Source organism: Asaia prunellae JCM 25354 (assembly GCF_000613885.1).
Taxonomy (GTDB): Bacteria; Pseudomonadota; Alphaproteobacteria; order Acetobacterales; family Acetobacteraceae; genus Asaia; species Asaia prunellae.
The window spans coordinates 115,344-173,014 of sequence record NZ_BAJV01000007.1 but is presented as its reverse complement, the minus strand read 5'-3'; the positions used below and the strand labels follow the sequence as shown (position 1 = coordinate 173,014).

At 55.4% G+C, this 57,671-nt stretch carries 42 protein-coding genes and 16 pseudogenes (2 of these 58 cut by a window edge); 31 read left to right on the top strand and 27 right to left on the bottom strand.

The annotated features are described in order from the left end of the window. The 3 genes and pseudogenes from JCM25354_RS17510 to JCM25354_RS07745 form a co-directional block, all read left to right on the top strand. Nucleotides 1–127: the 3' end of a metal-dependent hydrolase gene (locus JCM25354_RS17510; RefSeq protein WP_025885590.1), read on the top strand. 437 nt of this gene lie to the left of the window's left edge; only the last 127 of its 564 coding nucleotides appear in the window; the start codon falls outside the window, past its left edge; it ends in the stop codon at nt 125–127. A gap of 24 nt (nt 128–151) precedes the next feature. Beyond that, a pseudogene (gene purH / locus JCM25354_RS17505) lies at nt 152–1,731 on the top strand (bifunctional phosphoribosylaminoimidazolecarboxamide formyltransferase/IMP cyclohydrolase). Between the two features lie 40 nt (nt 1,732–1,771). Next, entirely contained in the window at nt 1,772–2,488 is a 717-nt protein-coding gene (locus JCM25354_RS07745) for a hypothetical protein (protein ID WP_025885589.1), read from the top strand. Between the two features lie 20 nt (nt 2,489–2,508). Here JCM25354_RS07745 and JCM25354_RS17500 read toward each other — a convergent pair. Both JCM25354_RS17500 and JCM25354_RS23400 read right to left on the bottom strand, forming a co-directional pair. After that, nucleotides 2,509–3,365, bottom strand: a pseudogene (locus JCM25354_RS17500) (AGE family epimerase/isomerase); the annotation flags it as partial. 143 nt (nt 3,366–3,508) lie between these two features. Further along, nucleotides 3,509–3,643: pseudogene (locus JCM25354_RS23400) on the bottom strand (AGE family epimerase/isomerase); the annotation flags it as partial. A gap of 274 nt (nt 3,644–3,917) precedes the next feature. On the opposite strand from JCM25354_RS23400, the gene JCM25354_RS07735 reads away from it, so the two are divergent. Both JCM25354_RS07735 and clpB read left to right on the top strand, forming a co-directional pair. Then, nucleotides 3,918–5,507 carry a glycosyltransferase family 2 protein gene (locus JCM25354_RS07735; RefSeq protein ID WP_025885588.1) on the top strand — a complete coding sequence of 530 codons (1,590 nt, stop codon included), beginning with the start codon at nt 3,918–3,920 and terminating at the stop codon, nt 5,505–5,507. Between the two features lie 196 nt (nt 5,508–5,703). Next, a pseudogene (clpB, locus tag JCM25354_RS17495) lies at nt 5,704–8,305 on the top strand (ATP-dependent chaperone ClpB). A gap of 82 nt (nt 8,306–8,387) precedes the next feature. Here clpB and JCM25354_RS07725 read toward each other — a convergent pair. Further along, entirely contained in the window at nt 8,388–9,323 is a 936-nt protein-coding gene (locus JCM25354_RS07725; protein ID WP_279379558.1) for an SDR family oxidoreductase, read from the bottom strand. Nucleotides 9,324–9,600: 277 nt separating this feature from the next. On the opposite strand from JCM25354_RS07725, the pseudogene gyrB reads away from it, so the two are divergent. Together gyrB and JCM25354_RS07715 are read left to right on the top strand one after the other, a co-directional pair. Beyond that, nucleotides 9,601–12,053, top strand: a pseudogene (gyrB, locus tag JCM25354_RS17490) (DNA topoisomerase (ATP-hydrolyzing) subunit B). Beyond that, the gene (locus tag JCM25354_RS07715) at nt 12,043–12,876 is read left to right on the top strand and encodes a DUF3108 domain-containing protein (protein ID WP_025885586.1); all 834 of its coding nucleotides are present in this window, start codon (nt 12,043–12,045) and stop codon (nt 12,874–12,876) included. The pseudogene gyrB and the gene JCM25354_RS07715 overlap by 11 nt, the downstream one beginning before the upstream one ends. Nucleotides 12,877–12,918: 42 nt before the next feature. On the opposite strand, the gene JCM25354_RS07710 is transcribed toward JCM25354_RS07715, so the two are convergent. Beyond that, nucleotides 12,919–13,593 (bottom strand): HAD-IA family hydrolase, encoded by a 675-nt coding sequence (locus tag JCM25354_RS07710; RefSeq protein WP_025885585.1) that lies wholly within the window; start codon nt 13,591–13,593, stop codon nt 12,919–12,921. 104 nt (nt 13,594–13,697) lie between these two features. On the opposite strand from JCM25354_RS07710, the pseudogene glmU reads away from it, so the two are divergent. From glmU to JCM25354_RS07675, 7 genes and pseudogenes are all read left to right on the top strand, one after another. After that, nucleotides 13,698–15,058, top strand: a pseudogene (gene glmU, locus JCM25354_RS17485) (bifunctional UDP-N-acetylglucosamine diphosphorylase/glucosamine-1-phosphate N-acetyltransferase GlmU); the annotation flags it as partial. A gap of 4 nt (nt 15,059–15,062) precedes the next feature. After that, nucleotides 15,063–16,886, top strand: a complete 1,824-nt coding sequence (gene glmS / locus JCM25354_RS07700) for a glutamine--fructose-6-phosphate transaminase (isomerizing) (protein WP_025885584.1) — start codon at nt 15,063–15,065, stop codon at nt 16,884–16,886. A gap of 33 nt (nt 16,887–16,919) precedes the next feature. After that, nucleotides 16,920–17,890, top strand: a pseudogene (thiO, locus tag JCM25354_RS17480) (glycine oxidase ThiO). Between the two features lie 104 nt (nt 17,891–17,994). Then, on the top strand, nt 17,995–18,192 hold the full coding sequence (thiS, locus tag JCM25354_RS07690; protein WP_025885583.1) for a sulfur carrier protein ThiS: 198 nt from the start codon (nt 17,995–17,997) through the stop codon (nt 18,190–18,192). Between the two features lie 3 nt (nt 18,193–18,195). Further along, nucleotides 18,196–18,968 (top strand): annotated as a pseudogene (locus tag JCM25354_RS17475) (thiazole synthase). Next, nucleotides 18,965–19,576, top strand: a complete 612-nt coding sequence (gene thiE / locus JCM25354_RS07680; protein WP_025885582.1) for a thiamine phosphate synthase — start codon at nt 18,965–18,967, stop codon at nt 19,574–19,576. Before JCM25354_RS17475 ends, thiE begins: the two are co-directional and overlap by 4 nt. A 105-nt stretch (nt 19,577–19,681) precedes the next feature. Next, complete coding sequence (locus tag JCM25354_RS07675; protein ID WP_025885581.1) at nt 19,682–22,261, top strand: cation:proton antiporter; 2,580 nt, start codon at nt 19,682–19,684, stop codon at nt 22,259–22,261. A 258-nt stretch (nt 22,262–22,519) separates the two neighbouring features. Here the strand turns inward: JCM25354_RS07675 and JCM25354_RS23820 are convergent, their stop codons facing one another. From JCM25354_RS23820 to JCM25354_RS22395, 16 genes and pseudogenes are all read right to left on the bottom strand, one after another. Then, the gene (locus tag JCM25354_RS23820) at nt 22,520–22,672 is read right to left on the bottom strand and encodes a hypothetical protein (protein WP_456303684.1); all 153 of its coding nucleotides are present in this window, start codon (nt 22,670–22,672) and stop codon (nt 22,520–22,522) included. Between the two features lie 126 nt (nt 22,673–22,798). Next, nucleotides 22,799–23,163: pseudogene (locus JCM25354_RS23815) on the bottom strand (SpoVR family protein); the annotation flags it as partial. After that, nucleotides 23,147–23,251 (bottom strand): SpoVR family protein, encoded by a 105-nt coding sequence (locus JCM25354_RS23000; RefSeq protein ID WP_279379557.1) that lies wholly within the window; start codon nt 23,249–23,251, stop codon nt 23,147–23,149. The gene JCM25354_RS23000 and the pseudogene JCM25354_RS23815, both read right to left, overlap by 17 nt. Beyond that, nucleotides 23,236–24,018 (bottom strand): SpoVR family protein, encoded by a 783-nt coding sequence (locus JCM25354_RS22995; RefSeq protein WP_279379555.1) that lies wholly within the window; start codon nt 24,016–24,018, stop codon nt 23,236–23,238. Before JCM25354_RS22995 ends, JCM25354_RS23000 begins: the two co-directional genes overlap by 16 nt. Before the next feature lie 2 nt (nt 24,019–24,020). After that, nucleotides 24,021–25,331 carry a YeaH/YhbH family protein gene (locus tag JCM25354_RS07665; protein ID WP_025885580.1) on the bottom strand — a complete coding sequence of 437 codons (1,311 nt, stop codon included), beginning with the start codon at nt 25,329–25,331 and terminating at the stop codon, nt 24,021–24,023. Between the two features lie 22 nt (nt 25,332–25,353). After that, nucleotides 25,354–27,300 carry a PrkA family serine protein kinase gene (locus tag JCM25354_RS07660; protein ID WP_025885579.1) on the bottom strand — a complete coding sequence of 649 codons (1,947 nt, stop codon included), beginning with the start codon at nt 27,298–27,300 and terminating at the stop codon, nt 25,354–25,356. 272 nt (nt 27,301–27,572) lie between these two features. Next, a pseudogene (locus tag JCM25354_RS17465) lies at nt 27,573–28,357 on the bottom strand (MBL fold metallo-hydrolase). After that, entirely contained in the window at nt 28,354–29,136 is a 783-nt protein-coding gene (locus JCM25354_RS07650; RefSeq protein WP_025885578.1) for a TatD family hydrolase, read from the bottom strand. Before JCM25354_RS07650 ends, JCM25354_RS17465 begins: the two are co-directional and overlap by 4 nt. Then, nucleotides 29,133–30,673 (bottom strand): annotated as a pseudogene (gene metG, locus JCM25354_RS17460) (methionine--tRNA ligase). The gene JCM25354_RS07650 and the pseudogene metG overlap by 4 nt, the downstream one beginning before the upstream one ends. Then, entirely contained in the window at nt 30,670–31,611 is a 942-nt protein-coding gene (locus JCM25354_RS07640) for a hypothetical protein (protein WP_025885577.1), read from the bottom strand. Before JCM25354_RS07640 ends, metG begins: the two are co-directional and overlap by 4 nt. Further along, nucleotides 31,608–32,237: a dTMP kinase gene (gene tmk, locus JCM25354_RS07635; RefSeq protein ID WP_025885576.1), complete on the bottom strand. Its 630-nt coding sequence runs from the start codon at nt 32,235–32,237 to the stop codon at nt 31,608–31,610. The genes JCM25354_RS07640 and tmk overlap by 4 nt, the downstream gene beginning before the upstream one ends. Before the next feature lie 3 nt (nt 32,238–32,240). Continuing rightward, nucleotides 32,241–33,476: a D-alanyl-D-alanine carboxypeptidase family protein gene (locus JCM25354_RS07630; RefSeq protein ID WP_025885575.1), complete on the bottom strand. Its 1,236-nt coding sequence runs from the start codon at nt 33,474–33,476 to the stop codon at nt 32,241–32,243. A gap of 9 nt (nt 33,477–33,485) precedes the next feature. Then, on the bottom strand, nt 33,486–33,716 hold the full coding sequence (locus JCM25354_RS23395; RefSeq protein WP_369345745.1) for an SPOR domain-containing protein: 231 nt from the start codon (nt 33,714–33,716) through the stop codon (nt 33,486–33,488). A gap of 245 nt (nt 33,717–33,961) precedes the next feature. After that, nucleotides 33,962–34,192 (bottom strand): annotated as a pseudogene (locus JCM25354_RS23390) (septal ring lytic transglycosylase RlpA family protein); the annotation flags it as partial. 145 nt (nt 34,193–34,337) lie between these two features. Beyond that, a pseudogene (locus tag JCM25354_RS17450) lies at nt 34,338–35,335 on the bottom strand (lytic murein transglycosylase). Between the two features lie 49 nt (nt 35,336–35,384). Next, nucleotides 35,385–35,864, bottom strand: a complete 480-nt coding sequence (locus JCM25354_RS22395; RefSeq protein ID WP_025885574.1) for a hypothetical protein — start codon at nt 35,862–35,864, stop codon at nt 35,385–35,387. 498 nt (nt 35,865–36,362) lie between these two features. On the opposite strand from JCM25354_RS22395, the gene JCM25354_RS07610 reads away from it, so the two are divergent. The 15 genes from JCM25354_RS07610 (at nt 36,363) to JCM25354_RS07535 (ending at nt 51,015) form a co-directional block, all read left to right on the top strand. After that, the gene (locus JCM25354_RS07610; RefSeq protein ID WP_243443957.1) at nt 36,363–37,346 is read left to right on the top strand and encodes a LacI family DNA-binding transcriptional regulator; all 984 of its coding nucleotides are present in this window, start codon (nt 36,363–36,365) and stop codon (nt 37,344–37,346) included. Between the two features lie 349 nt (nt 37,347–37,695). Next, on the top strand, nt 37,696–38,007 hold the full coding sequence (locus JCM25354_RS22390; protein ID WP_025885572.1) for a hypothetical protein: 312 nt from the start codon (nt 37,696–37,698) through the stop codon (nt 38,005–38,007). Next, nucleotides 37,941–39,140 (top strand): MFS transporter, encoded by a 1,200-nt coding sequence (locus JCM25354_RS07595; protein WP_369345746.1) that lies wholly within the window; start codon nt 37,941–37,943, stop codon nt 39,138–39,140. Before JCM25354_RS22390 ends, JCM25354_RS07595 begins: the two co-directional genes overlap by 67 nt. Before the next feature lie 72 nt (nt 39,141–39,212). After that, the gene (locus JCM25354_RS07590) at nt 39,213–40,016 is read left to right on the top strand and encodes a 2-keto-4-pentenoate hydratase (RefSeq protein WP_025885570.1); all 804 of its coding nucleotides are present in this window, start codon (nt 39,213–39,215) and stop codon (nt 40,014–40,016) included. Between the two features lie 21 nt (nt 40,017–40,037). Continuing rightward, entirely contained in the window at nt 40,038–40,967 is a 930-nt protein-coding gene (locus JCM25354_RS07585) for a 2-hydroxyacid dehydrogenase (RefSeq protein ID WP_025885569.1), read from the top strand. 105 nt (nt 40,968–41,072) lie between these two features. Continuing rightward, nucleotides 41,073–42,461 carry a carbohydrate porin gene (locus JCM25354_RS07580; protein WP_243443956.1) on the top strand — a complete coding sequence of 463 codons (1,389 nt, stop codon included), beginning with the start codon at nt 41,073–41,075 and terminating at the stop codon, nt 42,459–42,461. Nucleotides 42,462–42,471: 10 nt separating this feature from the next. Next, nucleotides 42,472–42,720, top strand: a complete 249-nt coding sequence (locus JCM25354_RS07575) for a helix-turn-helix domain-containing protein (RefSeq protein WP_148301434.1) — start codon at nt 42,472–42,474, stop codon at nt 42,718–42,720. A gap of 41 nt (nt 42,721–42,761) precedes the next feature. Continuing rightward, nucleotides 42,762–43,448 carry a LysR substrate-binding domain-containing protein gene (locus JCM25354_RS07570; RefSeq protein WP_025885566.1) on the top strand — a complete coding sequence of 229 codons (687 nt, stop codon included), beginning with the start codon at nt 42,762–42,764 and terminating at the stop codon, nt 43,446–43,448. Nucleotides 43,449–43,523: 75 nt separating this feature from the next. Next, nucleotides 43,524–44,246: an NAD-dependent epimerase/dehydratase family protein gene (locus JCM25354_RS17440; RefSeq protein WP_243443955.1), complete on the top strand. Its 723-nt coding sequence runs from the start codon at nt 43,524–43,526 to the stop codon at nt 44,244–44,246. Further along, the gene (locus JCM25354_RS17435) at nt 44,180–45,529 is read left to right on the top strand and encodes a TIM barrel protein (protein WP_243443954.1); all 1,350 of its coding nucleotides are present in this window, start codon (nt 44,180–44,182) and stop codon (nt 45,527–45,529) included. Before JCM25354_RS17440 ends, JCM25354_RS17435 begins: the two co-directional genes overlap by 67 nt. Next, a complete protein-coding gene (locus JCM25354_RS17430; protein WP_051537286.1) occupies nt 45,526–46,518 on the top strand; it encodes a beta/alpha barrel domain-containing protein in 993 nt (330 codons plus the stop codon). Before JCM25354_RS17435 ends, JCM25354_RS17430 begins: the two co-directional genes overlap by 4 nt. A gap of 32 nt (nt 46,519–46,550) precedes the next feature. Beyond that, nucleotides 46,551–48,266 (top strand): dihydroxyacetone kinase family protein, encoded by a 1,716-nt coding sequence (locus JCM25354_RS07550; protein ID WP_025885565.1) that lies wholly within the window; start codon nt 46,551–46,553, stop codon nt 48,264–48,266. Between the two features lie 135 nt (nt 48,267–48,401). Next, complete coding sequence (locus JCM25354_RS07545; RefSeq protein ID WP_025885564.1) at nt 48,402–49,163, top strand: SDR family NAD(P)-dependent oxidoreductase; 762 nt, start codon at nt 48,402–48,404, stop codon at nt 49,161–49,163. A 126-nt stretch (nt 49,164–49,289) separates the two neighbouring features. Next, the gene (locus JCM25354_RS07540) at nt 49,290–49,886 is read left to right on the top strand and encodes a DedA family protein (RefSeq protein WP_025885563.1); all 597 of its coding nucleotides are present in this window, start codon (nt 49,290–49,292) and stop codon (nt 49,884–49,886) included. 7 nt (nt 49,887–49,893) lie between these two features. Next, entirely contained in the window at nt 49,894–51,015 is a 1,122-nt protein-coding gene (locus JCM25354_RS07535; protein ID WP_025885562.1) for a D-alanine--D-alanine ligase, read from the top strand. Between the two features lie 55 nt (nt 51,016–51,070). Here JCM25354_RS07535 and JCM25354_RS07530 read toward each other — a convergent pair whose 3' ends face one another. Beyond that, on the bottom strand, nt 51,071–51,523 hold the full coding sequence (locus tag JCM25354_RS07530) for an MlaD family protein (protein WP_025885561.1): 453 nt from the start codon (nt 51,521–51,523) through the stop codon (nt 51,071–51,073). 127 nt (nt 51,524–51,650) lie between these two features. Between JCM25354_RS07530 and JCM25354_RS17425 the strand changes: the two are divergent. Further along, a pseudogene (locus tag JCM25354_RS17425) lies at nt 51,651–52,495 on the top strand (undecaprenyl-diphosphate phosphatase). A gap of 68 nt (nt 52,496–52,563) precedes the next feature. Next, nucleotides 52,564–54,128: pseudogene (locus tag JCM25354_RS17420) on the top strand (amino acid permease). Between the two features lie 393 nt (nt 54,129–54,521). Here the strand turns inward: JCM25354_RS17420 and derI are convergent. The 6 genes and pseudogenes from derI to JCM25354_RS22375 form a co-directional block, all read right to left on the bottom strand. Then, a complete protein-coding gene (gene derI / locus JCM25354_RS07515; RefSeq protein WP_025885560.1) occupies nt 54,522–54,989 on the bottom strand; it encodes a D-erythrulose-4-phosphate isomerase in 468 nt (155 codons plus the stop codon). 9 nt (nt 54,990–54,998) lie between these two features. Further along, nucleotides 54,999–55,838 (bottom strand): DeoR/GlpR family DNA-binding transcription regulator, encoded by an 840-nt coding sequence (locus JCM25354_RS07510; RefSeq protein WP_025885559.1) that lies wholly within the window; start codon nt 55,836–55,838, stop codon nt 54,999–55,001. Beyond that, entirely contained in the window at nt 55,835–56,599 is a 765-nt protein-coding gene (locus JCM25354_RS07505) for a triose-phosphate isomerase (protein ID WP_025885558.1), read from the bottom strand. The genes JCM25354_RS07510 and JCM25354_RS07505 overlap by 4 nt, the downstream gene beginning before the upstream one ends. Before the next feature lie 257 nt (nt 56,600–56,856). Further along, nucleotides 56,857–57,201 (bottom strand): glycerol-3-phosphate dehydrogenase C-terminal domain-containing protein, encoded by a 345-nt coding sequence (locus JCM25354_RS22385; RefSeq protein WP_243443964.1) that lies wholly within the window; start codon nt 57,199–57,201, stop codon nt 56,857–56,859. Then, nucleotides 57,126–57,578, bottom strand: a complete 453-nt coding sequence (locus tag JCM25354_RS22380; RefSeq protein WP_243443968.1) for a hypothetical protein — start codon at nt 57,576–57,578, stop codon at nt 57,126–57,128. Before JCM25354_RS22380 ends, JCM25354_RS22385 begins: the two co-directional genes overlap by 76 nt. Nucleotides 57,579–57,588: 10 nt before the next feature. Then, nucleotides 57,589–57,671: pseudogene (locus tag JCM25354_RS22375) on the bottom strand (FAD-dependent oxidoreductase) (it continues 873 nt past the right edge of the window).

Genomic DNA, 57,671 nt, shown 5'->3' with positions numbered 1-57,671 from the left:
CTCTCTCGGATTATTGAGCTGCGTAACCTATCATTATCTCTCGCGCCAGCTTCCACAGTCCGGACAGAAGCTGCATCATTCTGCCTTCATTGCGTTAACGCGTCCGGGTGACTATGAGCAGCTCTGAAATTCAGCTATTCTGGAGCCCCTGATGTCCTCTCCCGATCGTCTGCCCATCCGCCGGGCGCTTCTTTCCGTCTCAGACAAGGCGGGTCTGATCGACCTCGGCAGGGCACTCGTTGCAAAGGGTGCTCAGCTTCTCTCGACCGGGGGCTCAGCCAAGGCGCTACGCGAAGCCGGGCTGGATGTCACCGATGTTTCCGACCATACCGGTTTTCCTGAAATTCTGGATGGCCGCGTCAAGACACTCGTGCCGCAAATCCATGGCGGTATTCTCGGTCGTCGTGATCTCGCGTCGCATCTTGCCCAGATGGAGCAGCATGAGATTGCGCCCATCGATCTCGTTTGTGTCAATCTCTATCCTTTTGCTGCGACAGTTGCCTCTGGTGCAGGCGCAGAAGTGTGCATTGAGAATATTGATATCGGCGGGCCAGCCTCATCAGGGCCGCGGCGAAAAACCATGATCATGTTGTCATTCTGACCGAACCCAAGCAATATGGGGCCCTCATCGATGCGCTGGCCCAGGGAGGTTCCACTCTCACTGAACGTCAGCTCTGGGCGGGCGCTGCTTATGCCCATACGGCCGCGTACGACTCAATGATTGCATCATGGCTTGCGACGCAGCGTGGTGATGCCCTTCCGGAGACAATGACATTGAGCGGGACACGACGCGAATTGCTGCGTTACGGCGAAAATCCCCATCAGAATGCGGCTTTCTATGTCACATCGGAAAAGCGTTACGGCATTGCGACGGCAACCCAGATCCAGGGCAAGGCGCTGAGCTACAACAACCTCAACGATACCGATGCCGCTTTCGAGGCTGTTGCCGAATTTGACAAGCCAAGCGTTGTGATTGTGAAACATGCCAATCCCTGCGGTGTCGCCTGTGCGGAAACGCTGCAAGCTGCCTGGCAGGCCGCATTGAAATGCGATCCGGTATCGGCCTTTGGCGGCATCGTTGCGCTCAACCGCTCTCTTGATGAGGCGACCGCCGAACAGATCGCGTCGATCTTCACGGAAGTTATCGTGGCGCCCGACGCGACTGAGGAAGCGAAGGTCGTTCTGAGCCGGAAGAAGAACCTGCGCCTTCTGCTGACCGGTGGTGTGCCCTCTGCTCTTGCTGAGGGCCTGACGTTCAAGTCGGTTGCCGGTGGTTTCCTTGCCCAGAGCCGTGATGCAGGGCAGGTGAAAGAGACCGAGCTGCGTGTGGTAACCAAACGCGCTCCCACGGAAGCAGAGATGGCAGATCTGCTTTTTGCTTTCCGTGTCGCCAAACACGTCAAGTCGAATGCCGTTATCTATGCCAAGGGCGGTGCAACAGTCGGTATTGGCGCCGGTCAGATGTCGCGGGTTGACTCGGCCCGTATTGCCGCGCGTAAAAGCCTCGATGCAGCTGAGGCCGCTGGCGAGACCGTGGCACTGACCCAGGGTTCGGTCGCGGCGTCGGATGCATTCTTTCCTTTTGCAGACGGGCTTGAAAGCGTGATTGCTGCCGGTGCTGTGGCTGTTATCCAGCCTGGTGGATCAATCCGCGATCAGGAGGTGATTGACGCAGCCGACGCAGCCGGGATTGCCATGGTGTTTACCGGGATGCGCCATTTCCGGCATTGATCAACAAGGCGCAGGACAGGGCTTGGAGCAGGAGGGCAGGATGGATAACCGGTTTCTGGCATTTTCGGCGGCCATGGGATTATCCGCCTTCTTGTGGGGTATGTCGGGTGTAGCCCACGCTGCAACGCCCCCGACGGTTGATCATGCTGTCGGGACCAATTGTGTATTCGATCTTTCCAGCCTGCCGCGTTTTTCGGGAAGGATCGAACGTCTTCTGCCGGGCACTCAGGGCGACGCGATCGGTGCCATCCTTGTTGATGGCACTGAGGTGGAGATGGCGCCCGGCCTTGCCGCACAGGATCACCACCTTCGTGCAGGGGCGGTGTTGACAGTCAGGGGGTTGGCAGCCCCGTCTCTGCATCTGGTACGTGCCTTTGCCCTTGCCGCTCAGCAGGATGTCTGTGCGGCTCCCATGCCTGAGCTGGTGACTTCGGCACCGCCAGCTACCGCCGAGGGGCGGATCGTACGTCTGCTTCATGACGGAGATGGCGCACTGAATGGTGCCTTGCTGGATACGGGGGCGGTAATACGCGTCCCCGCTTCCGGTGCGAGAACGGCCCTCCTGAAACCCGGTTTACCACTTTACGCAGATGGTTATGGTTACCAGACAGCCTATGGCAAGCTGGTTGTGGCGCGTCGGCTTGGCCCGAACCGCCTGCAAGCCATACACATATCGGATGAACCTCTGATCCCACGCGGGGCGCCGCCGGGATCAGACGGATATGACCAGATCACTCTACCTGGCGGTACAGAATAGGATCAGGCTGTATACCTGTGTCAGACAATATCTGACTCACGCAGGGCAAGAGTCAGACAGGGTGAGAGGGGCAGGATCGGGGCCACTGTTGCCTGAAACGCGTGATACAGATCGGCCTTGTCCGGGTAGACGTCACCTGAGATCTTTCCATCCGCATCGACTTCATTGCGCCAGCCGCCTCTCTCGTGATCGATCAGGCTTCGGCGATGTAATCCCAGATCTTGCGGTACCACAGCTCATATGCCGGGCTGCCTGTCCGTTTGAGAAGATTGATTGCAGCGGTGACTGTTTCTGCCTGCACCCAGTGGGCCCTTACAGTGACATGGGGCTTGTGATCCCAGTCTATCGTGTAAATCATGCCAGGCTTGCCATCGGGTGCCCAGCCATAGCGAAGAGCAGAGTCAAGCAGAGCGCGTGAATCATGCAACATCCATCCAGGAGCAATGCCTTCGCGGCGCAGAAGGGCAGCTTCGACTTTGATGGTAAGATGTGCCCATTCGGCAAAATGACCCGGGGTCATCCCATAGGGACGAAGTGAATCTGTCGGCTTGTCCTTGTTGTAATCGCGCAGGAGTGACCATTCGCGATTGAAATGCTCGGGCATGCAATAGTCATGGCTTCCGGCGATCTCATGTACGAAACGATGAACGATACGGTGCGCACGCTTGAGCCATTCGTCATTGCCAGTGATGTCCGCAAGGGCAAGGCAGGCCTCGGTCGAATGCATATTGGCATTGGCACCACGATAATCCTCTTCGTCGCTCCAGTCGCGAGCGAAGCTTTCGCGCATGACGCCTTCTTCTTCAGACCAGTAATGTTTTTCGAGGATTTCTGTCGCAAGGGAAAGAAGCTTTTCGCCGCCTTCCACGCCGAGTAGTGTTGCAGACGATCCGGCAAGAGCAACAAAGGCATGAAGATAGGCCTGTTTGCGATTTTCCGGCGCAGCTGGGCTTTCGAACCAGCGCCGTGATCCTTGTCATGAAGAGGACCAAGCAAGGCCGCAACACCGTGTTGCACGAGCGGCAGACAGCCGGGAATGCCCTGAAGGGCGGCCATCGAGAAGGCATGCACCATGCGCGCTGTCAGAATACCATCGGGCTGTGCATCGTCTGGAAGACTGCCGTCACGCCCCAGAGCGCCAAATCCGCCTTCCATACGCGCTGCCTGGGAGAAGCGCAGAAGGTGACGTCCTTCAGCAGCCAGCCACAAGCGGTGAGCAGCCCGTCGGACCCAGCTCGTTTCAGGCAGAAGCATGGGGGAGAGTAGATCGGTCATCGTGTGATCCTGTCCAGATGTCGTTTTGATCAACACGCAGGGAAAGGGGGGTGGTTGCTCCTGATGTTCTGAAATGACCCGGATATGGTCTGAAAGGAGTGTTGACGGGCGAGGCGAAACAAGAATTCACTGTCACTCCGACAAGGCAAAACTTATGATAGGCCGCGATATGCTCCCGCAGAACCATCAGGCCTGCCGGGAAATCATGAGCAATGCCGTCAACCGCGGAATTTTGAGCAGGGTGATCAAGAAGAATATGCCGTTTTCCAAAACCACCAGTGCCAATGCGCAGGATCTTTCAAGTTTCGGCAAGCTTCCCCTTGCTGTAGCCCGCAATCGCGGCATGTGGCCCAAGCCGCACTACCAGCATGTCTTGGTTGCCTGTGCCCGATGGGAAACCGAGAATGTCGTCGAATGGCTCTCCTATCATCGCTCCTTGGGGTTCGATCATGTCTATCTTTATTGTAATGATGATGATCCGACGGCACTTTATACAGCTATCCTGCCTTTCCTTCAGGAAGCTGCACCCTTTGTGACTTTTCATCATTATCGGTATCAGGGTGAACAGTTGCAGATGTATCGTCATTTTCTCAGGCATTATGCCCATGAGACGAAATGGCTCATGTTCCTCGATCTGGACGAATTTGTATGTCTGCCGGGAAGCAATAATATAAGGGACGTCAGTAATCGTTTCGGTGCGGAATACGATGCGGTCTATCTGAACTGGTGCGGTTACGGGCATTCCGGATATGGCGTGCGGCCAAAGGACGGTATTTTACGCAATTATATCAAGCGGGAGGTCGGAGCCTCGCCCTTCACCAAGATACTTGCCAAGACAGGCGCTGTTTCCTACCGGCTTTCCTTCGACAATCCTCTGATTGCTATCCATCATGATCTCTACGCACTGGGTGCGCCGCTGCGGGCGTGCAACATGCTCGGAGAATCAATGGAGGGTTATTATGATAATTTTCCGGAACATGCCTGGAATTTTCTGAATGAGGAAAACCGGCGGGTCCGTCTGGTAGAGGCTGGCTATATCGCTCATTTCAACATTCGCTCGGAAGACGATTTTGCCCGCAGGGTAGAACGTGGATGCAAGGGTGATTTCGGGCCCCAGACCCACTGGAAGAACAAGAGCCGGGAAGAGCGTCAGGCCTATCATGCCGATACGAATGCGGTAACCGACACTTATCTCAGGGATTACTGGCAATCCCTGGTTGGTAAAGGCCTTGAGACGACCATCATCAGAGGCTCTTCCTGGCCGTTGCTCTCGGTCGGCAAACGCGCCACCCAGACCTCGACTGTGCATGAAGGTTCACGTGATGAGGACGCCTGCCGTGCAGTCTCCGGTCGTTTGACCGGACGCCCGCAGCACCACACCGCTCTGGAGGACAATCCCTGGTGGATGGTCGATCTGGGCGCGCTTTGTCACATACATGAGATCATGATCTTCAATCGTCTCGATGGTGTGCTGGAGCGAATGTCGAGTTTCAAGGTGGAGGTTTCCCATGATCGTTTCTTCTGGAATACGATTATCGATCGCCAGAACGGACCTGTTTTCGGAGGTCTTGATGGTACACCATTCGACTGGCAGAGTGAGGAAGGTGTTCTTGGGCGTTATGTACGCGTGACGGTACCAGGTGTGCAGGTCTATTTGCAGACAGATCAGATCGAGATTTATGGTCGTCTCTTCTCGCTTGCCGAATTCGAGAAACAGCACAAATCAAGCCTCGAAACTGCCTGATCAGGTTTGCCGGATCACTCCCGACACTGAAACGAAGGTATCTGTGGAGAGGGCCTGCAAGTCATTTTGCAGGCCCTCTCTTGGCATTTCGGATAATGCTCCTATCTACAAGTAAGGACGAAGCGAGAACTGCCATAACGGGGTTTACGCCGTCGCAACTGGCCGCCTTCACGGGGCATAGGAGCATTGCAAGAACATGAATATTGAGAAATTTACCGAAAGAAGTCGTGGGTTTCTTCAGGCCGCATCGACGATTGCCCTGCGTGACTATCATCAGCAGCTGACACCCGAGCATCTCCTCAAGGCTCTACTTGACGATTCGGAGGGAGCGGCTTCCGGTCTTATTCGCGCAGCGGGAGGGGATCCGGAAGCTGTTCGCAAGGCCAATGAGGCAGCGTTGGCGCGTCTACCCAAAGTGCAGGGTGGCGGGGCTGGCCAGCCTCAGGCTACGCCCGATCTGGTCCGTGCACTCGACGCAGCCGAACAGGACGCCCAGCGTTCCGGTGATAGCTTCGTGGCGCAGGACCGCCTGCTTGTTGCGCTTGCCGCAAGCAAGTCGGCAGCTGGCCAGGCACTCGTCGAGGGCAAGGCTAATTCCAAGGCGCTCGAAAGCGCTGTCGCCCAGCTTCGTAAAGGTCGTGTGGTCGATAGCGCCAATGCCGAAGCCGGATTTGATGCGCTCAAGAAATATGCCCGTGATGTCACCGCGGTTGCACTCTCGGGTAAACTCGATCCGGTTATTGGACGCGACGAGGAGATTCGCCGGGCAATCCAGGTTCTGGCACGTCGCACGAAGAACAATCCTGTGCTTATAGGTGAGCCTGGTGTTGGCAAGACGGCCATTGTCGAAGGGCTGGCCTTGCGTATTGTCAATGGTGACGTTCCTGAAGCCCTGCGCAACAAGAAGCTGCTGTCACTCGACATGGGTGCTCTGGTTGCCGGTGCGAAATATCGCGGCGAATTCGAAGAGCGTCTCAAGGCGGTTCTCAAGGAAATCGAGAGCGCTGAGGGACAGGTTATTCTGTTCATCGACGAAATGCATACACTTGTTGGTGCCGGACGGGCCGATGGCGCCATGGATGCTTCGAACCTGATCAAGCCTGAGCTTGCACGCGGTGTGCTGCATTGCATTGGTGCCACAACACTCGACGAGTATCGTAAGTATATCGAAAAAGATGCCGCTCTCGCCAGGCGCTTCCAGCCGGTTTTCGTTGGCGAACCTTCAGTGGCTGATACGATCTCCATCCTGCGCGGTATCAAGGAGAAGTATGAGCTGCATCATGGTGTGCGTATCACCGATGGCGCCCTGGTCGCTGCTGCGACGCTGTCAAACCGCTACATCACCGACCGTTTTCTGCCTGACAAGGCGATTGATCTGATCGATGAAGCAGCAAGCCGTCTGCGTATGCAGATCGACAGCAAACCAGAAGCGCTTGATGAACTCGATCGTCGTATCATTCAGCTCAAGATCGAGCGTGAAGCCATCCGCAAGGAAGACGACAGCGCGAGCCGTGAGCGTCTGGTGAAGCTGGAAGCCGAGCTGGCTGACCTGCAGGAGCAGTCCGACACATTGGGTGCTGCCTGGCATGCCGAGAAAGATCGGGTGAACGCCATTCAGAAGCTCAAGGAGCAACTTGATCAGGCGCGTTCCGAAGTCGAGGTGGCGCAGCGCAAAGGTGATCTCGGCAAAGCGTCAGAGCTCATGTATGCGACCATTCCGGGTCTTGAGCGTCAGATTGAGGAAGCTCAGCAGGAAGAGCAGAAAGATGCAGCTCAGGCTGGTCTGTTCAGTGAATCCGTGACCGATCAGGGTATTGCCTCGGTTGTTTCACGCTGGACCGGTGTTCCTGTTGACCGCATGCTCGAAGGAGAGCGTGCCAAACTCGTGCGTATGGAAGACGCGTTGCGTGAGCGTGTTGTAGGTCAGGAGCCTGCGCTCAAGGGAGTCTCCAATGCCGTCCGTCGTGCGCGGGCCGGGTTGCAGGATCCCAACCGTCCTATCGGATCCTTTCTGTTTCTGGGTCCGACAGGTGTGGGCAAGACCGAGCTCGCCAAGGCTCTGGCGCAGTTCCTGTTTGATGATGATCGCGCCATGCTGCGCGTGGATATGAGCGAGTTCATGGAGAAACACGCCGTATCCCGTCTGGTTGGTGCACCTCCTGGCTATGTAGGTTATGAGGAAGGTGGCGTACTGACAGAGGCGGTGCGTCGTCGGCCCTATCAGGTGATCCTGTTTGATGAAGTCGAAAAGGCGCATGAGGATGTGTTCAATATTCTCCTGCAGGTGCTTGACGATGGGCGTCTGACAGACGGGCAGGGGCGTGTTGTCGACTTCCGCAATACGATCATCATTCTGACGTCCAACCTCGGTTCGGATATTCTGGCTAACCAGCCGGATGGTGAGAGTACAGATCTGGTTCAGGCACAGGTCATGGCAGTGGTGCGTAATCACTTCCGTCCGGAATTCCTGAACAGGCTTGATGAGATTGTTCTCTTCTCTCGCCTGCAGCGTGTGGACATGAATCGCATCGTTGCCATTCAGCTCAAGCGCCTGCGCAGCCTTCTTGAGGAACGCAAGATCACGCTCGATCTTGACCAGGCGGCAAGCGACTGGCTGGCGGAATCAGGTTACGATCCTGTCTATGGTGCACGTCCGCTCAAGCGGGTCATACAGCGCAATCTCCAGAATACTTGCGGGGCTTATTCTGGATGGGTCGATCTTTGATGGTCAGACCGTGCATGTTTCGGCCAATGACAAAGGGCTGGTCATCAATGGCCAGCAGGCCGAGCTCGATTGAGGGGATGATGCCTGCGGAGGTTTCACAGCTCAGGGAATGAACCATAAAGGCGTGAGATCTGATGATCTCACGCCTTTCTTTATCAGCCCGGCATACCGGTCCCGCCGGTAATTCCGTAGATCTGTCCCGTTATGTAGCTGGCCTCTGTTGAGGCCAGCAAAACATAGACAGGGGCAATCTCAGCCGGTTGCCCGGGCCGATCCATCGGTACGGTGGTCCCGTATTTCTCTACCGCTGACATGGGTTGACCGCCACATACCTGTAACGGAGTCCAGAATGGCCCCGGAGCGACAGCGTTGATACGTATCCCCTTTGGCAAAAGCTGTTTCGCAAGGGATTTTGTCAGATTGGCGATACCAGCTTTGGTCAGGCTGTAATCAATGATAATCTGTGATGGGTCATAGGCATTGGACGATGCGGTGTTCACGATCGCACTGCCGGGCGGCATATGGGGAATGGCAGCTTTGATCAGCCAGAACAAAGCGTAGATGTTGGTCTTGAGCGTCCAGTCAAATTCCTCAGTCGTCAGGTCGAGAATGCTCTCATGGTAATGCTGACGGCCCGCGCAGTTGACCAGTGTATCAAGAGCACCAAGCTGGGAAACAGCATCCGCCACCAGTTTTTTGCAGAACTCTTCTGAACGCAGATCGCCAGGAAGGGCCACGGCTTTGCGGCCCGCCTTGCGGATGAGGGCGATGACCTCACTTGCGTCCTGCTCTTCCTGGGGCAGATAGTTGATTGCGACATCGGCGCCTTCGCGCGCATAGGCTATGGCAGCCGCCCGTCCGAGCCCTGAGTCCCCGCCTGTGATCAGGACATGACGACCGGTCATACGGCCTGAGCCATGATAGCTTGTTTCGCCACAATCGGGTTTGGGATGCATATGTGACTGGAGGCCCGGCCACTCCTGTTCCTGGGATGAAAAGGGCGCATGAGCATACAGTTTTTGCGGGTCAGTAAGCGGTGCCGCCATAGGAGGTCTGGATTCTGCCTGGGCTCGACTGGAGGCAACCATCATTCCTGCAATGCCCAGTGTTGCACCCTGCATGATTGAACGTCTTCCAGGCCCGACTTGCTTCTCGTTGCTTGCTCCCGGATCTGCAGGGCAGAGGGGCTGGTCTGGTGTTTTGCTGGTCATGAAAACGCTCTCATCATGTGGCTGACTGACTGTGCCGATCTGTCGACACTCAATGAAAAGCAATGCAAGCCGAAAGGGTTGCGTCTCAATGCCCTAGCGGCAGAGTGGCAGACGGGTTATATTGGGCGCTTGTTGCGAGTAGGAGCGTCACCCCAGCATGTCCGAACAGATCCGTCCGACCGAGTTGCCAGAGAACCTCGATGACGAAGCCGATTACGGCGCCTCATCCATCTCGGTTCTCAAGGGGCTCGATGCGGTACGCAAACGCCCCGGCATGTATATAGGCGATACGGATGACGGCTCGGGCCTGCATCACATGGTCTTCGAGATCATTGATAATGCTGTCGACGAAGCGCAGGCCGGTCACGCCACACGCTGTGTCCTGACCATGAATGGTGACGGGTCGATCAGTGTCCGTGATAATGGTCGTGGCATTCCGACGGACATGCATGAGGAAGAGGGTGTCAGCGCTGCTGAGGTGGTACTGACCAAGCTGCATGCCGGTGGCAAGTTCAATCAGAACTCCTACAAGGTGTCCGGTGGTCTGCATGGCGTGGGTGCTGCGGTCGTCAATGCCCTGTCTGAATGGATGGAAGTGCGTATCTGGCGTAACGGCATGGAGCATTTCATCCGTTTTCAGCATGGTGAGCGCGATGATGCGCTGGCGGTGGTTGGTGCAAGTAACGAACCGCGTGGGACCCTGGTCACATTCAAGCCCAGCAAGCAGACCTTCACCAAGGTCGATTTCGAGTTTGCCATTCTCGAACGCCGTATGCGAGAGCTTGCCTTCCTGAATTCAGGACTTGAAATCGTGCTGCGTGACGAACGTCACGCCGAGAACAAGGAAGTGACCTTCTGCTATGAAGGTGGCCTTAGTGCCTTCGTCGAGTATCTCGATGCAAGCAAGACCTCGATTGTCAGCCCGCCTATCGTAGGGTCTATCGATCATACCGAGAGTGGTATCCGTGTTGAGTTCGCACTGACATGGAATGACAGCTTTCATGAGACGATGCTGTGCTTTACCAATAACATTCCGCAGCGCGACGGCGGCGCACATCTTGCCGGATTCCGGCAGGCTCTGACGCGGATTGTTGGTAAATATGCTGAAACCGGATCATCAAAGAATTCAGCTTCGCTGACAGGCGAGGATATGCGTGAAGGCATGACCGCTGTTCTGTCGGTCAAGGTGCCAGACCCCAAATTCTCGTCCCAGACCAAAGACAAGCTCGTGTCGTCCGAGGTTCAGCCGGTTGTGCATGTAACCGCAGCTGATGCTATCGGGCACTGGTTTGAAACGCATCCCCGCGAGGCCAAGGCCATCATTGCCAAGGTGAATGAGGCTGCAGCAGCGCGTGATGCCGCCCGACGTGCACGGGAACTGACACGCCGCAAGGGCGTGCTCGACGTTTCCTCCTGCCGGGCAAGTTGGCAGATTGTCAGGAACGCGACGCAAGCAAGGCCGAATTGTTCATCGTCGAGGGTGACTCCGCAGGCGGCACAGCCAAGCAGGGTCGTGACCGTCGCTTTCAGGCCATCCTGCCTCTCAAAGGCAAGATCCTGAATGTCGAGCGTGCGCGTTTCGATCGTATGCTTGGCTCGGCTGAAGTCGGCACGCTGATTACAGCTCTGGGGACAGGTATCGGGCGTGGCGATGTGGAGCAGGGCGGTTTTTCTGTCGACAAACTGCGTTACCACAAAATCGTCATCATGACAGACGCCGACGTCGATGGTTCGCATATTCGCACGCTGCTTCTGACTTTCTTTTTCCGTCAGATGCCCGAACTGATTGAGAAAGGGTATCTCTATATCGCCCAGCCACCGCTCTATCGCGCAAAGCGCGGCAATGAAGAGCGCTATCTGAAGGATGATGCCGCACTGGAGCAGTATCTGCTCGACAAGGCGCTCGGTAACGCCACTCTGACGCTTGCAACTGGCCAGATTCTCGATGGCGAGGCGCTTATGGAACGCGTCAGGATGATGGGGCAGGTCGCCAAGACGCTTGGAGCCCTTTCGTCGAAAATTCCTGTCTGGGTGCTCGAGCAGGCTTACGTCGCCAAAGCCTTGTCGCTCGGCCATGATCATGCCCAGGAACGCGCGCCCGTTCTTCAGGCGCGTCTCGATGCAGCCTCGCCGGTCAACGAGCGCGGCTGGATGGTTGGTCCGACGGAAGAAGGCGGATTGCGTCTGGCGCGCAGTGTGCGTGGTGTTGGTGAAGTCTACACGCTTGATGCGGCTCTTCTGCGTTCGGCGGAAGCACGCTGGCTCGCTGGAGAAGGCAGTCGCGTTGCCGACGACTTCGAAGGTGCGGCGAAACTCGCTCTTGACAGCCTGAGTGTGGAACTTGCCGGTCCGGCAATGGTTTTTGATCGTGTGTTGCAGCAGGGGCGCAAAGGCCTTGCCATCAACCGCTTCAAAGGCCTTGGCGAGATGAACAATGAGCAGCTCTGGGACACAACCCTCGACCCCGCAACCCGTATCCTGCTCCAGGTCAAGGTTGGCGATATCGAGGAGGCCGGACAGGTCTTCTCGACACTCATGGGTGACGTTGTTGAGCCGCGACGCGACTTTATCGTGGGTAACGCGCAGAAAGTCGCCAATCTTGACGTTTAAGACATTTGCGACGGCTTTATTACTGGCGGGGATGATTCCGGCCAGTAATAGCCTGTGTGCTGCGGATCTGGGTTCGGTTGCGCCAACAGCCTCCGTTTCTGATTCGACCCAGATAACGGCTGTTTACCGCGTCTATAATCATGGAATGCATGTGGTCGACGCCACTGCTGACTATAAAATAAACGATCTGGTATACGGTATCAGGACCACTCTCCATGCGGGTGGGCTACTCAGTATGTTCCTGCGCATGGATATACAAAGTACGGCCCAGGGACGGTTTGATCATGACCGGGTGCAGCCCACTGGCTATGAGAGTACCGGTTATTCACGAGGTCAGCATCGTGCTGTTGTCCTCAGCTATGCCAATGATAGGCCGCAGATCGTAACGCTTGATCCAAAGGAAAGTGATCGCGAGGCGGTACCGCAAACCAGTCTTGCTCATGCCATGGATACCCTGAGCGCCATGGCTTATCTGCTCGAAAATGTTCGCCACACCGGAAAATGTGATGGTAACGCACAGGTTTTTGATGGGCTCCGCCTGAGTGCCATGACCTCGCATGGCCCTTTCAAGGGGGAGGTGCCATCGTCCTACGGGCAGAAATTCAAGGGACAGGCGTTACGTTGTGATTTTGTCGGACAGCAGGAAGCAGGTTTTATCAAAGACTCATCGCATCTGGATGTCATGAAGGCACCACATCCGGGTGCCGCATGGTTTCAGGATCTGCCAGGCGTCGGTCTGACCGCTGTTCGTGTTGAATTCGAACATCCGAAACTTGGCCCGATGATTGCCGTACTGGACCGTCAACCTACGACGCAGCAATAGGATATGCTGCTCGCGGCCGCAGCTTCAAGGAAGGGCTGCGGTCTAGCCCGGCTGTGAAATCTGACGGATCAAAAGAGGAATCTCTGTCATGGTCTCCGCTATGGCTGTCGCATGTCCGGCCATAATAGGTGTTCCATAGCCCCATTTGGCAAAGAGTGATGGCATGGGTACGCCATTGGCTGCGGCTATGTCATTGTGATGATCGCCGATCATGACTCCATGCAGGGGGTCGGCATCAATCAGATGCAGTGTTTGCCTTATATGATCAGGGTTGGGCTTTCGTACGGGAAAACTGTCGCCGCCGCCGATTGAGTCAATCAGTGAGGCAATGCCAAGCTGTTCGATGATTGCCTGAGCGGCCTTGACGGGCTTGTTTGTGCAGATGACACAGGCCATGCCTTGCTGGCGAAGTGCCTCAAGCGTTTCGACTGTGTCGGGAAACAGACGCGTCTTCTGCGTGGCGCGTGGTTCATAAATTTCGAGAAAGCGCCGCGTCGCTTCATCGCGATCGATGTGGTTCTCGTCACCGGCATGGACGAGTAGGCGATCGACAAGACGTCGGACACCATCTCCGATCATGATTCTGACTGCCTCTTCGCTCGCGGGAGGCAGGTCATATGATTTCAGCAATGCCACGCCAGACTCAGCGAGATCGGGCAAACTATCAACCAGCGTGCCGTCGAGATCGAAAACGGCTGTTTTGATTTGGGTTCTCAAGGACGTTCTTCCCTGGCTTGGTAAGGATGCAATAATCGGCAACCCGAAGTGACAGGGCAAGCGTTTGACAGGTCTTATCCCTGTTGGCTACGCCACGTCATAATATGACATCACTTTCCTTCCCCGACGGCCAGACCGTCCGCCATCACAAGCCCACGACTGCCGTGATCCTGGCTGCCGGCCTTGGAACACGCATGCGCTCTTCGCTTCCCAAGCGCTACATCCTCTGGGCGGGCGTCCGATGATCATGCATCTGATCGAAACGGCCGGACTGGTATTCGACCGGCTCGTTGTGGTTATCGGCCCTGATATGGATCTATTGGAAAAAGCTGCAGTTCCCTGGCCTTGCGTCGTGCAGAACGAACGCCTTGGTACCGGTCATGCAGCACGCATGGCAGAAGCCCTTTTCGGAGAGGGTGATGTCGCCATATTATACGCTGATAATCCGCTGATTACCGAGCAGACCATGCGTGATCTGCTTGCTACCCGCCGTCGGCAAAATACCTCACTGGCCCTGCTTGCCATGCGTCCGGCCGATCCGGGCCGTTATGGACGTGTGATCGAACGCGACGGTTGTGTGCAGGAAATCGTGGAATGGAAAGATGCGACTGAGACCCAGCGTAAGGTAGCCTTGTGCAATGCAGGCGTACTTTGTGCTGATGCTGCCGATCTGCGCCGCTGGCTGGCTGGGTTGAGTAATGAAAACGCACAGGGGGAATATTATCTGACTGATGTCGTGGCCCAGGCTGCCGGAGAAGGTGAGGTGCATCATGTCGAAGCCCCGGCCGAGGAGCTTGCGGGAATCAATTCCCGGGCCGAGCTGGCTGTAGCCGAAGCCAGTCTCCAGAAACGCCTGCGTCTTGCCGCGATGGAGGCCGGTGTCACCCTGGTTGCTCCCGAGAGCGTGTTCCTCAGTGTTGATACAGTGATCGAGCCAGATGTTCTGGTCGAACCCAATGTCGTATTCGGCCCAGGTGTAACGGTACGAAGTGGCGCACGGATAAGGGCTTTCAGTCATCTGGAAGGCTGTGTCGTTGGTCATGATGCCCTGATTGGACCCTATGCCCGTCTGCGCCCGGGCACGACATGCGGTACGGGATCTCATGTCGGTAACTTTGTTGAACTCAAGGCGACCCAGCTGGGAGATGGAGCGAAAGCCAATCATCTTTCCTATCTGGGTGATAGCAGTGTCGGTGCACGGACCAATATCGGTGCAGGAACAATCACGTGCAACTATGACGGGTTCTTCAAGCACCGGACCACAATTGGTGACAATGTATTTGTCGGCTCAGACGCCATTCTTGTGGCGCCTGTCACGATTGGTGATCATGCCCTGATTGCGGCAGGTAGCGTGATTACGGAAGATGTCGAGCCTGGCGCTCTTGCCCTTGGCCGGTCCAGACAAACCAACAAGCAGGAGCGTGGACGCATGATCAGTGAGTCTTTGCGCATGAAGAAGGAACAGGCTGATGTGCGGAATCTGCGGCGTTGTCGGGCATCAGAATGCCACCCCGCTCATTGTCGAGGCGCTACGTCGTCTTGAATATCGCGGCTATGATTCTGCTGGCATTGCAAGTCTTGTTGATGGACAGATCTCACGCCGTCGTGCGGCGGGCAAACTGGATAATCTGCAGGCCGTGCTTGATGTGGAACCGCTTTCCGGTGTGACAGCTATCGGTCATACGCGATGGGCAACCCATGGTCTGCCAAACGAGACCAATGCCCATCCTCATGCAACGGATCGCGTGGCGATCGTTCATAACGGTATTATCGAGAACTACGAGGAGCTCAAGGCTGAAATGCTGGCTGTGGGACGCCAGTTCAGCTCCGAAACCGACACCGAATGCGTGGCGCAGCTTGTTGATTTCTATCTTGACCAGGGTCTGTCGCCCCGTGAGGCAGCCAGCAAGACTCTGGGACGTCTGCAGGGTGCTTATGCGATTGCCATGATTTTTGCCGGGCATGAAGGACTCATGATCGGCGCACGCCATGGTGCACCGCTGGCAGTCGGTTTCGGCGAAGGCGAGATGTTTCTCGGCTCTGACAGCCTTGCGCTGGCACCACTCGCACGCAGGATCGCCTATCTCGATGATGGTGACTGGTGCGTATTGCAGCCGGATGGTGTCGAGTTTTTCGACTCAGCCAATATCCGTGTCCAGAGGCCAGTCCAGACCATTGCCCTGATGGCTGGTGCAGTCGGCAAGGATGGCTATCGCCATTATATGGAGAAGGAGCTTCACGAGCATCCAGTAGTAATCGGTCAGACCCTGCAGCGTATAATCGACCCGGTAACCCGTGCGATCAATCTGCCTGACTTTCCTTTCGATCTGGCCGAACTGCCTCGTGTCGTTATCACCGCTTGTGGTTCAGCTTTCTATGCCGGTCTTGTGGCGCGATACTGGCTCGAGGCCGAGGCGCGTTTGCCGGTCGATATCGATGTTGCCTCAGAGCTGCGTTACCGCAACCCGCCGCTCACGCCAAAAGGCATGGCGCTGATGATCTCGCAATCCGGCGAGACAGCAGATACCCTGGCGGCAATGCGCAGCCTTCGTGAACGCCAGCAGCATATCGTTTCGGTCCTCAACGTTGAGGGGAGTACGATGGGGCGGGAGAGTGATGTTGTTCTCGGCATGGTAGCAGGCCCGGAAATTTCGGTTGCCAGCACCAAGGCCTTTACGGCGCAGCTCTCTGTTCTGGCCGTACTGACGATTGGTATTGCTCGTGCGCGGAACGCGATGTCAGCCAAGCGTGAAGGCGAATTGCTTGCAAGCCTGCTCGATCTCCCTTCAAGGGCTTCTGAGGTCTTCTCGCGGGCAGGGGCTATCCAGGCCATGGCCGGCGCTGTCGCCGAAGCACGCGACGTGCTGTATCTCGGGCGGGGCATCTGTTTTCCGGTTGCCCTTGAAGGAGCGCTCAAGCTCAAGGAGATTTCCTATATCCACGCAGAGGCCTATGCTGCCGGTGAGATGAAGCATGGTCCTATCTCGCTGATCGACAAGGATGTGCCCATTGTCGTCATCGCACCCTCGACCATTCTTTTTGACAAGACATTGTCAAATATTCAGGAGGCCAAGGCACGTGGCGGGCGGATCATGGCTTTTACTGATGAAAAAGGGGCGCAACGCCTGAGCGGTATTGCGGAACATATGGTTATCCTGCCCGATGTTGATCCTTTTGTGGCGCCGATCCTTTATACGATTCCCGTACAGATGCTCGCCTACGAAGTGGCATTGCGCCGGGGGACGGATGTTGATCAGCCCCGTAACCTCGCCAAATCAGTAACTGTGGAGTAGTCTTTTCCCGAAGCAGAACAGGGAAAGAGATCAATGGCGGGATCGGGACCGACGATACTCATCCAGGGTGCCGGAGTGGCCGGGCTCGTGACCGCGGTGACCCTTGCCGAACGTGGCGCTCAGGTAACTCTTCATGAGGCCGGTCCGCGCATAGGGAGTGGAGCCTCCTGGTTTGCCGGAGGTATGCTTGCGCCCTGGTGTGAGGCAGAGTCGGCTCCTGAAGAGGTGACCCGGGATTCGCTCGATGCGCTTGCCTGGTGGTCGGAACACGTGCCGCATGTCATGCACAACGGGAGCCTTGTTGTGGCCCCGCCGCGCGATCAGGCAGAGCTCGCCCGGTTTGGCAGGCGTACGAGCATTTCCAGTCTCTGGGCATGGACGATATTGCTGCACTCGAACCTGATCTTGCCGGGCGTTTCGAGAAAGCTCTTTTCTTTGCCGAAGAAGGTCATGTCGATCCGCGCGTTGCGCTTGTACGTCTCAAGGAACGCCTGCTGACGCTCGGTGGTCATATCCGTCTGGACCATTCGGTAGTTGAAGGCCAGTTCGACTGGACTGTCGATTGTACCGGCATGCAGGCGCGGGACACCGAAACTGCCTTGCGTGGTGTTCGCGGTGAGATGATTCTGGTACGCTGTCCTGATGTCACCCTGCATCGTCCCGTACGGATGCTGCACCCGAGGATCCCGATCTATATCGTACCCAGAGAGAATCATGTTTTCATGGTAGGGGCGACGATGGTCGAGAGCGACGACAGTCGGGAAATTACGGTGAGGGCCATGAGCGAGCTCCTCAACGCTCTCTACACCCTGCATCCTGCTTTTGCCGAGGCCGAAATCATCGAGGCCAATGCAGGGATCCGTCCTTCCTATCCGGATAATGTGCCACGTGTGCATTGCGAAGGGCGTCGGATTTCCGTCAATGGTATGTATCGCCACGGGTTTTTGCTCTCGCCTGCCAGAGCGAGAGAAGTCGCCGATATCATCTTTGGTCAGAGTGTCTGACCCACCCCTGTGCCGGGGCGTTTCAGGACACGGAACGAGCATACAAGCAGGGCGCCAGGTTCAATATCGGGACCAGGCGCTTTCTAAAGACTGGGAGAACTGCCATGCGGATCATGGTGAATGACGAGATGAAGCTGATCACGAGCCGCTTTCTCTCTGAAGCGCTGATCGAACTCGGCTATGCCGGAGCGAAGGTGGCAACGGCAATAGACGGCGTTTTTGTCCCCCGATCCGCGCGAGAAGGCCGGGCACTCGAAGAGGGCGCGCACCTCGAAATTCTTGCTCCGATGCAGGGGGGCTGATCCATGCGCGCCTACGGTGTCGAACTGTCATCCCCCCTTATGCTGGGAACAGCGCTTTATGATAGCCCGGCCATTCTGGCTGAAGCCGTCCGTCATGGGCAACCTGGTGCTGTAACGGTCTCCCTGAGGCGGGAATCTGCAGGGTTACAGGCTGGACAGGCCTTCTGGGAGCTGGTTCGTGGTTTCAACGTGCCAGTTCTGCCCAATACAGCTGGCTGCCATACGGTTCGAGAGGCGGTTACGACTGCGCAGATGGCGCGTGAAGTCTTCGAAACCGACTGGATCAAACTGGAAGTGATCGGGCAGGGTGATCTGCTTCAGCCTGATGTTTTCGCTCTGGTTGAAGCCGCGCGGATTCTGAATGACGAGGGCTTCAAGGTCTTTCCCTATATGACGGAAGATCTGGTTGTGGCTGAACGTCTGCTTCGGGCAGGTTGTGAGGTGCTTATGCCATGGGGGGCACCGATCGGGTCGGGGAGGGGATTGAACAATCTGTTTGGCCTCAGAGCCCTGCGTGCGCATTTTCCCGAGACGCCAATGGTGATTGATGCGGGTATAGGGCGCCCTCTCATGCCGTTACCGCGTTCGAACTTGGCTTCGACGCTATTCTGATCAATACGGCAGTCGCCAAATCCGGAAATCCCGCAGTCATGGCTGAGGCCTTTCGTCTGGCCTGCACGGTAGGGCAGACAGCCCGGACAGCCGACCCTATGGAAGAACGCGATATGGCCGTTCCCTCGACGCCCACTCTTGGCAAGGCAGTTTTCGCATCATGACTTCCCGGCTTCCGTCACCAATCTATCCTGTCGTTGATCATCCGCGCTGGGTCGAGCGTCTCGGTGCTGCAGGCGCGCGGTTTATTCAGCTGCGTCTGAAAAACCTCGATCCCGAGACCTTGCGGTCGCAGGTGATCGAAGGGCAGGAGGCAGCCGCGCGTCATAATGTAAGGCTTGTCCTTAATGATTACTGGCAGCTCGCTCTCGAGCTGGGTATCGATTATATTCACATCGGGCAGGAAGATCTCGATACAACCGATCTGGAACAGATCAGGGCCGCGCGTATTGCGTTTGGCATTTCCACCCACTCTCATCAGGAACTTGATCGTGCCTTGTCCGTGCGACCTGATTATGTTGCGCTTGGTCCGATCTGGGAAACCAAGCTCAAGAAAATGATTTGGGATCCGCAAGGTGTCGAGAAACTGACGGAATGGAGAAGAATAATCGGACCCGACATGCCACTCGTGGCGATTGGTGGTATCACAAAAGCAAGAGCATCGTCCTGTATTGCTGCCGGAGCTGATAGTGTTGCTGCGGTTTCGGATTTCATAGCATCCGATGATCCTGAATATCAGGTCAGAGCCTGGCTGCAGACCTGTTCATCCTGATATCTGGTAATATTTCCTTCATAATGAGGCTCTTGCCCTCGCGGAGTTGTGAGGACTCGCGTATAGAGTCCCAATCTTGCAGGAATTAAGGGAGAAAACGCGCGCATGGTGGTGACGGAATTGACTGCCGTTATTCTGGTGCTGGCGCTTCTGATGGTGCTCATCAGTGTAGTGCAGCCTCTCGCGCGCCGACTTGAGGTTTCGGAGACTGTTCTTCTTGCTCTGGCCGGTATCGGTATCGGAGCCGGAGCTGATATCCTGCTGCGATCCTCCATAACCGAGATATTTGATGGAGCAGCAGAGACGCTGCTCTATTTTCCGATCAACAGCGAAGCCTTTCTCTTAATCTTTCTGCCTATACTGGTCTTTCAGGGCGCACTGGCGATTGATGTCAGACGACTGGCGCATGAGACTGCGACAGTACTGCTTCTGGCCGTCGTGGCGGTGCTTGTCTCAACCCTTACCATTGGTGGCGCGCTCTATCCTTTCGCGGGGCAGTCCATGGTTGTCTGTCTTCTGCTGGGTTCGATTGTCGCGACCACCGATCCGTCAGCGGTTGCGGGGATTTTTCGCGAGATCGGAGCCGCATCGCGCCTGACACGGCTGGTGGAAGGAGAGGCGCTTCTCAATGATGCTGCCGCTATCGCCATCTTCTCTATCCTTCTGGCTTCTGTCACCTCTCATCGCCATATCCAGCTCGGCGAGACGGTTATCGATTTTTTGGCCTCGTTTGGCGGCGCAATCGTTGTCGGTGTTGCTGTAGGCAGACTGACCCTGTTGATGATTGCCGGGCTTGGTGGGGCGGCCGCCGCCGAGATCACGCTTACACTGGCCCTGCCTTACGTTGTCTACATCGTCTGCGATGAATTTCTGGGTTTTTCCGGTGTGGTGGCGACAGCAGCGTCCGGACTGACCCTTTCTGTATATGGCCCATCAACATTCAGACCTCAGGTCTGGCGTTTCCTGAATGAGCTCTGGGTCCAGCTGGTCTTCTGGGCCGGGTCACTTGTCTTTGTTCTGGCTTCCATGCTTGTGCCGCGTCTCCTGATCGGGATGACGCGCTGGGACTGTGTGCTGATCTTGATTGCTACCGGAGCCGGTCTTCTGGCACGCGGAGCCGTGGTATTTGGATTACTCCCTGTTCTAGCTGCCTTCAAGCTATCGCCACCCGTGCCGGTTCCGTTCAAGACCACAATGGTGTGGGGTGGGCTGCGTGGAGCCATCACTCTGGCTCTGGCGCTCGCCGTGACCGAAAACCAGCGTGTTTCCACATCCACAGCGCATTTCATCGGCATCATTGCGACGGGTTTCGTGCTGATTACGCTTCTGGTCAATGGCACGACCCTGCGTTACCTCGTTGTGTTTCTCAAGCTCGATCAGCTACCGACCATGGATCAGGCCCTTCGACATCAGGTGCTGAGTAGCGGTCTGGCCCAGGTTGCCGAGCGCACTCATGATCTGGCTGATGAACTCGGTTTTGGTTCCGGTACGCAAAAAACCATTATTGGGCAGATCGAGCGCCGCGCGCAGGAAGAAAGCGAGGCTAATACATTTGACACGGCGCTTGGTGACAGACAGCGTGTAACTCTGGCTCTGATCACGATCGCCAACCGGGAACGCTCCCTGTTGCTCGATCTGTTCCGCATCCGGGGCCTTTCGCGTCGTGTCATGGAGACACTTTTGCGCTCTTCGGAAGCCATGGTTGACGGGGCCAGACTTGAAGGACGTTATGGTTACGTGCGGGCCTTGCGACGTCGCTTGCGTCCGACCTTACGTTTTCGTATGGCGCAGATGCTTCATCAGCGCTTTCATATCGACAAACCGCTCATGTATTGCATGTCAGAGCGGTTCGAGATGCTTGTTATTGCCCATCTTGTTTCGCTCTCCCTGATGCGTTTCATGCATCAGCGCCTCGAACCGACACTGGGAGTGCGTATCGGCGAAATCGTGTCAGAAGTTCTGGGGCGGCAGCGCCGGATGCTTGACGATGCACTCGAGATGATGCGTCTGCATTATCAGGGTTATTCCGAGGCTCTGGAAAGTCGCATTCTGCATCAGATTGCGTTGCGTCTGGAGGAGGAGGAATACGATGAACTCCTGTCCGACAACCTGGTCAGTGAGGAACTGCATCGCGAGCTGCTCAAGGATGTTGAAAAGCGACAGGAGCGTCTGGAAAAACCTCTTCGTTTCAATCTCAAGAGCGGTATCGAGCAGAGATTGCGTTCTTTTCCTGCTTTTCGTGGAGTGCCTGATGGCGTGCTTCATGATCTGGCGATGAATATTTCTCTGCGTTTTGCCTCGCCGGGTGAGGTGCTTCTGCGTCGTAACGGTAAAATCCGTATGGTCTACGCCGTGGTGGCCGGCCTCGCTGAAGTGCATATTGCTGAACAGGATGTGCAGTTCGGGGCAGGGGATCTCATCGGGGCTGCGGCGCTGATCAATCATTCCTTTTCGCGTGGAACAGTGCGAACAATGCAGTTCTGTCATCTGCTCGCTATTCCGGCGCATCTTTTTCGTCGTCTGGTTGAGGACTACCCGATTGTCAGGAGAACCATTGACGAAAGAGCAGAGGCTCGTCTGGCAGACGGCCATCGTCTGTCTCTGGTGCTTGGTACAGACAAGGAGCCATTCATTCCTGCTCGTGAGCAGATTACAACGGTGGTGGAGCCCAAAAAGCACGATTGATGAGGTTAGGTTCATGCTTGGAGAGGTGCCATGCATGAATCTGGGTCTGCGTGTTCGTTTACCTTCGTTTACGTGTATCTTGTGGATGGATGAGAAATGCCTTGCGAACCAGTCATACTGACAGAAGATCATGATCAATCGCTCCTCTTCCTGAAATCCATAAGTTCGATAAGATATATTATGCCAACTGATATGGGAATGTCAGAGATCAGAGACGGATTATCTCTGATCTCTGACACCGGATTTTCTCTGGCGCGCCTATGCCAATGCGTAGCTGCCGAGCTCGGCACCCGTCTGATTGTCAACTTCCTTGAGAATCACGCCGTAACCCCAAAGCATACCCAGATGTTCCAGGGTCAGCCTTGCATCCGTAGGTTGTAAAAGCTTGCCGGGTCTGGTGCGATGTTCCAGGCGCAGAATGCGATCCCCGGTCAGATCTGCTCCTACGATCTCAATCTCCTCCGCCAGAAGCCCCGGATCATACGAGGCGGCGATCGAACGACGTATGTCACGATACCCTGTGTCGTCATGTATCGCATCGACCAGAAGATAAGACTGGGAAAGATCGTCTTCGAGCCGGAAAAAGCGGAAATCGCGGATGACCTTGGGTGACAGGAATTGCTGTACGAAACTCTCGTCACGGTATTCGGCCCAGGCATGATGCAATGTGCCGATGGGGTCACGGTTACCTGCATGACCGGGGAACCACATGCGGTCCTCTTCTGTCGGATTGGTACAGACACGGGCAATATCGGACATCATGCGAAGCCAAGTGCATAAGGGTTGAAGTTCGGCCCTCCCCCTTCATCGAAACCGCGTTGCGTAATGACATTGCTGGTAGAGTGAATAACCTCCAGTATGGCTGCATCGTCGATCAGTTTCTTGTCATGCAGACGGTGCATGATGAAATTGTGCACCCAGGTGGCGCAGCTCATTCATGAGTTTTGCCTGGGGTTGAGGATAAAAATACTGCGCTATGAGGCGTACGATCCGGATGATTTCCCGTTCCCAGTTGGCCAGTCGCGTGCATTCTTTTCCAGAAAATAGAGAATATTTTCTTCCGGCAAGCCGAGTGCAGCAGTCTGGGCGCCTGTATTGGCTGTAGTATCAGCCTGGACCTGATTATCAGGCAGTGTGCGCCAGAGATCATTGAAATGTTCGTCCTCATAGGCGCGTCGCTCTCTTGCGCGCTCCTGTTCCTGACGCAAATCGAGACGCTTGCTGCCAGTATGACGATCGACGCCCTGACTTTGCAGTGCGTGGGCGGCATCCAGAATTCGTTCTACTGCCTTCACCCCGTATTTCTCTTCGCAGCGTGCAACATAGCCACGAGCAAACTCAAGATAGTCGAGGATCTGGGTTGAATTCGTCCATTCACGAAAAAGGCGGTTATTCTTGAAGAAATGATTATGGCCAAACGCAGCATGGGCGATAACCAATGCCTGCATCGTCGCAGTATTCTCTTCCATCAGATAGCTGATGCAGGGGCTGGAATTGATTACTACTTCATAGGCTAGCCCCATCAGTCCACGTTTATAGGCGTTTTCATGCGAGACGAAACGTTTGCCTGCAGACCAGTGCGGATAACTGATTGGCATACCGTGCGACGTATAGACGTCCAACATCTGTTCTGAAGTGATGATTTCGATACGATTGGGATATGTATCGAGCTTGAGCTCCTCGCTTGCAATACGATCGATTTCTCCGTAGCAATCGCGCAGGATCGGAAAGCTCCAGTCTGTGCCTGTATAAAGCATGGTCACTCCCCTGCCCGTTCGGCGGCGCGACGGGCAAAAAGCTCTCTGAATACCGGGAAGATATCGCGCCTGTCCTGTACCTGACGCATAGCAAGGTGCGGCTTGTCATCCGCGATGACCTTGTAACCTCGCCACAGATCAGTTTCGCTGCGCAGGAAAGCACCGCCAATACTGACTTCGACATAGGCGAAATATTGTACTACCGGTAATATGGCCTCGGTCATCAAGTGGTTTACACTGCTCATATCGGAAGAAATATTGTCGCCGTCCGAGACCTGGGCAACATAGATATTCCATTTATTGGCAGGAAAACGCTCTTTCTGTACCTTGTACATGAGATGCAAGGCCGTGGATACGACCGTACCGCCAGTACGTGGATCGGTAAAAAACACGTCTTCCTCGACTTCTTCCGCCGTTTCGGCATGTCTGATGAAGACAATTTCCAGTTTTTCGTAGCGTTTTTCCAGAAACACATGCAACAGCATGAAGAACTGCTTACCCAGTTCTTTCATTTTCTCGGTCATGGAACCCGAGACATCCATGATGCAGAAAATGACTGCCTGCGTGGTTGGTTTCGGGACAGGTGTAAAACGACGATATCTCAGGTCAACCGGATCGACCCAGGGGATGCGTGCGAGCCTCTGGCGAAGCAGAGTCTGGCTCTCGCGTAGCTCCTGAAGGCGCAGGAACTTCATTTCTGTCAGTGGTCGTTCATTTTCCAGCGCCGTGATTTCGGCTTCGATATCGATCAGCTCCTGGGGTTTGGGACGTTTTAGACCGATACGACGTCCCATCGATCGCCGCATGGTGCGGCCGAGGTCAATTTGCGAGGGTGAGCCGTCGCTTGTGAGACCCGATCTGCTGTTAGACAGAAAAGAGACAGAGGTCACCTCGCGTTTGACGAGATCGGGAAGTTCCAGATCATCAAAGAACAGATCAAGAAATTCTTCGCGCGACAGCACGAAGCGATAGGAGTCCTCTCCCCCGCCCTGCTCGCCGGCCCCGTTTCCATCTCCACCCCCCTGGCCCTCGCTTTCAGGAGGACGGCGCAAACGATCTCCCTTGACGAATTCCTTGTTGCCGGAGAGCACCAGATGGCGTGTGCCGGCATCGAATTGCCTGTGAAAGCTGGGCTCATGCAGGACATCGGCAGGGATCGAGACCGCGCTATCCTGGCCAATCTCACGAATGCGTCCCTGAGCTGCGGCATCTCGCACTGCAGTCTGTATGGCCTGACGTGCTCTCGACAGGACACGCTGCCGGTTCTCGGTGTTCTTGCCATGCGGATTCGGGCGCCTGTCTATGATTTCCATGAAACGCTCCGTTTAAGTGAGATCAGGCAGACTGCTTGACGCGCATGTACCATTCGACCAGACGCCTTACCTGGCGCTCGGTATAGCCACGCGCGGCCATACGGCTGACGAACTCGTCATGTTTTCGTTCGCTGGTGCTGTCCTTTTTCGAGCCGAAGCTGATCACTGGCAGCAGGTCCTCGACCTGGCTGAACATCCGCTTCTCGATAACGTCACGGATCTTCTCGTAGCTCGTCCATGACGGGTTATGTCCGCCATTCGCAGCTCTGGAGCGAAGCGAGAACTTGACGACTTCATTTCTGAAATCCTTCGGGTTCGCGATACCCGCCGCTTTTTCGGTCTTGCTCAGTTCGGCATTCAGCAGATCGCGATTCATCAACTGACCGGTATCCGGATCCTTGAAGTCCTGATCCTCTATCCAGGCATCGGCGTAATCGAGATAGCGATCAAAGAGATTCTGACCGTAATCATTATAGCTCTCCAGATAGGCTTTCTGGATCTCATTACCCAGGAATTCGGCATAACGGCGCGCCAGATCGGATTTGAGCGATGCCAGATAGGCGGCCTCCACCTCTGCGGGAAACTGCTCACGACGCACCGCCTGCTCGAGCACGTACATCAGATGCACAGGGTCAGCCGAGATCTCGGACGGGTCATGATTGAAAGTGGCCGAGAGCACCTTATAGGCGAAGCGGGTCGAGATGCCTTCCATGCCTTCATCGACGCCGGCGCTGTCCTTGTACTCCTGCATGGCGCGCGCCTTGGGGTCGGTCTCGCGGATATTCTCGCCGTCATAGACGCGCATCTTGGCGAATTGGGTCGAGTTGGGGTGCGATTTGAGACGGGACAGCACAGCAAACTGCGCGAGCATTTCGAGCGTATGCGGTGCGCAGGGCGCTTCGCCCAGGGCTGAAGACTGGATCAGCTTCTCATAAATCTTGGATTCCTCGGTGACGCGCAGGCAGTAAGGTACCTTGATGACGCAGACACGGTCGAGGAAGGCCTCATTGGTGCGGTTATTGCGGAAAGACTGCCACTCAGCTTCGTTCGAATGGGCCAGAATCACGCCGGTAAAAGGAATGGCGCCGATATTTTCGGTGCCCACATAATTCCCTTCCTGCGTTGCCGTCAGAAGGGGGTGCAGCATCTTGATCGGTGCCTTGAACATCTCGACGAATTCGAGAAGTCCCTGATTGGCACGGTTCAGACCACCGGAGAAGCTATAGGCATCAGGATCGTTCTGGCTGAAGTTTTCGAGCTGGCGGATATCGACCTTTCCGACCAGCGCTGAGACGTCCTGATTATTGTCGTCACCCGGTTCTGTCTTGGCGATGGCGACCTGACGCAGCTTGGACGGGTTGAGTCGTACCACGGTAAAGCGCGAGATATCGCCGTCGAAATCCTCGAGCCGCTTGAGCGCCCAGGGGCTCGCAATGCCGGTCAGAACGCGACGGGGAATGTTATACTGCTCAAGCAGGGAAGCCCCGAAACGCTCGGGGTCGAACAGACCGAGCGGGCTCTCGAAAACGGGGCTAATCTCCTTGCCCGCCTTGAGCACGTAGATCGGCTCGCGCTCCATCAAGGTCTTGAGACGTTCGCCAAGCGAGGATTTGCCGCCGCCGACCGGGCCGAGCAGATAGAGAATCTGCTTGCGCTCCTCCAGCCCCTGAGCGGCATGGCGGAAGAAGCCGACAATCTGCTCCACCGCGTCTTCCATACCGTAGAAATCAGCGAAGGCGGGATAGGTACGTACGGTGCGGTTCATGAAAATGCGGCTCAGCCGCGGGTCACGTGAGGAATCCAGCATGACCGGCTCGCCGATGGCCTTGAGCATGCGTTCCGCGGCGCTCGCATAGCTGGCAGGGTCTTCGCGGCACAGAGAGAGATAGGAAGCCAGCGACATCTCTGTTTCCCGACGTTCCTCACGGAACGAGGAAGCCAACGTAAAGACGTCCGAGAATGAACTCATGACTCATGTGCTCCGATGGACCTGCCACTTTGCCGGGGGGCGAAACGGTCATACCCACCGAAAGACATGCAGGCGATAAGTCGGGAAGTCAGGCTACGGGGACGACAACAGGTGCGGAGACATTGCTGTCTCAACATTAAAAAACTGACCCGGAATACCGGATTTTGAGGGAAATCAAACGTTGTGCAAAAGGACCAGACTGACCCGATATGATGACGCTATCGCGATGTTGAAGCGCGCATCAACAAAAAACTGGATCAACGTCGAATTATTTAGGGGTGAAAAACCATGCCGTCATAACCGGGCTCTATCCCTTTCGGGAGCTTCCTGCGAAGCGTCTGATAATCGAGCCCAGGCCCCATATGTGTCAGGATGGTCCGTTCCGGCCGGAGTTTCTCGCACCACTCGATCACCAGATCGACCCAGGCATGAGCCACATGTGCTCATACTGGAAACAACCAACCACCCAGGTTCTTACGCCCTTGAGCGCGAGAAACGAGTCTTCACTCAGATGCTCGACATCGGTGGAATAGGCGAAGTCACCACAGCGGATTCCTGCTGTCGGGATACGGTAATGCCGCTGTTCGAAAAGCTGGACCTCAAGATCGCACAGTGCAAGACGATCGGTGAGCGTGATCTTGTGAGGTTCGGGCACCGGGCGAAAAAAACCGGTTCCACTCCAGGGGCGGAAGGCATAACTGAATCGTGCCTCCAGTTCCTGCATCACTGTTTCGGTCGCATAAAGCGGCAAAGGGGCATCCAGCATACGGTTGATGGCGCGTAGTTCATCGAGCCCGGCGACATGGTCCGCATGTTCATGGGTGTAAAGTACAGCATGGACCACGCCGATCTTCTCGCGCAGCAACTGGGTGCGTAGATCGGGCCCTGAATCGACCAGGAGACGCTTGCCACTGTCAGCTTCGATCACGATAGAAGAGCGTGTCCGCTGATTGCGTGGCTCAGTCGGGTCGCACAAGCCCCAGATCCCTGCCCCATCTGCACCGCCCACCATGGGTACGCCACCAGACCCACCGCAGCCGAGGATCGTTACTTTCATGCAGCGCGCCCGAACAGGGTGAAGAAATTTTCTGTTGTCAGCTCGGCGAGCGTCTGGGCTTCCATGCCCCGTTCCTGTGCAAGACGCGCAGCTGTATAAGCAACATAGCCTGGCGTATTCGGCTTGCCGCGCTTGGGAACCGGGGCCAGAAACGGGCTGTCCGTCTCGACGAGTATACGGTTCTGAGGCATTGCACGTGCCACTTCACGTATTGTTTCGCATTTTGGAAAGGTCAGCAGTCCCGAGAAGCTGATATACCCTCCTAGCTCAATGGCGATGCGTGCCAGATCAGGTCCGGAGGCAAAGCAGTGCAGCAGGAACGGGAACGCTCCTCTTGCATGCTCGTCACGCAATATGGCTGCAACGTCAGCATCCGCCTCACGTGCATGGATGACGAGGGGAAGGCCTGTCTTTCGCGCCGCTGCAATATGAACACGAAAGCTTTCTGCCTGGGCTGCGCGTATAGGCTGCGCACCGTGAAGATAATCCAGCCCTGATTCACCGATGCCGATCACATTTCTGGCTTCTGCCTGCTGTATGATTGTCTCGACATTAGGGAGGGGCTCTTCATCAACATGGTCAGGATGGGTCCCGATGGCGCACCAGACACGCAGCTCTGGGCTATCAAAACGGGTCAGATCGATCTGTGTCTGGGCATGTGACAGGCGCGTACCGATGGTCGTCATGCCGGACAGCCCATGCTCCTTAGCCAGAGCAAGGGCTGCCGGTATATCATCCAGCCGATCAAGATGGCAGTGAGTGTCAATCAGTCCTGTCATGCGGTCGCCTCTGGCTCGACATGACGTGGGAAAAGACCCTGTGGTGCCGGCAGAGAAGTACCTGACACGAGGCTTTCGGCCAGTGAGGCGATATCACGCTTTTCCTGTGCCACACCGAGCTGGGTAAGAAGCTTGTCCATTGTGCCGGGCATGTAGGGCTGCAACAGAATGGCGATATGACGCAGTGCTTCATGCAGCACACGCAGAACCGTTGCCATACGTACAAGATCTGTCTTTTTCAGCGCCCAGGGGGCCTGACGATCAATATAGGCATTACAGGCTCGTATCAGTTTCCAGACTTCTTCCAGAGCATCTGTAAGGGCAAAACGTCCAAGCTGGCCACGCATCAGCGTCGGCAGAAGCGAAGCACTGGCAAGCAGGGTTGTATCGTCCTCGCTGAGTACATCAAAAGCAGGCAGGCTTGCGTTGCAATTGCGGGCGATGAGACTCAGTGTGCGTTGCGCAAGATTGCCGAGGTCATTGGCAAGTTCGACATTCAGGCGGTTGATGAGTGAACGTCGGCTGAGATCGGAATCGCCGCCAAACGGGACTTCGCGCAACAGGAAGAAACGCACAGGATCAAGTCCGAAATCGCGCACCAGATCGCGCGGGTCGATGACATTGCCGATCGATTTGCTCATCTTCTCGCCTTCGATGGTCCACCAGCCATTGGCATAGACCGATCGTGGCAATTCAATACCGGCAGCCATCAGGAAGGCAGGCCAGAATACGGCATGAAAGCGGATGATGTCCTTGCCGACGATGTGGGCCGAGGCAGGCCAGTAAGCCATGCGCGAGGCGCTCTCATCAGGATAACCGAGTGCCGAAAGATAGTTGGTCAACGCGTCGAACCAGACATACATCACATGGTCCGGATCGTTCGGAACCGGGATACCCCATCTGAAGCTTGTGCGGCTGATGGAAAGATCCTTCAGCCCCTGTTTGACGAAGCTGACGATCTCGTTACGACGACCGGACGGGCCGAGGAACTCCGGATGCTGTTCGTAGAGTGCCAGCAGTTGGTCTTCAAAGCTCGAGAGACGGAAGAAATAGGAAGGCTCACGCACCCATTCCACCGGCGCTCCTGTAGGGGCGGTCTTGTAGCCATCAGCATGGGTGGTCAGCTCATCTTCGGAATAGAAGCATTCGTCGCGCAAGGCGTACCAGCTTCATACGCGCCGAGGTAGATATGACCATTGGCCGCAACCTTTTCCCATAATGCCTGGGCAGCCTGCTTGTGACGCGGTTCGGTGGTGCGGATGAAATCGTCATAGGAAATTCCCATGGCATCAGCCATGCTGCGGAAATCCCTGGCAATACCATCAGTAAAGCACTGCGTGTCGATGCCGGCAATCTGCGCAGCCTGCTCGACTTTCTGGCCATGTTCGTCCGTACCTGTCAGGAAGAACACATTCTTGCCGTCAAGCCGGTTGAAGCGGGCCAGAACATCGGCTGCGATAGATGTGTAGGCATGACCGATATGCGGTGCGCCATTCACGTAATAGATGGGAGTGGTGACGTAATACCGTGAAGTCATGGGGCACTCGCTATGGAGGCTGCCTGTCTGACAGCCTGATTCTTGTCCAGATTGAACCGTTCTGTCTCGCGCTGGAGCGCCTGAAGGGAAGAAAAGGCTTCTGCGGCCTTGCTGGCCTCGTTCAGCTTTCCCTGCCCGGCCAGAGTTCTGGCCCGGTTCGCAAGTGCTTCTCCTAGCAAAGAACACAGCAACGCAAAACCATCATCGTGGCGCAAGAGTCCCGCCACGGTGTCAGGGTCCGTAATTTCTCCGGTTTCTATCAGAGCGTTGGCAAGGTCGCGCGCCGCTTTGTCTGTTCCCTGATCGGTTTCAAGAACACGGCCGGGCATGCCGTGAGCCTGGCCGGATAGTGTCTCAAGCTCGTCCCCGCTCAGGCCATGATAACGGAGAACCTGTCGTGTCTGTTCTTCAGGAAGTGTGTCAAGTGCAAGAAGACGGCAGCGGCTCCTGATGGTTGGCAGCAGAGCCGAGGGGGTTGGACAGGTCAGGAAAAACACGGTCTTGCCGGGCGGTTCTTCAAGAAGCTTCAGAAGCGCATTGGCGGCATTGCGATTGAGTGTTTCGGCGGCGTCAACGATAACGACGCGCCATGCGCCGTCCGCTGCTGTATGATGCAGGAAATCCTGTACAGGTCGTACATCGTCAATCACAATTTCCTGCCGCAGACGTTTGCGTTTTTCGTCCATGCGCCGTGTGATCAGGAGGAGATTGGGATGGGTGCCCGCGCTGATCTGGCGCCCTGCCCGGCTCTGTGGATCAGCCCCGTTCAGCAGGATGCGGGCGCAGGCAAAGGCGAAGCATGTCTTGCCTATGCCTGTATCACCATGGATTATCCAGCCATGATGCATCCGGTCGGTCCTGTGGGCTTTTACAAACAGGGTCAGCTCGGCCTCGTGTCCGATCAGCGGCAGGACAGCCGGATAAACTGCTTTGTTCATGAGGGCAGATAATTCATGACAACTGAAAGAATGTCGGCGGCGACCTCATCGGGTGTGCGGCTCGCGTCAATACGCCTGATGCGGCGTGGTTCTTCATTGGCCAACGTGTCGAACCCGGCAGCAATACGCTGGTGAAACGCAATTGCCTCCTGTTCGTAGCGGTCTGTTTTACCTCCCCGTGATGCAACACGAGCCGCACCGAGTTCAGGGGGTACATCGAGCAGGATCGTGAGGTCAGGTTCGCAGGCGAGCAGACCGCGCACCGAGCGGATGAAATCGAGGTCCCTCGTCGCGCCACGAGCCAGGCCATAGCCTTGATAGACCAGCGTTGAATCATGAAACCGGTCACAGATCACACTCTCGCCGCGTGCCAGAGCCGGCAGAATGAGACTGTCAAGATGATCTGCGCGTGCCGCCATGTGGGCAAGTACCTGCGCGCGTTGCGACAATGGTGCTTCACTGAAAAGAATCAGTTCCCGCAATGCTTCGGCGCCGGGAGAGCCCCCAGGTTCACGCGTAAGATGTACCGTGTGTCCCAGTTTGGACAGCGCGGCATGGAGGAGACGGGTCTGTGTTGATTTGCCAGCCCCTTCTCCACCCTCAAAAGTAATGAAAAGCCCTTTCACGCCTTAGCCATGAGGCGCAGGTTTGGGGCCATGGCCGAGGCGTGCCATTGCGCGCCCGACCAGACCCAGACGTGGCACGGCGTTGGCGGCTACCAGATCAAGACGGATATCGGGCATGCCCTGGTTCTGAAGCACGAGTGCTCCAATTGTCTGACCTGCCATGACCGGTGCGATGGCAGGGGATGGATATTCCACGCTGATCCTGGAGCGTTGCTGCCAGCCATGCGGCAGCGTCAGCACAATATCCCTGGTTCCTACAAGTGGTACTTCGGCAGAGGTGCCCATATAGACGGGCATGTGATCAACAACCTGACCGTGATGGAAAAGGGTTACGTTCTCGAAGTTTGCAAAGGCCCAGCCAAGCAGGCGTTCACCCTCATGGGCACGTTCATTCATCGAGCTCGTGCCATTGATTGCCATGATGATGCGTCTGCCGTCGCGCTTGGAACTGGCGCAAAGCCCAAATCCGCCAGCATCGGTATGACCTGTCTTCAGGCCATCAGCCAGCCCTTTGTCAACCAGAACGTTACGATTGCCCTGCTTGATATTGTTGAACGTAAATTCCGTGGCGGAGAAAAGATGGTAATATTCGGGGTAGTCACGGATCAGATGCATGGCGATGCGACAGACGTCGCGTGCGCTCATGTACTGGGACTCATTCGGCAGACCGGTGCAGTTCATGAAATGCGTATTGGTCATGCCGAGTTTGGCGGCAGTCTGGTTCATCAGATTGACGAATTGTTCTTCAGAACCGGCAATCCCCTCAGCCAGCACGACACAGGCGTCATTGCCGGACTGGATGACCATACCTTCAATCAGATCAGATACGCTTACACTCTGGCCAAGTGGCACGAACATCTTGGAGCCTTGTGTGCGCCAGGCCTTTTCACTGACGGGTAAAGACTGGGTAAGCGTCAGATGTCCTGCCTTCAGCATGCCGAAGGTGACATAGGCGGTCATCATCTTCGTTAGCGATGAAGGTGGCATATGGTCATCAGCTGCTTTTTCAAGCAGGGTCGCGCCTGTATCGAAATCGATGATACAGGCCCAGCGCGCCACGGTATCCAGAGGGCCGATCGGTGTAGTGGCCGGCGTTCCGGTTGGCACAGCAGTCATGCCGGATGCAGCGACAGAGGCGGCTTTTGCGGCGGCTTTTCCTCGTCGCGGGCGTGCAAAAGCAAACTGAGTTGAAACGGCTAACCCAGCCGCACCCGAAAGCAGAAAACGTCTTGTCCGCACATCAACACCTTATTTGGCCACGATATGCGCGCCCATACCACCGCATTGGCGCGCTTTTGCTAATGCCCTATCCGCCTCGGGCACAGTTGTGAAGGGCCCGAGTGCAACCATCCATGGAAGTGTAGCTGCCCGCCCTGCCTGTCGTGTGATTTCCGCGCCACATTGCGCTGCCACCTGGGCGGCTGCCGCATGGCCTGAAAAACTGCCGAGTTCGATATGGTAGAGGGGGGATTCGGCCATACCCTGCATGACAGTCTGAGGCATTTCGGCAGAAACAATTTACGGGAACTGTCGGTCTTGTCTCCTGATTTCAGGCCAAGCGTATGCGTGCTGCCGTCGTCAAGAGACTGCGCGATAATGGCTTCTCTCGGTGCTGCGGCAATATCGAGTTTGGGCGCATCCGGATTAGAATCGGCTATTTGCCGACTGACGGCCTCATCGACACTGATCTCGACAGGTGTCGGCTCATCACCCATGCCGAGCAGACTGGCCACACGTGGCGTAACTGCAATCAGGCGCCCGGATGAAGCCGGTCCGCGATCATTCAGTCGGACCCTGACAATCCGGCCATTAGCCAGATTGCGCACGCTCACGACAGAGGGGAGTTGCAGGGTCTGATGTGCACCGGTCATTGACTGAGCTGACCAGATCTCACCATCTGCCGTAACGCCGTCTTTAGGAGGAGACTGGATGATGGCAAGTCCCGTTTCTGTCATGTCGAAACGTTCGGAGGGATAAAACCAGGAGTCACTCCCCTGCCAGGCCTGTCCGGTCATGTAATGAGGGCTGGCCTGTTTTGTCGTTTCCTGATGGTGGCAACCCACAAGCGTCGCGCCTGCGCCCAACAGTGAAACGAATGCTTTAACCGATCTCATAACCGAGCAATCCTACACCGAGCGCGTAATAATCTGACGGGTTATAGCGTCGGATAACATCAAAATTATGATAGACCATGAAAGCTTCTGTACCCGGGCCATCTGGCCGGAGGACGGCACCCGTTACATCCTGGCGGGAGAAGACTGAACCGTCCTCCCGGCGCACACCCAGAGTCGACCAGGCTGCCAGACTTTGCTTGTTGCTGCGACCAAGCTGGCTCTGGGGAATATCCTGTGTCAGCCTGACCGCTTGTCCCCATGGCTCATCTGCATGCCAGCCGGAACCATGCAGATAGTTGGCGACAGAAGCGAAGACATCCTGTTCACTTGACCAGATATTGCGTCTGCCGTCATGATCGGCATCTACAGCATAGCGAAGATAGGCGCTGGGCATGAACTGAGGCTGGCCCATGGCACCAGCATAAGAGCCCAGCATGTTTCCGGCTGGATATCGCCGTGGTCGAGGATCTGAAGTGCTTTCAGCAGTTCACCGCGGAAAAAGCTTGCTCTTCGCCCGTCATAGGCAAGGGTAGCGAGCGCATCGATAACCGAAAAAGTACCGATTTTGCGGCCAAATCCTGATTCAAGCCCCCAGATTCCCATGATCGCGCGCGGATCAACACCGTAATTCTTCCCTGTTTTATCCAGAAGCGCGCCATATTGCTGCCGGGCAGCCTGCCCCTGGCTGATGCGCGTCGTACTGATGACACGCTTGCGATATTGCGCCCAGGTCAAGGTAAATTCGGGCTGATGCTGGTCCAGTTTGATGACGCGTGCATTTGGCTCAGTTGTCATCGCCAGTGCGCGAGAAAGTGTGGAGCCTGATATGCCTTTACCCAGCGCCTCAGCTCGAAGCGATGAAAGGAACGCAGCATAGTTGCCCTGCGCAGCGGGATTAGCCGGATGCTTGCGCGTTCGTGCAACGCTGCTCCCGCAGAGAGAGGGAATGGCCGTAACAGCGACCATTAGCGAGCGTCGAGTCAGCACAGTGTCATCCTTGCCTGTTCAGTTCAGCCGTTGCTTGCCGACCGTCCTAGCGACGAAGCGGACGGCCCTCAGCAGCACCATGCATGATGAAGTGCAGGAATGGATTGATCGTCAAGGGAATGTCGGGATTGGCAGCAATATATTCCAGGACGTTGAAATGGCCGTTCGGATTTCGCCCTTCGAGATAGCCGTGCGTCAGGAAATGCTCGACAGCGTCAATGCCGCAGGCCCCGACATCCGGATAGGTTTCGAGGTACCAGCTGGCGTCGAAATAGAGGGCCTCTACCGGATAGCTCTTGACCGTCTGAGCTGCTGATTCATTCGAGGTCTGGATTTCGGTCGGGTTTTCATCCCCTTCCCCGGAGGAAGGGGACGGTATTTCAATCGGAGCAGTTGACGCTTCTTCAGCGGGTGGCTCCGCTTCATCCGAAGCCTGAAGCAGAAGCTCATTTGGCGATCTGGACTCTGCTGCCGAGGTTTTTCTCTTCTTTGCGGTGGTGGCTCGTGGCCTGACTGTTCTCGCCAAAAGTGAATTCCCTAGATACGATAAAGAGCTCGCTGACGGCTGAACCGTGTGAGAAATGAATTCTCCGAACCCATCAGGTTTGACTAAATGTTCCCGCCAAAAGCATGATTATCCATGCCTGCCCGCCAATGGTATTGCAAGTCAGACAGTTTCAACCATGTCACTACATTTCTGTGTTATATTGCAACATGTTCATGTTCTTTGAAGTTTTTTCTTTATAGAGAGTTTACTGGAAAATGTCTAGTGACAAACCATGCGACCAAGTTGGCATTAACGATTATTTCGTGACTAAATAACGATATGGGCTTCAACGCCTGTTTTATGTGATGCTTATCTCACTATTTTGAATTTTCTGATCCATTTTCGTTATACAGCCAATGCCTGCGTGCGATGAAAAATGATTGGAGGACAGTTACGTTTTTCTGTTCCAATGGCAAGGTTATCTATCTTCCTATGGTGTCGGCTGGTCGAATGAATAAAAAAGTCCCTGCTCCCACGGTGAGCCTCATTGCTGTCGCGAAAGAGGCCGGAGTTTCGCGGGCGACAGCATCACTCGTTCTGCGTAACAGCCCCCTTGTGGCCGAGCCAACCCGCGCCCGCGTCAAGGCAGCCATGGAAACACTTGGCTATATCTATAATCGAGGTGCCGCCAATCTGAGGCAAAACCGTACAGGAACGATTGGTCTTGTTCTCTCAAATATCTCAAATCCTTTTTTCAGTACGCTGACGGCAGGTGTTGAGGAAGCCAATGATGCGTCGGAAGCCATTTGTCTGATTGCGAACACGGCCGACTCACCCGAGAGACAGAGTCGCCAGATCAGGCGTCTGCGCGAGCATAATGTTGATGGACTGATCATCTGCCCGGCTATAGGAAGTGACCAGAAGCTGATTGATGAACTCACGCGTCTCGGCCTACCCTATGTTCAGGTATTGAGAGAAATTCCTTATGCCAGTGGTGATGTCGTAACAGCCGATTACGCTCTGGGGATTGAGCGAGCCATGGCCCATCTCGTTGAGACCGGAAGAAAACGGATTGTTTTCATCGGGGCGATGGAAATGCATTCGGCGGCGCTTGCACGACTGGACGGCTATCGCTCGGCAATCAGACATTTTGGCCTGGAGGAACTGCCAGTCATCGCTGGCACAAGAGATCATCGTTATGATGAAGAGGCGCTCGACAGGCTTTTCGATTTGCCCGAGCCACCGGACGCGGCCATCTGTTACAATGACCTCATCGCTCTCACCCTGTTTCATCATCTTGGGCGGCGCGGCATGATTGTCGGGACAGATTTTGCAGTCATTGGCATGGATAATCTTCCTCAGGCTGCCGCGGCCTATCCACCTCTCACAACGATTGCGACCCTTCCGCAGCGTATAGGCGCCGTAGCGGCTACTCTCCTGCAGAAACGTCTCATGCAGCCCGAGCGACCGGGAGAGCGCTTTGTCATCACACCGGAGCTGGTGTTGAGAAACAGCTCATGATTCCAGAGACGTCGAACCTCTCTGAAGATCACACAAGCGTGACCTTATCTGCACATTAATCATGTGACTTTTGTTGTAAAAAGGCGTTCTGATGTCATTACAGTTTGTTTAGGTCAGTCTGATCCCGTCTCCCCTCTCCGGTTTGCGCTTTTTCCTGCTGAGCAGGGCGCTTTTTTGAGGCGAATTTAGATCGATCTAATTGCTTCCAGCGGAACCGGCCGACAGGTGGTTCAAGGTGGTCTGTCATGATGGTTGAGAATATCTACGTGCTGTTACCGAGAATTTCTGCTCTTGCGGGGCAGATCCTGTTGTCGCGCCTTTTCAGACATATCACGGAAGGAGCCACGCGATGATGTCTCTTGCCATGAACAAGAACAACGCCCCCGCCAAGACCCTGGCGAGCATGTCAGACATGCAACGGTCCCCGGTTGGTAGTGACGAAAATGATGCTCTATCGCGTCCCGAAATGCCCGAAGCAGAACTGCGTCGTGCAGCCTGGACCTGCTCCATAGGGAGCGCGATGGAATACTACGATTTCGCCCTTTACAGTCTCGCTTCAGCCCTTGTTTTTGGGCCTCTTTTTTCCCCAGCAATATCCCCGGTCTGGGACTCGTCGCAAGTTTCGCCACTTATTTCATCGGTTTTGCGGTACGGCCTATAGGCGGTATCGTCTTTGGCCGGCTGGGTGACCGGCATGGTCGCAAAAAAGTCTTGCTGATTACCGTTACGCTGATGGGATTGGCCAGTGCGCTGATTGGCCTTATTCCGTCCTATGCGAGTATCGGTATAGCGGCACCGCTGCTTCTGGTTCTGCTGCGTATGGCTCAGGGCTTTGGTGCTGGTGCCGAACAGGCTGGTGCAGCCGTGATGATGACAGAATCAGCTCCCAGAAAGCGGCGGGGCTATTATGCGGCTCTTCCCTTTCTCGGTATCCAGCTCGGTACGGTTACAGCGGGCATTATCTACTATGTCATGCTGACCGGTGTACCTGATATTACCCAGACAATGCTCTGGCGTGTGCCGTTTATTGGCAGTGCGCTGCTCCTCGTCATCGCTCTCTACATGCGTCTGCGTCTGAAAGAGTCACCAACATTCGAACAGATCGAGAATGACGAGCGTCGGGAGGAGGTCATGTCGATCCGGGAGACACTGACTGCATCATGGAGGCCTATTCTCGCCGGTCTTGGCTTGCGTATGGCCGAAAATGGTGGCTCGTCGATCTATCAGGTCCTGGCGATCAGTTATCTGGTCCATACGATTGGTATGAGCAGCCGATGGGGAACGCTCGTTCTTATCGGGGCGGCAGTTGTCGGAGGCATCACGATTCCCGTGGCAGGTCTGTTGAGTGACCGGTTCGGGCGTGTTCGTGTCTATCGTGGCTTCGCGATACTTCAGGCAGTCAGTGCATTGCCCGTCTGGTATGTTTTCAGCCAAGGCGATCCGTTGAATTCAGCCATTGCGTTGTCATTCGCGCTCGGTGTGGCGACCTGGGGCATGTTCGGCACCCAGGGGGCCTTTCTGCCCGAGATGTTTGGCCTTCGCCACCGCTATACAGCAGTCTCCTTCACGCGGGAATTTTCATCCGTCATTGCGGGAGGAGTGTCTCCAATGGTTGGACAGTTCCTTATTGCAATGTTCGCACGGTTCCATATCGGCGGAATCAGTAGCGGCAAATATGCCTGGATTCCGCTTGCCAGTTACGTCGTGCTTCTGGCTGGCCTCGCGATCGTGGCTACTTTCTACATTCCCGAAACCAGAGGACGTGATCTTTTGGCCCAGGAGGACGCGTTGTAGCGCTTTGCTCTCAGTCCTGCAGCTCCGGCCTGTCGTGCCGGACCATCTCCTTTCCTGATCCTGGGGCGTTTTATGAGCATTGTCGACTTCTTTCACCCTGACCATCCTGAGTGCCATTCGCTTTCGCCATGCGCCCGTCAATTCCTCGCAGTACGAAATGGTGAGCGCTCCCTGAGCACGCTGGATGCAGGCATTGTACCTGTAACAGAGAGCGAGGCCTATGACATCCAGGACGAGGTCGTTGCGGCTCTCGTTGCAACCCAGGGTAAAGTGGCAGGCTGGAAGGTCGGGGCTGCATCGTCTGGCAGCGTTCCTTTTGCAGCCCCTCTTCATGAGGCCACCTTGTTTTCGGGCGATACGAGTCTGCCGGTAGGGTTTTGCCGTTATTACGGTGTGGAGGCTGAAATCGTTTACCGTTTCGGACGGGATCTGCTGCCTCGTGAGCGGCTCTGGACGCTTGATGAGGTTCTGGAGGCCGTCGACACTGTCCATACAGCCATCGAGATTATTGATACGCGTTTCGAAAAACCAAATACCCAGCCACGTCTTGCCCATCTTGCCGATCAGGGCAGTCACGGTGCCCTGATTATCGGTGAGGGCCAAACAGCATGGCACGGATTGAGTCCGGTTTCGGAGACCGTACGGCTTGCCCTGAGTAGCGGTCATCTCATTGAGCATATCGGTGGCAATTCAGCGGGAGATCCCAGGCGGCTTCTCGTCTGGCTGGCTAATCATGCCAGTGCGCGTGGCCTGCCGCTTCGGGCTGGAGATGTCGTTACGACGGGTTCGATGACTGACACGATTTTTGTGCCTTTAGGAACGATCGCAACGGCACAGATTGCCTCGCTCGCGCCTGTCTCCGTCACGCTTCCTTAAAGCAAGAAAGAAAACACATCGATGAAGCCTCATCTCCTTCTGATCGAGCCAATGATGCCTGCGGTCGAAAAGGCGCTCGACGAGTCCTATGTTGTGCATCGATGGCAGAAAGACGAACTGCCGAAAGATGCGCCAATACGTGCGATCGCAACAGGCGGCGGCACCGGCGTCCCTCGTGCCGTTATGGACGCACTGCCCGCACTGGAGATTATTGCCATAAACGGTATCGGCACCGATGCGGTGGATCTGGTTGAGGCGTCGCGCCGCGGGATTGCTGTTACTGTGACGCGTGATGTGCTGACAGACGATGTGGCCGATCTTGCCATGGCGCTCATGCTTGCTTCGATGCGTGATCTTTTGCCTGGTGATCGTCTCGTACGTGATAATCTCTGGGGCAAGCAGGTTCTCCCTCTGGCCCGCAAGGTGTCAGGTGCAAGAGTGGGTATTGTCGGTATGGGTCAGGTCGGTCAGGCTATTGGCAAGCGGGCCCAGGCTTTTTCGATGCAGGTCTCCTATTTCAGCCGACGTAATCTCGACCTGCCGGCCTTTCCTTTTGTGAGCAGTCTGCCTGCACTGGCAGAACAAAGCGACATTCTTGTCGTTGCAGCTTCCGGCGGCGCGCAGTCCCGCAACCTGGTTGATCGCAAGGTCATTGATGCGCTTGGTCCTGACGGATTGCTCGTGAATGTGGCCCGAGGCACTGTGGTGGACGAGCAGGCACTGGTTTCTGCATTGCAGGAGGGGCGTCTGGGTCGTGCAGCGCTTGACGTCTTTACCGATGAGCCAAATGTACCCGACGCGCTAAAGACCATGCCCAATGTGGTCCTTCAGCCACACAGAGCCTCTGCCACGATTGAAACGCGACAGGCCATGGGGCGGCTCGTTCTGGATAATCTCACTGCCCATTTCGCGGGCTCGCCACTCCTGACCCCGGTGACTCCCCTGTTCTGATGCCCTAGTTTTTCCGCTTCCGGTGGTCTGATCTGAGGGTCAGACGCCCTGACGCACTCACTGCATTTCAGGGTTTGGATAATCATGACAAACAGAGTTGCAATCATGAGCCTGGCCATGCTGGGCGCGCTGCTCTTTTCTGCGCCTCAGGCGCAGGCACAATATCGTGGTCCTGTCTCGGAAACAGCACCCCTTTTTGCGCTCGATACGCCAACATCCTATGCCAATACGCCTTTTACACCACCGGTGGAAAACATGGTGTCGGGCTGGGAACAACTGGTAAAGAAGCTCAATCGCAAGGGAGTTGGTATTGTCATCGACTATACCAGCGAAAGTGCCATGGCGCTGAATGCCGGGCATGCCGGAGATGCCGGGTATGCGCATCAGATCGGGGTGGAACTGGATCTGGACTGGTCACGGCTGATAGGATGGCGCGGCTTTATTACCCATGCTGTTATCGTCAATCGGGCAGGACATAACATGGCAGCAGATCTTGGTGAGCGATCACTTAACGGCTTTCAGGAGATCTATGGTGGTGGTGGTAATGTTGGCGCCCATCTCGTTTACATTTATGGCACGCAGGATCTGTTCAGGAACAGGCTGCAGATTTCCCTGGGAAAAATGCCGGTAAATATAGATTTTGCCAATTCACCGCTCTTTTGCACCTTCATGAACAAATCCAATTGCGGCATTCCCAAATCCCTTACACGGACAGCAGCGGGTTATGGGACCTATCCCGGTTCGACATGGGGGACGCGTCTGCGTTACTGGCCGCTACACGGTATCTACATGCAGACTGGTCTTTATGGGGTAAATCCCTATCTCAATACCAATCAGTATGACCGTACAGGTTTCCGTATGGGAACAGAGCTCTATACGGGGGTGTACATCCCGACCGAGATCGGGCTGATTCCGTCCTTTGGCAAACATAATCTGGTCGGGCATTACAAATTCGGCGTTGCCTACGATTCATCGAATTACCGCGATCTGTTCCGCGATATAAACGGTAATGCGGCTGCAGAGACCGGGCTGCCTTATGGCTGGACAAATGGCAAAACCCAGATCTGGCTTCAGGGTGATCAGATGCTGATCCGTAACGGTACAGGCCCGCTGAATGGACTTTATGTCCTTGCTGGCGCCACAAAAAGTCAGGGCAAGAACAGTCTTTACGACTGGCAGGTTTATGCCGGTATTGTTGATCGCGGTCTGATCAAGGGGCGGCCCAAGGATACATTCGGCATCGAGTGGTCCGAAACATTTGCCAGCCCTGATCTCGTGGCATCTCAATGGATACGGTATCGCAAGGGCCTGGCCCTGCCCGGTAGCGCAACCTATCCCCAGAGTCATCTTATGACATTCGAATTGACCTACAGCATCCATGCGTTCCGAGGCTTGTCGATCCAGCCGGATTATCAGCATATCTGGCGAACAAACCTTCAGGCCGATAAGCCTCAGGTCGATGCTGTAGGACTTAAGATTCACGCTGTGCTTTGACAGACGTGAAGTGACAGAAGCGTCGTTCGACGGCACGATCCGGATCATGACCGACAATCTGATATTCCGCCTCAAATTCAGGCAGTTGCTGTTACTGCGCCAGATTGGCCGCGAACCGGCTCTCAACAGGGCAGCGCGTTCTCTCAATCTCTCCCAGCCAACTGCGTCAAAACTTCTGCAGGATATCGAAACGGATCTGGAGGTGCAGCTTTTCGAGCGACACACGCAGGGGCTGACTCCTACACGTGCCGGCTGGTAGCCATCAGGCATGCGCAGCAGATCCTGGCTGATCTTGGCCGGTTGCGACATGATCTTCAGGCCGTTCAGCAAGGGCTTTCCGGCACGGTGGCCATCGGAACGATCAGTGCACCTTTGAGAGAAATCATTTTGCCCATTCTCTCAGATCTCGCCGAGGCCCAGCCGGATATCAGTGTCACGCTTCATGTCAGTACGAGCCACGACCTGATCGAGATGATGCAGGAGGGGCGTATTGATCTGGCAATCGGTCGCCCGGTAGAGGGCATTCCTGCGGATATGCTTGTTGTTGAGCTCCTGGCCGAGGAGCATCTTGTCATTGTAGCGGGAGCCAGGAATCCGGTTCACCAGACCCCGCCGACTTGCCTGGGGGAGCTCACACACGCGCGCTGGGTTGCTCATATGGCAGCCAGCCCCATGCGGCAGGCTCTGGAGGCGGCATTCACGATGGCGCGATTGCCGTTACCTCTTTTCGCGGTCGAGCTGAGTTCGATCTATGCAACGATCGAACTCCTGACCCAGTCTGACATGCTGGCAGTGCTTTCACGTCCGGTCTACAATTCATTCAAAGATGCTGGGATTATCCGGGAATTGCCGGTTGTTCTACCGGATATTCTTACACCCTATGCCATGTTACGGCTTCGTGATCGGACCATGACACCGGCGATGACATATCTCTCAGATGAAATAAAGCGTCGGGCTATCAGATTATCCGATAGCGCCATCAGGTAAGTCTTATCGACTTTACTTGCGTGCTCGTTCTTCCTCAGTGAGATGCTCATGTATTAACAAGGACGAACGAAAATCATGCGGGTTCTCATCCTTGGTGCGGCAGGCATGCTGGGCCGGAAGCTGACTGAGAATTTTGTAAAGGAAGTCGGGGAATTATTTCCAAGGCCTTCGCATCTGATGCTCGTCGATCGATCGATGCCTGAAAGGCCCCAGAGTTTCAGCGGTACGATTTCCTGTATCGCAAGCGATCTGTCTGTCCCGGGGGAAGCCGAGAAGATCCTTGTCGAGCGACCGGATATCATTTTCCATCTGGCTGCTATCGTGTCGGGTGCTGCCGAACGTGACATGGCACTTGGTTATCGCGTCAATCTCGATGCTTCTTTCATGCTGTTTGAGGCTATTCGCGACCTGCACGAACGAGAAGGCTACAAGCCGCGTCTCGTCTTTGCTTCATCAATAGGGGTTTTTGGACGTCCTCTACCGGACGTCATACCGGACACTCAGATCCCGACACCCGAGAGCAGTTATGGTGTCCAGAAGGCAATGGTTGAATTGCTGCTGAGTGATTATTCACGCCGGGGCATCTTTGATGGCGTTGCACCACGCCTGCCAACCATCTGTGTACGGCCAGGAGAGGCCAATGCAGCGGCATCAGGGTTTTTCTCCAGCATTATTCGCGAACCCCTTGCAGGCAAAAAAGCGATCCTGCCGGTGCCGAGAGAAACACGTCATTGGCTGATCAGCCTCGTGCTGCTGTGCGGGCACTGCGCCATGCCGCCAGGCTCGATTACGACATGATCCGTCCCCGTCCCGTTTTCACACTCCCTGCGCTGAGTGTCACGGTTGAGGAAGAAATCGAGGCGTTGCGACTGGTGGCAGGGAGTAAAGCTGTTGAGCTCATTTGCGAACAGCCCGATCCCTTCGTGCAGTATTTCGTGTCAAGCTGGCCCAAGGCGTTCGATACGCATTGGGCTCTCAGTCTGGGTTTTACAGCTGATGAGTCTTTCGAGGAAATCATACGAATTTATATAGATGACGAACTTGATGGGAGGTTTGATACGGGACTGTCTGCCAGAAATGCATCTGATCGCGTCAGGATGGTAGCAGAAGCGCAGAGTCACACGCAGCATCGTAACGAAATCCTGGCTCACACCCCCCCCTGGTCGGCACAGACCTGGCCGATTGCTGCTGCCATGATCCAGTATCCGGCCACATTACCGGATGGGAGCTCAGTTCAGGATCAGTCTGCAGAGGGGTGGTCGTCTACTCTGGCCGACATACAGTGTGCGGGATTTACCGAGCTTGATCCCACAGATAGCTGGCTGCGTATTGCTGATCTTTTACCGTCTCGCAGGCTGGAGTTTCTCTCTGTCTGTGCAGATCATGGCCTCACGATCCCGGCAATATCAACCTCTCGCCGTTCGGTGATAGACCCGGATAAGCAAAAGGCTGATGCGTCTCTCACCTATATTCACAAAGTGATTGATACGGCCGCAGAAATCGGAGCCCGTGAGATCGCGCTTGGTTTTGCTGCTGAGCTGAGCGCTCGCCAAAAAAATGCCCTGTGGTTCTGGACTGCACCGGGCCATCGAGATCCTGACGACCCGCAGATCTGGAAAAAAGCAGTTTTGCGCATCCGTGAGCTGGCCGATCATGCACAAAGCGTCGGTGTGGCCCTTTCCCTTGAAATGTATGAAGATACCTATCTCGGCTCTGCTGACTCTGCCGTGCGTTTTGTACGTGATGTCGATCACCCCGCCTGCGGCATCAATGCTGATATCGGCAATCTCGTGCGGCTCCATCGCCCGATGGAGCATTGGCGGGATATGATGACAAAACTCGCTCCTTATCTGCGTTACTGGCACGTCAAGAATTACCTGCGTACCGAGGATGAGATGACAGGTATGGTGGTCACGGCTCCCGCGCCGATGGAACAAGGGGTCATCAGCTATCGCGCTGCCATAGGCATGGCTCTGGAGCATGGCTATGCCAGTCCGTTTCTTGTCGAGCATTACGGAGGAGACGGATTGAGTGTCGCTGCGCGAAATCGTGACTATATTCGCAGGATTCTTCCGAAATGACGCTCAAGCCCTATAACGTGCCGCCTCGCCAGTCGCGCTACGACGCCAAAATAGCACGCATGCGTGCCGGCACGGACAGCATTTCGGATTTCATCCTTGCCGATGCCAAGGATGGCGACATGGCGGGAGGACTTTCGGCACTTGGCACGGATCATGTAACCAATTGTCCCCGTACGCTTGTCGAATTTGATGAGGCCGTTCACGAGATTGTACGGCAGGATGTCGTTGATATCTTGCTGGCATCGGTCTCGACGCTTGGCCGCCTTGCAAAGAAGGGCGTATTCGATGGCAGCACCGTCCATCAGGCCGTGCGTCTGAATGATACAACCGATCTGTGGCGAATATCCGGTGCTGATTACGGTCGACAGCCGTCCATTCCGTTCCGTACGGCCCGGCTCGAATATCTTCCCGTCAAATTTGGTCTCTATTCAATGACTTTCAGCGGTGATGCCAAGGAAGATGCTGATACGCTTTCTCAGTATCGTGCATTTCGTATCGAGGCGCAGGCGGCTGGCGTGAAGCATTTTCTTGAAGTCTTTAACCCCCCTCTCCCGCTGCTCGACAAGGCTGATTACGGCTGTTTTCTCAATGATATGGTCAGCCGCGCCCTTGCAGGCATGCATGAGGAAGAACGTCCGGAATTTCTCAAACTTACTTTCAACGGTTCACGTTCCCTTGAGGCTCTCTGCCGGTATGACCCTTCTCTGATCGTCGGTATCATGGGAGGGGGCAGCGGCACCACGCGGGATTGTCTTGAACTCCTTCATCAAGCGCAGCTCAGCGGTGCGAGGGCGGCGCTTTTCGGACGCAAGATCCTGGATGCGGAGCATTCGCCTACGATGATCGCCATGATGCGAGCTGTCGTTGAACGGCGGCTGACCCCGGCTGAGGCAGTCAGTATCTATCACGAAGAACTGCTTTGTCGTGGCCTGACGCCTAAAAGAACGCTTGAATCTGATCTGAACGTCACAGACCCCCTGCTGTATTAGGCCCTTTCGGCTCATAACCGGAACAGAGAAACATGGTCGATATTTGTGGAAATGAAGACGATTTCGCAACGCATGGCTTACGTGCGTTCAATCATGTCTTTCAGGATATCGTACGTCCTGTGCGGAGTGGTGCGCTACGTGCTCAACCCGGGCCCGAAGGTAAGGTAACTGTCCTCGTCGGAGGTGGATCAGGCCATTACCCTACCTTCTGTGGTTTCGTTGGACAGGGATTTGCCGATGCGGTTGTGATGGGCGGTATTTTTGCCTCGCCATCGATCCAGGCCGTGGCGACGATCGGTAGACTTGCCCATCGTGGTGGGGGTATTGTGATGGGGTTTGGCAATTACGCAGGTGACAATCTCAATTTCGGTATCGCGGCCGAAAGGTTGCGCGCTGAAGGCATCGACACGCGCATTGTGGTCACGACTGACGATGTCGCAAGCGCTCCACCAGAAACGCCAGAGCGCCGTCGTGGTGTTGCAGGCGATATTATAGTCTTCAAGATCATGGGGGCTGCCGCTGACGCCGGATATGACATTGATGCTGTCGAGGCGGTGTCCCGCAAGGCGAATGCCCATACTCGGTCTTTCGGTATCGCCTTCGATGGCTGCGCCCTGCCCGGCGCGCCAGAGAAGATATTTACTATTCCCCAGGGACGCATGGCGCTGGGTCTTGGTATTCATGGCGAGCCCGGTATCGAGGAACGTGACATAGCCTCACCAGGAGAGATCGCTGCCGAGCTTTATTCTCGGGTCATGGCCGAACGTCCGAAAGAAGCAAAGCGCCTGGCCGTGTTGCTCAACGGGGCGGGCGCCACGACAACAGAAGAGCTTTTTGTGTTGTGGAATGAGCTAGAGGCCCTTTTCGAGCGCGACGGGCTTACTCTTGTTGCGCCACTGCTTGGTTCTTATGCCACAAGCCTCGACATGTATGGTTGTTCACTCACGATTACATGGCTCGATGATGAACTGGAGCGTTTCTGGCGGGCGCCGGTCAATTCTCCTGCCCTTTGTCGTCATGAAGTCAAAGGCGATTGGGTCGCAGCTTCCAGTCAGGCTATGGCCGAATTACCGGTCCATTATGAACCGGCCCCGAACGCAACCGGTAAAAAGGCCGGAGCCTGTATTGCCCGTGCCATGGCGTGTCTTGCCCGCACCATGGAGGATGAAGAGGACAGGCTTGGCCGTATCGATGCCATTGCCGGTGATGGCGATCATGGTCAGGGAATGGCACGAGGCACCCGAGCTGCAGCCAGAGCGGCCCAAGCCGCCTCTGCAGTCGGTGCAGGCGCTCGCACGGTGATGGAGGCTGCCGCCGATGCATGGGGTGACCGGGCAGGAGGAACATCCGGAGCCCTGTGGGGGGAGGCGCTTTTCGCGTTTTCGACGGTTCTGCATGATGATGCGGGTATTGATGCTAAGGTTCTGGTGCAGGGTGTAATTAAGGGTGCTCAGCGTATCCGCAGTATTGGCAAGGCCGAAATCGGAGACAAGACCATGGTCGATGCTCTGGTACCGTTTGTCGAAGCTCTGGAAAGCACTGGCTCATCTGGACACAATCTGGATGTGATCTGGACCGGAGCGGTTGAGGAAGCCCATCGGGGAGCTGAGGCAACCAAGGCTTTTGCTGCGAGGCGCGGGCGTGCCAAGACCCATGGAGATCATAGCAAAGGGTATCCCGATCCCGGTGCTTTGTCTTTTGCCCTGGCTATGCAGGCGCTCACCCCGCTTCTTGAGGATCTGTCCTGATAAAACTGCCAGAAATGCATGTTTTGCATTTTCGCCAGTGGTTTCCCGACCGACCTGTTTTGTGCAGCGGCACGGGAGAGTAAGGTAATTTCTACTGGTCGGTTTATCCAGAACAGTCCTGCGGGAGGTAGATACATGCTGCTCGAAAACAGAATTTTCGCGATTACAGGCGGGGCGTCGGGAATTGGTCGGGAAGCGGCTCTGGAGGCTGCTCGCCATGGCGCGGATGTTGCCATTTCTGACATCGCAGAAGAAGAGACTGTCCAACCGCTTCTGGACGAGATCACGTCGCTGGGACGCAAGGCAGTCTATCTGCAAGGCGATGTCTCTGCAGCCGAGACAGCGACGTGCTTTATCGAGACCATAGTGCAAGGTCTCGGAGGCCTGGATATCTTTGTCAGCAATGCCGGTATCTGTCCTTTTCATTCCTTTCTTGATCTTCCTTCCGAAACGCTCAGAAGAACGGTGGAAGTGAATCTGCTCGGCGCCTATTTCATGGTTCAGGCTGCTGCAAACCAGATGGTCCGGCAGGGACGTGGTGGCGCTATTATCGCCGTATCCTCTATTTCGGCGCTGGTTGGCGGCGAGTTCCAGAGCCACTATACGCCGACCAAAGCAGGTGTGCATTCGCTCATGCAATCGACCGCAATAGCACTGGGCAGGCATGGCATAAGATGTAACTCGGTACTGCCTGGTACCATCCGTACGGCAATCAATGAACAGGATCTGGCGGATGAGACGAAAGCAGAAGCCATGATCCGGCGCATCCCTCTGGGACGGTTCGGCAGGCCCGAGGATCTCGCCGGTCCGATCGTATTTCTTGGATCTGATCTGGCTGGATATGTCACCGGAGCGTCATTGCTGGTCGATGGCGGCTGTTTTGTGAATCTGCAGTGAGGGTTTGCCTGACTACTACCCAAGACCAGCCACCTGGCGGGGTATTGCGACATCCTGGCAGGTGATTTGCGAGTCTGGAGTATCTGATATTGGTATTTTCTCTGCGGGCGTGGCACATGGAGCGCCATGTCCAGTGGTGCCTCCTTTCGCAGCAGTTCTCTCTATCATCTTCTTTCGGTTGCGGGAGCGGCCTGGTGGTCGAAAGCTCTTGCTGTCATTATCGGCACCTTCATTCTGGAAGATGCTACGACCATGATTGCCGCCATGGCCGTGGATGAGGGGCGCCTCAGTGTTCCACTGGCATTGGTCGCCCTTTATATCGGGGTTGCTGTAGGTGACCTCGGGCTGTACGGGCTTGGCGCCGTAGGTGCCAAATGGCCTCCTGCCAGGCGCTGGCTGACCCTGCCCCGCCATGATAAGGGACGAAGCTGGTTTCACCGTAACGTGGTGCGTACCGTGGTAATCAGTCGCTTCATCCCGGGCGCGCGCCTGCCGCTTTACACGGCCTGCGGCTTTTTCCGGGCACCTTTTGGCTCTTTTGCAATCAGTGCTGTTGTCGCTACACTGATCTGGACATCCCTTCTTTTCAGCGTATCGCTTCATATCGGAGGATGGATGTCGACCCACATGGCTGGGTGGCGCTGGTTTGGTATAGCGGGATTCATCATGACTATTCTTTTTGTCGGGCGCCTGATTGCGCGTTTCCAGACCTTTAGTGACTGACCGATCGATGCTTCAGATTGCGCCTGACCTGTCCTCGCCATTCGATGATTTTGCGGTCGAGGAGACGAAAGATCCTCATCCGCTCTCCCTGTTCGAGTTCTGGCCCGGATCTGTTTTCTACACACCTATTGTGTTGTACTGGATCGCTCTGGGTCTGCGTTACGGCGATTTCAGTATCCCGAGCGCAGCCAATCCCCGTGTTGAAACGGGGGGGCTGTGCGGTGAAAGCAAGAGCGGTATTCTCGATCTTGCCGGTCCGGTGGCCAATCAATGGATAGCCCCTTACATCACCCATATGCTCCGCAAGGGACGACGGGATGATGATGCCCTGGCTATTGTCACTGCCATGAAGGGAAAGAATATCGGTTTTCCGGTCGTGATCAAACCGGATATCGGCTGTAACGGGACCGGAGTAAAGCTCGTAAGGAGCGAGGCGGATCTGCTGCCTGTTCTGAAACAGTTTCCGTCAGCCGTGCGCATCCTGGCCCAGGCGCTGGCAGAAGGTCCGGTCGAGGCCGGGTTGTTCTATATTCGTGAACCCGGATCTTCCTCAGGACGGATTACTTCCATTACCTACAAGGAGTCCCCTGTTCTGGAAGGGGATGGCGTTGCGACCATCCGGGAGCTGATTTCGCGCGATACCCGCACCAATCTCCTGCCTGATATCTATCTTCCGCGTCTTGAAGGACGTCTCGAAGAGGTTCCGGCTCTCGGAGAGCCGGTACAATTGGTCTTTACCGGTAATCACTGCAAGGGATCGATTTTCCGTAACGGCTGCAAGGATGCCACCTCTGCCCTGACCCGCCGTCTGGACGAGATCATCGGTGATGTCAGCGAATTCCATTTTGGAAGAATTGATGTCAAGGCCGCTTCGATTGACGCTTTGCGCCGTGGAGAAGATTTCGAGATTATCGAACTTAACGGGGTCGGTTCGGAAGCAACCCATATCTGGGATTCCCGAACGACCCTCCGGGAAGCCTATCGTGCCCAGTTCTATCATTATCGTGAGGCGTTCCGCATAGGTGCCCTGAACCGGGCCAGAGGCTGGAAAACCTGCGGTGCCTATACGATGCTGCGTTACTGGCGCAAGCAGAGACGTCTGCTCGCGCTCTATCCCCTTAATGACTGAGGAAAGCCGGGCCTGAACGCTTCGGCCTTTCTCTCAGACAGAATGACGTAATCTCTTACTGGATACCCGAACCGAAAATATAGTTGCTGACCTGCTGTTCAAGGGAAGTCGGCGCCTGAGTATTGGTTATCATGCCGTTACCCTGCAAGCGGTCATGTGAAGTGCCTGGGGTGATGGCAAGGGCATTCTCCGAAGTCATGCTCGGAGCAGCAATGGACAGACTCGTATCCTGAGGCAGGGAGAGATGACGGTCTATCGAAAAATCGACCTGAGCCATCTGGGTTTTCGGATCCAGGAAAACACGAGAAACGGTTCCGACGCGTACCCCTGCCATCACAACAGAAGCCCCGGGGTTAAGTCCGTTGGCCGAGACAAACCGTGCATGAAGACGTTGCGTGTCGCCTGTGGGGCCGTGGCGCTGGGCGACAGCATAGGCGGCGAAACCTGTTGCAAGGGCAAGAACCATTGCACTTGCCAGAATTGCGCCACCCTGGTTTTTTGCCGCCATCTCTGCTCACCTGCCTGTTATAATAGCGGAACTCTTCGCCTGACTTGCGATGATCGTCAAGCACGGGCTTGCGATCCAGAGCGCAGTCAGGCAGGAGATAGAAACATTTATTTCATACTGAGCTGACATGACGCTGCTACAAGCACTGGTTCTGGCAATCGTCCAGGGACTGACCGAACTTTTTCCCGTGAGCAGTCTCGGTCACGCGGTACTCATACCGGCCTTGCTTCACTGGAATCTGGATGAGCGCAGTGAGTTGTTCCTGCCGTTTCTCACCATGCTGCATTTTGGTACGCTGGTCGCACTCTTCTGCTTTTTCTGGCGTGACTGGCTGGCAATTTTCACCGGGGCAATAGGACTGCATGGCGCGACGCGCCGTGAAGAAGCCATACGTATTCTGGTACTTCTGGTTGTGGCCACAATCCCTGTGGTCATTTTCGGCGCGGCGTTCGAGCATCGTCTCAAGGTCATTTTCGGGACGCCCATAGCGGTGGCCCTCTTCCTCTTCCTGAACGGGTTCATTCTTCTCGTTACCGAATGGATGCGTTCCTACAAGGGGCGCCGTCCCCAACGGGCTATCGCCGACATGTCGGCCAAGGATGCGCTGGTAATCGGGCTCTGGCAGTGTCTGGCGCTGTTTCCCGGTATTTCGCGCTCCGGCTCGACAATCAACGCAGGGCTTGTCTGTGGCCTCAATCATGAGACAGCGGCACGCTTTTCTCTTCTGATGGCCCAACCCGCCGTTCTGGCGGCGACGGTGCATGAGCCTGGCAGCTCCGTCATATGGATGTAAGCCATGATATGGCGCAGATCTCTGTGATTGCGGCCGTGGCCGCGGGGATTACAGCGCTTGTCAGCACTGCAGTGCTACTCAAATATTTCCGCAACCACGATCGGTGGGCTCTCTCGCCTTTCGCTTTCTATTGCATGGGTGCCGGACTGGTATCACTGCTGCTACTCGTTCTCTTTTGATAACGAAATTATTTCCACTTTGACAGCCGATCCGGCATGATCGGTTTTTTCAGACATGGGCGACTACAATCATTCCTGACCTGTCAGCACCTCCACTCCTCCCTTCTGCTGGTACGAGCCGTCGCAAGACGCTCGAGCAGGTTACGGCCGATTACGAGACGAACGGCCTCAAGCGTTCGCTTACGGCAACGCAGCTCGTCATGCTGGGCGTTGGCTCGACGATCGGAGCCGGCATCTATGTCATGACGGGCACTGCCGCAGCAGAATATGCTGGCCCTTCCATTCTCGTATCCTTTGTGATTGCCGCCCTCGCCTGTCTTTTTACCGCTTTTTCCTACGGTGAGCTGTCATCAAGCCTTCCGGTCTCGGGTTCAGCCTATTCCTATGCCTATGTATCAATGGGCGAGCGTGCCGCATGGACGGTAGGATGGTTGCTTCTGCTCGAATACGGTATCTCGTGTGCTGCCGTTGCTTCCGGGCTTTCAGGCTATGCTACCAGCCTCTTATCAAGTTTCGGGTTTCATGTGCCTGCCGGGTTGAGCCAGGCAACATTCCAGACAGTTCCCGGGAGTGGTGGCATGGCCATCACGTTCGGCTGGCGTTGTGATCTGGTGGCGATGCTCGCGATTGCTGTGGTTACGGCCTGTCTCGTTCGTGGTGTGCAGGAATCTGCCCGGGTGAACACGATCATTGTTTTCATCAAGGTTGGTGTACTTTTTCTTTTTGTTTTCTGCGGTCTGTTCGCTTTGCACCCGGCTTACTGGCACCCTTCATTCCTGAATATCGGGGCGGCTTTCAGTACGGCATTCCCGGAATGTTTCGCGCTGCATCAATCATATTCTTCGCCTATGTCGGGTTTGAAGCGGTCTCGACAGCTTCTGCAGAGGCACGGAATCCAAGGCGTGATGTGCCGATCGGTATTATAGGCAGTCTGGCGATCTGCACTTTCGTTTATGTTTGTGTCGCCTCCATCCTGATCGGCATTGTACCCTACCAGCAGCTCAATGTTGCCGATCCACTCTCGATTGCGGTCAAGGCCATGCATCAGCTGGCTTGCCCTGTTCGTCAATCTGGGGGCGACGATCGGACTTTGCTCTGTTTTGCTGGGTCTGCTCTATGGTCAGACGCGTATCTTCTTTGCCATGAGCCGCGACGGGCTTTTGCCCTCTGTCTTCTCTTATGTACATAAACGCTATCATACGCCGTGGACCGGGACGATCCTGCTTGGAGTTATCGTGCGCTCGCCACGGCCACGCTGCCGATTGATGTAATCAGCGACCTGGTCAGCATCGGTACGGCTGCAGCCTTTGGAATCGTCTGTTTCACGGTCATCTGGCAACGCAATATGCACCCGGATATGCCACGCAGTTTCAGTGTGCCACTGGGTGGAGTCAGAATCAGAGGATGGTGGATTGGTGTTACCCCTCTTCTGGGCATTTTATTCTGTCTGATCATGATCGTTCCGCTCTTTGCCGATATGGCGCGGGCGCTCATACATGGTAATCCTGTGCCTGCATTGTTGCTGCTTGCCTATGCCGGACTGGGTTTTGCAACTTATCGCTTCTACTCGCAGCATAACTCCCGTTTTGCTCTCAGTGATGACGGGGCCATCCGGAACACCAGAGCAGACTGACTTACCCACAGATTTCGTGGATGCGTTCGTGGGTAAGGTTGTGGATAAGCGTCGCATAAGACAGGAAAAGGGCGGAGCATTTGTCTCCCCCCTACATCAGGTAGATTCGCCCAGGCCGAATATGGAACCGACTGGGAATGTCATGCCTATCCGGAGGGTGGGGCGGTCCATGCCAGACTTCGAGCGCCATGGACCTGCATGACACACGGATATCCGCTACATGGACAAGGTCCGGATCCCTGTTTCTGACAAGTTCTGCTGGCAGTGGCAATTGATCGCGTTCAATGCCCGACCATGGCACGAACCATTACTATCTGATCGGTTCCTCTCGCTTTGACAGCGCCAGCAGAAATTTTCTCATGAGGAGTATATTTTTCTGGTGCTGCTCCCCCGCTATTTGCAGGAATTGGGAGAATATTTGCGATCCAGGGCATCAATGCCATCGACATTGCGTGCCGAGGCACTTTTGGGGTCGAACTGTTTTGCGAGAAAAGTGTCTACAATCGTCTTGGCCAGTTCAGTCCCTACCACTCGTGCGCCAAGGGTGATGATATGGGCGTTATTGGACAAGGCAGCACGTTCGGCCGAATAGGTGTCATGTGCCTGCGCTGCACGAATACCTGGGATCTTGTTTGCTGAAATGGCGACGCCAATGCCTGTTCCACAGCACAGGATGCCACGTTCATACTGACCGGATAGAATGGCGTGACCTACACGTTCGCTCAGCTCTGAGTAGAGTTCATCTTCTGAATCAGTCGAGCGGGACAGATCGACGGCATCAATTCCTCTTGTTCTGAGATGAGCTACAATCTGCTGAGCAAGACCTTCACCGGCGCTATCGCCACCTACTGCAATTTTCATGATGTTTCCTCAGTTCTGTTTCTGGAGGGAAGAACCCTGTGTTGCGGGGGAAGTCGTATCGAGCTGTGCAACATGGAGATTGATGCCGGCATCAAGCATCCGGTTCTTTCGGCTCTCGGATATGCCGGAATCAGTGATGACAATGTCGAAATCGGTGAGACTGGCCAAACGGTTCAGCGCGGTCACCTCAAACTTCTGACTGTCAATCATCAGAATGCGCCGGTCCACGATTTCCATTAGCGCCATCTTGCATTTCACGATTTCCTGCTCCTGGTGGTAAGCGCCGAGATCGCGAACCGCCGAGACGGACATGAAGAGGGTATTGGCCCGCAGTGATTTCGTTCCCTGCTCGCAAAGAATACCCAGAAAGGCATCGAAACGAGGATGGTATTTGCCTCCCAGGCAGATCAGACTGATATCTCTTGCCCCTGCGAGTTGTGTGGCGATGCCCATACTGTTTGTAAGCACTGTAAGAGGCATACTCAGAGGAAGGTTTTCAGACAGGGTGCGCGAGGTTGTTGAGTCATCCAGTGCAATGATATCACCAGCCTTTATGAAGCTGGCTGCTACGCGGGCAATCGCCTGCTTTTCGCGGGAAGCACGACGCATGCGGTGAACGACGCTTGTCTCCATGACACCACTGGCGAGCATGGTGACACCGCCATGTACCTTGCGTACCAGCCCCTGTTCGGAAAGGGCATGGAGATCACGGTGGATTGTCATACGGCTTGTTGAAAAACGCTCGACAAGTTCCTCTATCTGCGCGCCGCCATTTTCCAGCACATAATCAAGGATTTCCCGCCGTCTGGCTGAGACCGCCTTGCTCTCGACACCGATTGCGTTGCTCATGACGCTACCGACTGCATGATTGCTGCCAGACCTGAGGGGTCCCAGGCTGAGCGTCCAATAAATACGCCATCGACATCTCTCAGTGCGGTGTATTGTGCCGCGTTGTCGAGTGAGACACTGCCTCCATACAGGATCGGGATACGTAGCGCATTCTCTTCCCCGATGAGTTCACAAAGGACACGGCGTAAACGCGTATGGGCCACACCCACGAAATGAGGTTCTGCTGCCTTCCCTTTTGCCCCGATGGCCCAGACAGGTTCATAGGCCAGCAGGACAGTACCGATCTGATCTGATGTCAGACCATGCAACGCAATTTTCATCTGACGTGCCAAAGTCTCATGTGTCACGCCATAGGCATATTCGTCAGCGCTGTCGCCTATGCATATCAAGGGGCGAAGGCCATGACGAATGGCTGATTTCACCTTGAGATTGACCGTTCTGTCCGACTCCCCGAAATGTTCGCGCCGCTCTGAATGGCCGAGCTCGACCATATCAGCGCCACACTCCCGTATCATCTGGGGCGAAATTTCCCCCGTCCACGCACCCTCGTCCTCCCAGTGCATGTTTTGCGCTCCTACATGCCAGGATGTTTTCCCCAGGCTCTCTGAAACTGTCTCCAGAGAGGTGAAAGGGGGAATGACGAACGGCGTGACCGTCTCCGGAACGACGATCGATGCGATCTGAGCGGCCGCATCCCTGGCGGCTACCGGACCCTTGTTCATCTTCCAGCTGGTTCCGATCCAGAGGGGCTTTCTCGGCATCGTATTCTCTCTCCGTCACGTAGCAACCATCATGTAACATTTTCATGTTATATTATAAGTTTCCTAACGGATTTACAGAGAAAATATCATGAAAAAAGTTCACATTGATATGATTTAGAGATTGTTCGTAGTTAAAAACAAGATAAAGTGTTTGATTTCAGAATACTAGGATTTGTTTATTTTGTTATATGGCATTTACCGTTTATGTGATCTGGTCGTTATCATCACAGAGTGGTGACAGATTTCCTGTATGCGGGTCATGCTGCCGGTTGGGTGTCTGTTTTCCCGGTGACGCCGTGATATTTTACCGCGATAAGCCAGCTTTCTTCTGTTTCGGTATCGCAATCCTCGGCTGTCCAGCCCAGGGATTCGGCCATAATCATGCAGATTTCCTGAATTACCGATCTGTTCAGCAAGCCGGAAAGCGCAATCGGGCAGCGACGGAATAAAAGATCGCTCGCTTTGCGTACGAGTTCATTCTCGGTGATATAAAGTATTTCGTTGCGTGTATAATCCGGCAAGCTGTTCAGCGCCCGGTCGGGTGAGCCTGTGCAATAGGCAGCAACGGCTTCTGCAGTTGTGCCGTAGCGCTCAAACAGGATCGTAGCTCTTTCGAAAGAAAGATCATGTTTTTCGCAAACTGACGAAGATAGGTTTCGCGTGTTCTGCGCGTCGGATAGTCTGTTCCACCACCTATGGCACGCATTCGTGATGAGGAGTGACGTTGCCGATGAAGCAGTGCAAGCACCTTGTCGGCTGTCTCTTCTGCCAGGCCTCGGAAGGTTGTCCACTTGCCGCCCACAAGTGAAAGAACCGGTGTAGTGCCTGCATAGTCCAGATGGATGACGTGATCTCGGCTGATATCACCGGGGTTATCAGCCCGCATCGCAGGCAGCGGTCTTACACCGCAATAATGATAGATCACATCCTGGTCGCTGAAGCGGAAACCCGGAAACTGTTCCTGAAGCATGGTCAGCATGTAACGTTGTTCATCCTGCTGCAGCAGGCCCTGTCCGGATCCTGCTCCGGAATGTCAGTAGAACCGACAAGCACGTGACCCATGAATGGGTAG

Coding starts and splice junctions, on each gene's coding strand:
- JCM25354_RS07745 (WP_025885589.1), top strand. CDS start 1,772: ATGGATAACCGGTTTCTGGCATTTTCGGCGGCCATGGGATTATCCGCC.
- JCM25354_RS07735 (WP_025885588.1), top strand. CDS start 3,918: ATGATAGGCCGCGATATGCTCCCGCAGAACCATCAGGCCTGCCGGGAA.
- JCM25354_RS07725 (WP_279379558.1), bottom strand. CDS start 9,323: ATGATGGTTGCCTCCAGTCGAGCCCAGGCAGAATCCAGACCTCCTATG.
- glmS (WP_025885584.1), top strand. CDS start 15,063: ATGTGCGGAATCTGCGGCGTTGTCGGGCATCAGAATGCCACCCCGCTC.
- thiS (WP_025885583.1), top strand. CDS start 17,995: ATGCGGATCATGGTGAATGACGAGATGAAGCTGATCACGAGCCGCTTT.
- thiE (WP_025885582.1), top strand. CDS start 18,965: ATGACTTCCCGGCTTCCGTCACCAATCTATCCTGTCGTTGATCATCCG.
- JCM25354_RS07675 (WP_025885581.1), top strand. CDS start 19,682: ATGGTGGTGACGGAATTGACTGCCGTTATTCTGGTGCTGGCGCTTCTG.
- JCM25354_RS22995 (WP_279379555.1), bottom strand. CDS start 24,018: ATGCTTTATACAGGCACAGACTGGAGCTTTCCGATCCTGCGCGATTGC.
- JCM25354_RS07665 (WP_025885580.1), bottom strand. CDS start 25,331: ATGGAAATCATAGACAGGCGCCCGAATCCGCATGGCAAGAACACCGAG.
- JCM25354_RS07660 (WP_025885579.1), bottom strand. CDS start 27,300: ATGAGTTCATTCTCGGACGTCTTTACGTTGGCTTCCTCGTTCCGTGAG.
- JCM25354_RS07650 (WP_025885578.1), bottom strand. CDS start 29,136: ATGACAGGACTGATTGACACTCACTGCCATCTTGATCGGCTGGATGAT.
- JCM25354_RS07640 (WP_025885577.1), bottom strand. CDS start 31,611: ATGAACAAAGCAGTTTATCCGGCTGTCCTGCCGCTGATCGGACACGAG.
- JCM25354_RS23395 (WP_369345745.1), bottom strand. CDS start 33,716: ATGGCCGAATCCCCCCTCTACCATATCGAACTCGGCAGTTTTTCAGGC.
- JCM25354_RS22390 (WP_025885572.1), top strand. CDS start 37,696: ATGATGTCTCTTGCCATGAACAAGAACAACGCCCCCGCCAAGACCCTG.
- JCM25354_RS07590 (WP_025885570.1), top strand. CDS start 39,213: ATGAGCATTGTCGACTTCTTTCACCCTGACCATCCTGAGTGCCATTCG.
- JCM25354_RS07585 (WP_025885569.1), top strand. CDS start 40,038: ATGAAGCCTCATCTCCTTCTGATCGAGCCAATGATGCCTGCGGTCGAA.
- JCM25354_RS07580 (WP_243443956.1), top strand. CDS start 41,073: ATGAGCCTGGCCATGCTGGGCGCGCTGCTCTTTTCTGCGCCTCAGGCG.
- JCM25354_RS17440 (WP_243443955.1), top strand. CDS start 43,524: ATGCGGGTTCTCATCCTTGGTGCGGCAGGCATGCTGGGCCGGAAGCTG.
- JCM25354_RS17430 (WP_051537286.1), top strand. CDS start 45,526: ATGACGCTCAAGCCCTATAACGTGCCGCCTCGCCAGTCGCGCTACGAC.
- JCM25354_RS07550 (WP_025885565.1), top strand. CDS start 46,551: ATGGTCGATATTTGTGGAAATGAAGACGATTTCGCAACGCATGGCTTA.
- JCM25354_RS07545 (WP_025885564.1), top strand. CDS start 48,402: ATGCTGCTCGAAAACAGAATTTTCGCGATTACAGGCGGGGCGTCGGGA.
- JCM25354_RS07540 (WP_025885563.1), top strand. CDS start 49,290: ATGTCCAGTGGTGCCTCCTTTCGCAGCAGTTCTCTCTATCATCTTCTT.
- JCM25354_RS07535 (WP_025885562.1), top strand. CDS start 49,894: ATGCTTCAGATTGCGCCTGACCTGTCCTCGCCATTCGATGATTTTGCG.
- JCM25354_RS07530 (WP_025885561.1), bottom strand. CDS start 51,523: ATGGCGGCAAAAAACCAGGGTGGCGCAATTCTGGCAAGTGCAATGGTT.
- derI (WP_025885560.1), bottom strand. CDS start 54,989: ATGAAAATTGCAGTAGGTGGCGATAGCGCCGGTGAAGGTCTTGCTCAG.
- JCM25354_RS07510 (WP_025885559.1), bottom strand. CDS start 55,838: ATGAGCAACGCAATCGGTGTCGAGAGCAAGGCGGTCTCAGCCAGACGG.
- JCM25354_RS07505 (WP_025885558.1), bottom strand. CDS start 56,599: ATGCCGAGAAAGCCCCTCTGGATCGGAACCAGCTGGAAGATGAACAAG.
- JCM25354_RS22380 (WP_243443968.1), bottom strand. CDS start 57,578: ATGCTGACCATGCTTCAGGAACAGTTTCCGGGTTTCCGCTTCAGCGAC.